The organism is Chromobacterium sp. CCUG 30098, from assembly GCF_059916605.1.
Genome location: NZ_JAUCGS010000010.1, coordinates 1 through 57,671 on the forward strand (window position 1 = coordinate 1; position 57,671 = coordinate 57,671).

The window sequence follows — 57,671 nt, forward strand, 5'->3', positions numbered from 1 at the left end:
CGCCGCTGCGTTGTCTGCTGAGGAGGTGAAATATACGTTACAGCCCTCGCTCCGTCAACACCTATTTTGAAAAAAGACGGAGATTTCGCAAGCAGCGCCGGCAAGCTTTTGATTTGTAAAGAAGCTGTCATTCCGAGCCTGAACAATTTCTCTCCAACGCTCCGACAAGCCCGCGCGGAGGAAACGCGCAGGATGCGAAAAAGCCCCGATTGACGGGGCTTTTTCTGGGCAGGAGGCCGGCATTCCGGCGAACGGAGCGGCCCAAACGGCTAAAACGCCTTGCTCAGCTGCGGTAGTCCGCATTGATCTTCACATAGTCATAAGAGAAGTCGCAGGTCCAAACCGTGGCTTCCGCCGCGCCGCGCCCCAGGTTCACCCGCACCAGGATTTCCGGCTGGGCCATCACGCGCTGGCCGTCTTCTTCTTTATATAGAGGATTGCGTCCGCCGTTGACGGCGACCAGCACCTCGTCCAGATACAGCTCCAGGCGATCGACGTCCAGGTCCTGCACCCCGGCGTAGCCGATGGCGCACAGCAGGCGCCCCAGGTTTGGGTCGGAAGCGAAGAAAGCGGTTTTCACCAGCGGGGAACGCGCGATGGCGTAAGCGACGTCCTTGCACTCTTCGAAGGAGCGGCCGCCCTCAACTTTGACGGTGATGAACTTGGTGGCGCCCTCGCCGTCGCGGACGATGGCCTGAGCCAGCGCCGTGGCGACTTGAATCAACTCCGCCTTCAGCGCCTGATAAGCAGCCAGCTGCGGCGAATCGATCAACGGAGCGCCGCTTTGGCCGGTGGAGATCAGGATAAAGCTGTCGTTGGTGGAGGTGTCGCCGTCCACCGAGATGCAATTGAAGGAAACATCGGCCACTTCCTTCACCAGCTGACGCAGCACCGGACGCGTCACGGCGGCGTCGGTGGCGATGAAGCCCAGCATGGTGGCCATATTGGGATGAATCATGCCGGCACCCTTGGAGATGCCGGTGATGTTGACCGGATGACCGTCCAGCGTCAGGCGGGCGCTGACCGCCTTGGGCGCGGTGTCCGTGGTCATGATGGCGCGGGCGGCGTCGGCCCAGTCCGCGCCTTGCCGATGCGGCAGCGCCGCGGCGATCTTGTCCACCGGCAGCGGCTCCAGGATGACGCCGGTGGAAAAGGGCAGGATCTGTTCCGGCTGGCAGCCAAGCTCATCGGCCAGCCTGCGGCAGACTTGCAGCGCGTCGCTGCGCCCTTGTTCGCCGGTGCCGGCGTTGGCGTTGCCGGTGTTGACGACCAGCGCGCGGATCTGCACGCCGGCGTCCAGATGCTTTTTGCAGATTTGCACCGGCGCGGCGCAGAAGCGGTTTTGGGTGAACACGCCGGCAACCGTGTTGCCTTTGTCCAGACGGATGACCAGCACGTCGTTGCGGCCGGCTTTCTTGATGCCGGCGGCGGCAACGCTCAGCTCCACGCCGGGAATGGGGAAGAGATGTTCGCCGCTGACGGGCTTGAGGTTTACTGCCATCTATCGCTCCAGATCAATCAATATTATTCGCATCGATTGTAGCGGATTTGATCCGCCGGACCGGAAACAAAAACAGCGGCCGGATCAACCCGCTTCGGCCGCCGCCGCGCTCAGCAGTTCAAGCAGCGCTTCGCCGTAGCGCGCCAGCTTGAGTTCGCCCAATCCATACACCTTGGCCAAGCCGGCGCGGGAGCTGGGATGCTTTTCCACCAGGTCGCGCAGGGTGCGGTCGGAGAACACCGCGTAGGCCGGCACATTGTGTTCGTCCGCCATTTGCCGGCGCCAGCCGCGCAGCGCCTGCCACAGCCGCTCTTCGCGCTCGGTGCGCAGCCAGCGATCGGCGCTGGCGCTGCTGCGCGTCGCCTTATCGTCGGCCAGCGGCCGCAGATAGACTTTTTCCTGGCCTTTGAGCACGGCCCGGCATTCGTCGCTCAACACCAGCGACTGACCGCGGGCGATGTCGACATGCAGCAGCTTGCGCGCCACCAGTTGGCGGATGATGGAGCGCCAAACGCGTTGGTTGTAGTCGCGGCCGATGCCGAAGGTAGACAGCTTGTCATGGCCGTAATGACCGACGCTTTGATTGGCGCGGCCCAGCAGCACGTCGATCACGTGGCCGGCGGAGAAGCGCTGCTCCACCCGGTAGATGCAGGACAGCAGCTTTTGCACCGCCACGGTGGCGTCGAAGGTGATCGGCGGATGCAGACAGTTGTCGCAATGGCCGCAAGGCCGGCTCTGTTCGCTGAAATGCGCAAGGATGTGCTGGCGGCGGCAGGAGGCGGCTTCGCAGAAGGCCAGCATGGCTTCGAGCTTGCCCAGTTCCACCTGCTTTTGCAGCTCGGCCATTTCCCCGCCTTCTATCATTTGCCGCAGTTGCACCACGTCGTTGAGCCCATAGCACAGCCAGCTGGCGGCGGGCAGGCCGTCGCGGCCGGCGCGGCCGGATTCCTGATAAAAGTTTTCCGGGCTCTTGGGCATGTCGATATGGGCGACGAAGCGCACGTCCGGCTTGTCTATGCCCATGCCGAAGGCGACGGTGGCGACCATGACCACGCCTTCGTCGCGCAGGAATTCGCGCTGGTTCGCCTCGCGCTGCTGATGACTGAGGCCGGCGTGGTAGGGCAAGGCGTGGATGCCGTTGTCGCACAGCCATTGCGCGGTGTCTTCCACGCGCTTGCGCGACAGGCAGTAAACGATGCCGGCGCTGCCCGGGTATTCGTTGCGGATGAAGTCGAGCAGCTGCTTTTTGGCGTTGTGCTTTTCCACCACTTGGTAGAACAGATTGGGCCGGTCGAAGCTGGACAGGAAGACGCGCGCGTCCTGCAGCTTCAGGTAATGGATGATGTCGGCGCGGGTCTGTTCGTCGGCGGTGGCGGTCAGGGCGATACGCGGCACTAGCGGGAAGCGCTCGGCCAGAAAGCCCAATTGCTGGTATTCCGGGCGGAAATCATGCCCCCAGTGGCTGACGCAATGCGCTTCGTCGATGGCGAACAGGCTGATGTTCAGCTGCGACACAAACTCTTGGAAACGCGGGGTCAGCAGGCGCTCCGGCGCCACGTACAAAAGATCCAGCGAGCCGGCGCGCGCCTGGCGCGCGATGTCGCGCGCCTCGTCCAGCGGGGTGGCGGAATTGAGACAGGCGGCGGCCACGCCCTGCTCCACCAGGGTGGCGACCTGGTCCTGCATCAGCGCGATCAGCGGCGACACCACGATGGCGACGCCCGGCCGCATCAACGCGGGGATCTGAAAGCAGAGGCTCTTGCCACCGCCGGTGGGCATCAGCACCAGCGCGTGGCCGCCCTGGGCGACGTGATCGACAATCTCCCCTTGCTGCCCGCGGAATTCGGGATAGCCGAAGATATTATTGAGTAGGGAGAGCGCGTCCTGCATAAGCCGTCTTCTTGCGAGAAGGGGCCTATTGTACGGCAAGTGGCCGGCAGCGTCCCGTCCCGGGAGCCACGGGCAAAAAAAGGGCCGCTGGAGTGCAGCGGCCATAAAGTTGGATGGAGACAATGTGAAACGAAGAGGAAAAATGCTCTCGCACTACCATGGACCTGTGGGACACTCGCGAAGTTCCTTTTTTTCCATTTATTTTTGGCGTTTTTTCGCAAAAAAATACTTATATGGCATTGCGGATTTTTTGCGGCGCCACACTGTCGAAGGCAGCCCGCCACCCGTCTCTAGCCACCGCCGCGCAAGCCGTTCCGCGCGCCGGCGCTTGGAGCCTTCCCCCGGCTGTGCGACACTGACCGACGATTTCTTGGAGGCATTAATGCGTAATATTTGGCCCGTCCTGCTGGCGGCCGCAGTGATCGGCGGCTGCGCCAGCGCCCCCAGCAAAGCACCCAGCCCATCGACCGTCGGCAAGCCCGCTCAGTCCGGGGCCAGTCCGGCCAACGCCGATTGGCAAAACCTGGGGGTTTCCCCCAACGGCAACATCCTGAACGAGCTGGACAAGCTGTCTGTCCGCAAGCAGGGCCAGGTGGCCAGCTTTCGCGACCGCAAGACCATCTTCAATCTGAAGAAGGAAAACTTCCTGTCCACGCCGCGTCACAAGGTGTCGATCAATACTTGGCAGATAGACTGTTCGCAGCGCACTTTCCGCCTGCTGGACATGGTGCTGTTCGATGAGAACGGCCGCCAGATCGCCAGCTTCACCTATAATGACGCTCAGATAAAACCTATGCCGGTAGTGCAGAATTCGGCCAGCTATCAACAGATGCTGCTGGTATGCAAGGGCGAACCCGGGTTCTGAGCCCGTTTCGCCCAGCCCGCTCGCTCGCGGCCGCGTCCCGCGGCGCGCCAAAACGCGAGCGGGCGTTTTTTGCGTAGCGGCCCCGCCGCCCAACCGGCCCCATGCCTGGAGCGCCCATGCAAGCGATTCGACGAGTGGTCTTCAATCAAAAAGGGGGGGTGGGCAAGTCCACCATTACCGTCAATCTGGCCGCCGTCGCCGCCAAACAGGGCAAACGGGTGCTGTTGGTGGACCTGGATCCGCAGGGCAACGCCAGCCATTATCTGATGGGTTCCGCCGCCCGGGACGACGCGCCGTCGCTGGCCGGCCTGTTCGAGCAGATGCTGAGCATTTCCATGTTCAGCAAGGAACCGGCGGACTTTGTCCGCGCCACGCCACTGACCGGGCTCAGTCTGCTGGCTTCGCACCCGGACCTTGCCGAGCTGATGGGCAAGCTGGAGGCGCGCTACAAGATGTTCAAACTCAAGGAAGCGCTGGACAGCTTGAGCGGCCGGTTCGACGAGATCTGGATCGACACTCCGCCGGCCTTGAACTTCTTCACCCGCTCGGCGCTGATCGCCGCTGACCGCTGCCTGATTCCCTTCGACTGCGATGCCTTTTCCCGCCAGGCCCTCTATAACCTGAAAGTGAACACCGAGGAAATCCGCGCCGACCACAATCCCGAGTTGTTCATCGAAGGCATCGTGGTCAACCAGTTCCAGGCGCGGGCCAGCTTGCCGGTGCGCCTGGTGGAGGAGCTCAAGCAAGAAGGCCTGCCGGTGTTGTCCTCTCCGCTGTCTTCATCCGTGAAAATCCGGGAGTCACACGATGCGGCGCTTCCCATGGTGTACCTGGACCCGCGCCACAAACTGTCTCGCGAGTTCGAAGCGCTTTACCAGGAGCTGGCGCGGGATGGACGGCCGGCCTAGCGTCCCTCTCCCGTCGTCCGCCGGCTCGCGCGGAGGCGGCTCCCCTTGAATCGCCTGAGCTCGCTGCTGGTCAGCGGCCTGCTGAGCGTCGGCCTGCTGTCCGCCGAATACTGGCTGATGATCAACGATGAACGCGCCGAGCTCATCGATCGCCAGCATTACTGGGGCGAATTGAGCGCCGAGTTGCTGCGGGTGCGGATGCAGGCGATGCTGGATCACTCCGCCGTGCTGGCGCAGAGCCTGGCCAACAGCCCTCAGCCGCGTTCGCTGGCCGTGCTCGCGCGCAGCACCATACGCGACGATACGCCGTTCGGCGGTCTGGGCATCATCGAATACGTGCGCCCGGAACAGCGCGAGGCGTTCGAGAGCCGCATCGCCAACAGCATACGCGTATTGCAGGACCGCCATCTGGCGCCCAGCCCGCGCCGCCCGCTGTACTATCCGGTGTCCGGCTACCTGCCGGACGACAGCAACGCCTTGCCGCAAGGTCTGGACCTGGGGGGAGTAGGCAACGCCCGCCGCAAGATGGACCTGGCGCGCCACAGTACCCAGCCGGTGCTGATGCCGACCACGCTGCCCGGCAGCAACGGCAGCCGTCTGGACATCGTCGTGCGGCTGAACGACGACAACACCCTGCTGCTGCTGAATCTGCGCAAGGACAAGCTGATCCAGGACAGCCAGCGCGAACCCGGCACCGCCAGCCCGCTGCGCCATGTCCGCATCGTCGCCTGGACCCAGGAGCAACCCGACGCGCCGCTGCTGGACTCCCAGCCCACCCGGCCGCTGCCTTCCACGCCGCCTTTGTACACCATTCGCCACAATCTGGGCGGCAACGAGATCTTGTTCGGCGCCTATCCGCAAGGCGTGGCCAATCCCGGCATGCGGCTGACCCACTGGGCGATCCTGGCCACCACGGCCGGTTTTTTGCTGGCGATGTTCTGGTTCCAGCAACAGCAGGCCCAATCCCGGCGCCGGATGCAGGATCAGCTCAAGCGCAGCCAGCAGCAATTGGAAATGAACACGCGCACGCTGCGCGAGCAGATCAACGACAGAGTGATGTCCGAGCAGGCGCTGGCGCAGAGCGAGGCGCGCCAGCGCGCCATTCTGCAAGCCAGTTCCGACGCCATCATCCTGATCGACCACCAGGGCCTGGTCTTGCAGATCAATCCGGCGGCGGTGCGGCTGATCGGCCAGTCGGCGGACATGGTGCGGCAACTGCCGATAGGCAAGCTGCTGGACGAGCTGTACGACCGCAATCCGGCGCGCAGCTTCGAACACATCGCCCAGGAGCACGAGGGCCGGCCGTTCGAGGCCAGCTTGCGCCGCAGCGACGAGCATATGCTGCCGGTGGAGTTGTCGCTCAGCCGGGTCACCTTGCCGGACGACTGGTTCTACGTGGTGGTGTGCCGCGACATCTCCATCCGCAAGGAGCAGGAAGCGGCACTGATCGAACTGAAAAACAGCCTGGCCGAGCAGGTGGAAGTGCAAAGCCGCCAGCTGTCCGCGCTGCTGGACGCCAGCCCGATGGCGATGGCCTACATCGTGGACCGCAATCTGCTCCAGGTGAACCGCGCCTTTCTCGATCTGTTCGAGCAGCGCGAGGAAGTCGTCCTCGGCCACAGCACCCTGCCCTTCTTTGAGTCGCCTGAGCAATGGGAGCGCACCGGCAAGGCGCTGTACAGCCTGCTCAACGACGGCAAGGTGGTGCAGACCGAGCAAAGGCTGCGCACCGGCACCGGCAAGCTGTTCTGGTGCCGGCTGTACGGCAAGGCCATCAACCCCTCAGTGCCCAAGCTCGGCACCATCTGGCTGTACCAGGACTTTTCCGCCCAGCGCGCGCTGGAGGAAACCCTGCGCCACGCCAAGGTGCTGGCCGAGGAAAACAGCCGCGCCAAGACGGAGTTCCTGGCCAATATGTCCCACGAGCTGCGCACGCCTCTGCACGCCATCCTGGGCTTCACCGAAATGGGCCAGGCCCGCTCGCGCGGGCAGCACGACGACAAGATGGCGCAATACTTCAGCCGCATCCAGAGCAGCGGCAACCGGCTGCTGACCCTGCTCAACGATTTGCTCGACCTGGCCAAGATGGAAGTGGGCCGCATGGAATACACCATAAGCCGCAACAATCTGTGCCAATGCCTGCACGACATCTGCGACGAAATGACGCCGCTGGCCGCGCTCAACGACATCCGCATCTATCTGAACTGCTCGTCGGAGCAACTGCACGCCGACATCGACCCCTTCCGCATCGGCCAAGTGATGCGCAACCTGCTGTCCAACGCCATCAAGTTCAGTCCGCACGGCGGCGAGATCTACGTCAACGCCGGCCTGCGCCAGGACGCCGACGGCGAGAACATCCTCGTCACCGTGGAAGACACCGGCCCCGGCGTGCCGGAGTCCGAACTGGAAAGCATTTTCGACAAATTCATCCAGAGCAGCAGCACCAAGACCGGCGCAGGCGGCACCGGCCTGGGGCTGGCCATTTGCCGCGAGATCATCTCCGCCCACCATGGCCGCATCTTTGCCAGCAATTTGCCGACACGCGGCGCGCTGTTCACCTTCATCATTCCGCGCACCGGGCAGGCCGGCGCCACGGAGGACCCCAACCATGCCCCACAAACTACTGCTCGTTGACGACGAACCCTTCAATCTGGAGCTGATGGCCGAGCTGCTGCAGGACGCCGGCCACGAAGTGGTCCAGGCCGAGGACGGAGAGACCGCGCTGGACATCCTGCAGCGAGAAGGCGAAACCTTCTCCACCGTGCTGCTGGACAAGATGATGCCCGGCATCAGCGGCTTTGATGTGCTCAAGCGCATCAAGAGCGAGCCGCGGCTGGAGTTTTTGCCGGTCATCATGCAAACCGCCATGGGCGCAGCCTCCAGCGTGCAAGAAGGGCTGGCGGCCGGCGCCTTCTACTATCTGACCAAGCCGTTTTCCCGCGACATGCTGCTGGCCATCGTCGAGGCGGCGATAGGCCACTGGGACCGCTACGCCCACTTCCGCGAGCTGGCCAATCTTCACGTCGACGCCCTGCGCCACCTGAACAAGGCCACCTTCAGCTGCCGCAGCCATAAGGAGGCCCAGACCGTCACCGCCCTGCTGGCCAAAACCTGCGCCCATCCGGAGCGGGTGGCCACCGGTCTGTTCGAGCTGCTGGTCAACGCCATCGAGCACGGCAATCTGGACATCAGCTTCGACGAGAAAAGCCACTATATGGCCGAAGGCCAGTGGGAGGCCGAGCTGGCCCGCCGCATGCAAGACCCGGTGCTGGGACAGCGCCAGATCAGCGTGGACTTCAGCCGCGAACCGGAACAGATGCGCTTCACCATCAGCGATATGGGCGCGGGCTTCGACTGGGAGCACTACCAAAACGCCGAGCCCGCCTCGCTGATGTCCAGTCATGGACGCGGCATCCTGATCGCGCGCAAGCTGTCCTTCGACGGCCTGCACTACCAGGGCCGGGGCAATATCGTGGTCGCCCACGTCAACAGCGGAGAATAAGACGCGGTTCAAGGCCGCGCTGAGGCGGAGCGGCCGCGCCGTTCGCGCCCAAGCCGGCCCGCCCGGGCTCACGGCGGCTCGCCGCAATCGCCGCGCTCGCGCCAGTAACGGCGCTGACTGTCGCGCCAACAGCTCCACTCCACCCCTTCGCCGAACTCCAGCGTCAAGGCGCCGTCCAGATCCGTGCGCAGCACCGCGGCGCCGGCCTCCTCCGCCCGCCTCAGCACGGACGGATGCGGATGGCGATAACGGTTCAGATAGCCGGCGCTGATCAACACCACCTCCGGCCGCGCCGCCGCCAGCCAGGCCGCCCCGGTGGCGGTGCGGCTGCCATGATGGCCGGCGGCCAGCACCGTGCTGCGCAAGCGCAGGTCCGACCGGCCCGCCAGCGTCCGCTCCGCCGCCTCAGGCGCATCGCCGCTCAAGAGCAGCGCATGGCTCGCGCCCGCCACCCGCAAGATGCAGCTGCGCGCATTGGCGTCCTTGGCCGGAACGCTTTCCGACGGCCCCAGCACGTCAAAACGCACCCCGTCCCACGCCCAGCTCTGTCCCGGACGGCAGCCTTCGCCGCTCAAGCCCAACTCGGGCAAGGATTCCGGCTGCCCCGCCCATACCCGGCCCGGCGGCATGGCGGCGGCCAGCTCCGCCGCCGCGCCGTCGTGATCGCCGTGGCGATGCGACAGCATCAGGCCGTCCAGCCTCCTCACCCCCAGGCCGCGCAGCTGCGGCAACACCACTCTCTCGGCCCCGCCTGGGCCGGTGTCGAACAACAGGGCGCGACTCCGGGTCTGCACCAGCACCGACAGACCCTGGCCCACGTCCAGCATGGTGGCGCGGAACGCGCCCTCAGCCGGCGGCGGGGGCCGGTAGAGCAACATCGGCAGCAGCATCAAGGCCGCCAGTCCCCGGCCGGGCACGCCGCGCGGCGCGATCAGCCACACCGAGCCCAGCAAGGCCAACAAGAACAACGGCAAGGGCGTTCCGGCCAAGGGCAGGACCGGCGCTTGCGCCAGCCTCTCCACGCCCCAGTAAAAGCCGCGCGCCAGCCAGGCCGCCCCATGCAGCGGCCACTCCAGCGGCAGCAAGACGGCGGCCAGGGCCAGCGGCGTCAGCAGCAACGATACATAGGGAATGCCCAGCGCGTTGGCCAGCGGCGACACCAGCGGAATGCCTCCGAACCACCAGACCAGCGGCGCCAGCGTGCACACGCCCGCCGCCCACTGCCCGGCCAAGGCGGCCCGCCACTTGCCCGGCGCGCGGCGTCTGGCGATGGCGCTGGCCATCAAGGCCGCCACCAGGCCGAAGGACAGCCAGACCCCGGGCGCCAGCACGCAGAAAGGATCGATCAGCAACACCACCGCCAGGGCCAGCCACCAAATGCGGAAAGGCGACAGGCCGCGCCGCAGGCATAAGGCGGCCAGCCCCACGCCCAGCATGAACAAGGTGCGTTGGGTCGGCACCGAAAAACCGGCGAGCAAGGCATAGGCCGCCGCCGTCAAAAAAGCCCCGCCGGCGATCAGCAAACGCGGCGGAAGACCAAAGGCCGGCAACCTGCGCGCCAGCCAGGCCAGCGCCGCCGCGGCCAGGCCCGCCAGCATGGTGATGTGCAGGCCGGAGATCGAGATCAGATGCGTCAGACCGGTGGCGGCGAACAGCCGCCAATCCTCTCGCGCCACGCGTTGCTGCGCGCCCACCGTCAACGCGGCGATCAGCGCCGCTTCGCGCGACTCGCCCAGCACCCGCTCGATGCGCGCCACCAGGGCGGCGCGCGCGCGGTCCACCCAGGCCAGCGGCGCGCGGCCGTCCTCCAAGCGACGCTCGCCCGCGCCCAGCGAGCCGCTGGCCAGCACGCCTTCCGACCATTGCCATTGCTCGACGTCGAAACCGAAGGGATTGGCCGGCCCGCGGCTGCGCTTGAAACGGGCCTCGGCCCGCCAGCGGCTGCCCGTCGGCCACTCCCGCCGGCGAAAATCCGTCAGCCTCACCGTTTGCGGCAAGTCCACGCCCGGCGTCAGCGTGCGCTCCACCTCCATGGTCAGGCGCGTCCCGTACTCGCCGGGCTGCGGCAGGCCCCGCACCTCGCCGACGAAGATGATGGGCCGTTGCTGCCAATCGGCCGGCAATTGCTGCGCCATTCGGCTGTCGGCGCGCCAGGAGGCGTAGCCCAGCCCCAGCAGAAAAGCCGGCGCCAGGGCCGCCCAAGGCCGAGCGCGCGACGGCAGACAGGCGGCCAGCGCCGCCGCGCCCGCCGCCAGGCCCAGGCAAGCCGTCGCGGCGGGCAAGGCCGGCAAGACGGCGCACGCGGCGATGCCGCACAACACAGCGATCAAGACAGGCATGCAGGCATCTTAGGCGGCGATGCCGCGGCACCGCAATCTATTAAATACATTCACTAAAGCGCAGCGAATAGACCATGCCGATCGTATTTTTTATGATCTCTGAACGCACCCATAGCAGATGAAACGGGAAAAAATAACAAGTACAAATGCGTATTGCATTAACGAAGCGCTGGACTACACCTAGGACAAGCGCTTTCGAAACCCCCGGCCGCCGCGACGCCTCGCCAGGTCCAGGCGGCGCCCAAGCGCGGCAGCCTGCCTCTCTTTCACATGACTTTCCATCTGGCAGCCGCCAGACGGTTCACTCGCAGGAGGAATACATGGACGCATACATGGGCACCATCACGGTCTACGGCTTCAATTACGCGCCGCAAGACTGGGCGCTGTGCCAGGGCCAGACCTATCAGGTATCGCAGTACGAAGCCTTGTACTCGCTGCTGGGCACGCTCTACGGCGGCACCGCGTCTCAAAACTTCAAGCTGCCCAACCTGACCGGCCGCATGGCCATCGGCACCGGCCCCGCGCAGCCCGCCTATAATCTGCCGGCCTACAACCCCGGACAGTTCGGCGGCACCCAGAACGTGGCGCTCAGCGTGGCCAACCTGCCGGCGCACTCCCATACCGCCACTTCCATGGCGGTGACCTTCCACGCCGCCGGCACGCCGACGCCGGCCACCCCGGCCAGCGCGCCCAGCTCCAGCAACCCCTATCTGGGCGCTTCCGGCGCCGGCACCGGCCTCGCCACCATCTGGTCCACCGCGCTGAACAACCCCGTGTCGGTGCAAGGCCTGTCCGCCACCGGCAATACCGATCTGACCGGCGGCAACGCTCCGGTCAGCGTGCTCAACCCCTTCCTGGCGCTGAATTTCTGTATCGCTATCAACGGTCTGTATCCGGTTCGTCCATAATCACAATACGCGGCCTACCGCCGCTTCCGGCCGCCTCTCCGCCGCAGGGGCGGCGGCCGTTGCCTTCAGGGGACATCGCCATGCTCGCCACCGTTCAAGCCGAAGACTTCATGCATCTGCTCGGCAAGCACTGCATCTTCCGCAACCCGCAACATCCCGATATCGCGCTGCAAGTGCAGGCCGTCAAGCTGCGGCCGCAGGCGCAATCGCCGCATCAGACCGCGCGGCGCACCCCCTTCGTGGTGGAATTGGCCGCCGAGGGCGCCACCGAGCTGGCGGACGCGGTGGGCCAGCTGGAGCTGCCCGCCACCGAGCACAGCGACGCCATTCGGCTGGATCTGGTGTGGATAGGGCGGGTGATTCCCGCCGGACGCGATCCGGCGCTGGCCTACTTCCAGCTGCCGTTCAATTGAGCCGGCCCGCCGACAGCCCGTGGGCGGCCGGCGGACGGATAAAAAGGACGAAGACTCCGGCCGGGCGGCGCGCCCGGCGAAATATTACAAACCCGCCCGCGCCTCGCCCTGCGGCGAATGGCGCTCGGGCCGCCACACCAGCTTGTCCGCCATGTCGCCGGCCTCTTCCAGCACGAATCCCAATTGATGATAAAGCCGGCGCGCCTGCACATTGCTGTGCCACACCACCACCGCCAGCGGCGCGCGCACTTGCCAGGCCGCCTGCTGCAAGCCCATCAGCACCTCCTTGCCGTAACCCAGGCCGCGCGCTTCCGGCACCATGGCCAGAAAGATGATGCGCACCTCGTTATGGCCGAAGTCCACCATCACCACGCCGACGTTGGCCCCGGTTTTCTCGATGACGAAGTGCATCGCGTCCGGGTAGTTGTCGCCTGCGCCGCGTTGCAGCACCTGGTATTGCTGCTCCTGCACGGTGCGGATCAGTTCCTCCTCGCCGTCTATCAATTGCAGGTCCGGGCGGGCGCTGCGGTAGAGGCCGGCAATGAAGGCCTCGTCGTGATGTCGCGCCGGGCGCAGATGCAGGCCTTCGGCCAGCGAGGACGTGTTCAAGAATGAGGACATGGCGAACGGCTCCTTTCCAAAACCTGTTATGGGGCGCGCCGGCGGCGCGCCCGTTTCGTTCTACGCGCATGCGCGCGCAAGGTCTTGCGAATCAGGCGAAACCCGGTCTTAAGGCCTGTTCAGTCTACGCCGAAGGCATGAGCTTTCCAGGCGTCTCCAGACCGCTTGCTATCCGCCCCCAGCGGATCGCGAACAGCGTCTACAATCCGGCCTCTCGACGGAACACCGCCAACAACTGACGCCACCCGCGTTCCAGCAAGCTGTAGCGCTCCCCCCGCAAGCGCGCCACGCCGGCCAGCTCCCGCAGCGGCGCCGCGCCTCGCTCGCAACGCTCCAGCCGCACGCGGAAAGTGGCGGCCAAGGGCACCAGGCCGCGGTCGCGCTGTTCGGTGGGAATGGGGCCGCCGTAGGTGGAGGCCAACAAGGCCTGATCCAGCAGCGGCAGATTAAGCCGGTCGATCTGGCCCAGCCGGCATTCCACGCTCCAGAACTCCCCGCCGTCGGCGACGAAGCGGGCGACATGGCCGGGCTTGAGTCCGCTCAGCGCGGCCTCGTCGACAAAGGCTTCGCCCTTGACCCCGTCCGGCCCCACCACGTCCAGCAGATGCTCGCCCTCGGCCAGCGCGGTGCCGGCGCGCAGCGCGTCGCTGAGGTCCACCACGCGGCCGGCGAACGGCGCGGCGAGCGTGAGCCTGGCCATTTGCTGACGCAAGGCGGCCACCTGTTCCTGCGCCACCTGCCATTGCTTGCGCAAGGCCGGTCCGCGCTGTTGCAGCTCCAGATCGAACGGTTGCTGCGCGGTCTGCCAGGCCAGGTCGCGCTCACGGGCGTCCGCCAGCGCCAGCTGCGCCTCCAGCATCGGCGAGCTGAGTCTGGCCATGATCTGCCCCGCCTTGACCAGCTGGCCGTCGCGCACCAGAACTTCCGCCACCTCGCCCGTCGCCGGCGCGTACAGGCCCTGCGACTGCAAAGCGCCCAACACCGCCGGGCTGGCCACTTCGCGCTGCCACGGCAGAATCAGCGCCAAACTCAGGATCAGCAGCGCCGCGGCGCTGCGGCGGGTTTCGCGGCCCCAGCGCAGATCCGCGCGGCGCTGCCACCACACCATCAGTTCGCCGACCACGGGGCGGGCGATGAACCAGCCCAGCTCCACCGCCAGCAACAGAATGCCCAGGGCCTTGAAGAACAGGTGGTAGACCAGGAAGGCGATGGAGAGAAACAGCACCAGCCGATACAGCCAGGTGGCCCAGGCGAACAGGATCAGCCCGCGCCGCCGCGCGTCCGGGAAATGTTCCGGCACCGGATCGTCCAGGCCCAGCAGCGTTTTGCGCAGCCGCCAGCGCGCCAGCGCGAAGGCGCGATTGTGCAGATTGGGCAGGCCCAGGTAGTCCGCCAGCAGGAAATAGCCGTCAAAGCGCATGAAGGGGCTGGCGTTGATCGCCAGCGTCGCCAGCCAGGTGGTGGTGGCCAGCAGAAAGACCCCGGCGCGCAGCGGCCCGTCCGGCAAAAAACTCCACAACAAGGTGGCCCAGGCGGCCAGCACCAGTTCCGCCAGCATGCCGGCGCCGCCGATCAGCAGCCGCTGACGGCGCGAATCCAGCTTCCAGGCGTCGTTGGTGTCGGTGTAGAGCACCGGCATCATCACCAGAAAGGCCACCCCCATCGCCGGCACCCGGCAACCGAAATGGCGCGCGGTCAGCGCATGGCCCATCTCGTGCAGGATTTTGGCCAGACTCAGCGACAGGCCGATGCCGATGGCGGCGCTGACACCGCCGTAGGCGGAGAAGGTGTGGGTGAACTCGTCCCAGCGCCGCGACACCAGCGCCAGCGCCAGCAGCAGCACCGCGCCCATCGCCAGCCAGAAGCGCGGATGGAACAGCCAGCCGGTCCACGGCAGCAGGCGATTGAGCAGGGCTTCCGGCCGCAGCAGCGGCACCCGGAAAAACAGATAGTTTTTCAACAGCCACATCGCGCGGCTGGGCCGGTTGGCCTCGCGCAGCTGCCACAGCCAACCGTTCTGCTCGGCGCTGGCGGCCTGCAGCAGTTGATGGCGGGACAGGAAGAGCAGCACAGCCTCGATATCCTCGGCGCCCAACTGCAGCGTGGTTTCGGCGTTGACGGCTTGCAGCACCGCTTCGGCGGTGCCCAGCGGCCAGCGCGACAGGATTTCGAAACTGGCCCAGCCCAGTTGATAGAAGCGGTGGGCGCAGGGGTCGTGCAGGGTCCAGCTGGGCGCGCCGTCGGCCAGCGCCGGGCCGGGATGCAGCGTCAGTTCCTGACGCAGCGCGGGCAAGGCGGGAGATCTCATGCTCACCACCCCAGCCATTGCCGCGCGGCGGTCAGCGGCCGGCGCAGCGCGTAGTAGATCAGCGGCACCCAGTCGCCGTAGACGCGGGCGGTGCCCATCTGCCCCAGCCGCGGCTTATCGCCGCCGACGAAGCGGGCTTGCAGCCGATAGGCGAGCAGGCCGCCCTCCACCGCTTCCGCCTTGTAGGCGACGCGGAGGATTTCCGCGTCGTAGGACTCGGTGGGCGAAGCGTTGGGATAAAGGGTGATCTTGCCGCCGGGCGCCACGTCTATGGCTTCCGCCGCCGGCAGCCAGGCGGCCAGTTCCACGTGAGCCGGGTCGGCCAGCGTCATCACTTTTTCCCCCACCGTCACCGCCTTGCCCTGCCAGTCGTTGCGGTCGGAAAACACCACCACGCCGGCGCTGGGCGCGGTGACGTGCAGCCTTTGCAGCTCCAGTCCGGTGTATTCGGCCGCGATGCTTTTCTCTTCCAGCTTGGCGCGGTCCTGCGCCATGGCCAGCTTGCCCTTGTCGTCGGTGACCGCCAGCTGGGCGCTGGCGCGGAAGCTTTCCTGCGCGGCGTCGCGCTCGCGCGCGGCCATGGCGAACTGGCCGGCCAGCGAGGTGGCGTCCAGATCGAACAAGGGATCGCCGGCCTTGACGCGCTGATTGGGCTGCACCTGGATGCGATCTATCACCCCGCTGAGCGGCGCGCGCAGCAGCACCGGATTTTGCGGCGCCACTTCGCCGCGCGCCAGCACGCTGAGGCGTATCGGCATGCAGGCCAGCAACAGCGCGGCGATGAGCAGCCGCCGCTGCTTGCGGCCGGGCCGCAGCCATTGCCCCGCCAGTTCCCGCCAGTTGCGCCGGGGCGCGAAGCGCAGCAACGCGTGGCCGTAGCCGTGGGCCAGCTCTTCCGCCAGCTTGCGCTCGTAGTCGCTCCACGGCAGTTCCCGCGCCAACAGCCAGGCGCCCTGCTCGCCCAGGCGCAGCCACAGCGCGTGGGCTGGCAGCCAGGACGACCAGTCCTCGGCCAGCGCCGCGGGCAGGTCGCCGGCCTCGAGCAAGCGGCTGTCCTGCCCGACTTCCGGCCCGCCGGACTCCGCCAGATGGCGGAACAGGCGGGACAGCCACTGCATATAGGGCGCGGTGGGGTCCAGCTCGGCCAGGCCGGACAGCGCCGTCACGTGGCGATGCAGGCCCTCGCGCCAGACCGCCGACTGGCGGTAGGGCAGCAGTTGCTGGCTTTCGTTGACGATGATGAAACCCAGCTGCTCGGCGCTGACCGCGTCGCGTCCGCGATGCAGCAGCTGCAGCAGGCCGGCCAGTTCCCGGCTTCTATCGGCGTGCCCCATGCACGGCCTACTTGAAGCTGGCCCAGCCGCTCATCCCCGGCAGCAGGCTGGCGCCGTTGCCCTCGATGACGCCCACCGCGAGGATGGACTGGCTGACCGGATCGATCTGCGCGCCCAGGCGTTCTATCCTGGCCGGGAAACTGGCGCCCAGCTCGTCCACCGCCACGGTGAACTTGCTGCCGGGCTTGAGTTTGGCCAGCCATTTGGACGGCACCAGCATGCGCAGTTCCAGCGAGCCGGAATCGACGATGTCCAGCACCGGATTGCCGGGGCTGACGTATTGATGCACGGCGGCGATGCGGCGCGCCACGCGGCCGTTGAACGGCGCGCTGATCACGCATTTGCCGACTATGGTCTGCATATAGCTGGCGTCGGCGGCCGCTTCCTTGGCCTTGCCCTGGGCCTGGGCCACGTCCAGCGCGCCGGCGGAATTGAGCTTGGCCAATTGGTTGTTGACCTTGAGCAGCTGGCTGGCGGCCTCCAGCGAAGCCTGGGATTTGCGCAGCTGGGCGCGATAGCTGCCGCAGTCGAACTGCACCAGCGCCTGACCCTTGCTGAAGCTGGCGCCCTCTGGCACCGGCAAGGCCGCGATCTTGGCCGCCACTTCGCCGGACAGGGTGACGGCGTTGCGCGCCATCAGCTGCACGCGGATGCGGCCGTCGCTGGCGTTGGTCACCGGTGCCGCCGGCGGCTTGGGCTTGGCCGGCGGCGTGGCCGCCTGGGCGCAGGCGGCCGCCAGCAGGCAGGCCGCGGCCCTCAGAACCGTCAACTTCATGGCTTGCTCCCCGCCACCTGCCCCTGCCAACGCGTTTCCGCGCCCTTGAAGGCGGCGGCCAAAGCCGGCAGATCATAGCTGGCGGTGCTTTCCGGCAACGGGTCCATCCCCAGGCTGGAACCCATCTGGCCGTAGGCGTTTTGCAGATCGCCGTAGCTCTGGTACAGCCTCAGCGTGGAGAACACCGCGTTGGCGTCGGCCAGGATCGCCGGCAGGCGGCCTTGCACGCCGCTGTCGGTGGCGTTGCGGTTCTGCACGTAGATGCGCTGTTCCACATCGTTGAGTTCTTGTTCCAGCCCGAACTGGCGCGAGCGGCCTTTGAGATCGAGGTAGGCCACGTGCACCTGGGTCAGCACCGCCATGTTCAGCGCCATGCGCTGAGTCTTGGCCACTTGCAGCTGGGCGTCGGCGGCCTTGGTGATCGGCCCGGCGCTGAACAGATTGAGCAGGTTCCAGCTGATGCGCAGGCCGGCGTCGCTCCAGGAATTGTTGACCAGGAATTTATTGCTGTCGTAGTTCTGTCCGATGCTGAATTCCAGGCCCGGCAGCAGCTTGGCGATGGCCTTGCGGGTTTCGGTGACGCCGATGCGTTCGTTGTAGCGCGCCTCGTTCAGCTCCGGCCGGTTCAGCAAGGCCATTTCTTCCATCTGCTCCAGCTTCAGGCCCAGCGTCGGGGTGGGCAGCCCTGCGGGCACCGCCACCTTGAAATCGGTGCCGGGCGGCACGTTCATGATGGCGGCCAGCTTGGGCTTGGCCTGGGCCAGCGCGTTGCGGATCATGCCCATCTGGCGGATCACGTCCAGCAGTTGGCGACGGTAGTTCAGCGCCTCCAGCGGCGCGCGCAGTTTCTGCTTCTCCACCTGCCGCGCGTCTTCCAGCGCGCGGTTGGTTTCCGCCAGCAGCGCGTCGATGCGGCCTTCCAGCTGCTGCGCGCCCACCGCCTGCCACCAGGCTTCGCGCACTTGCTGCATCAGCTGCTGCGCCACTTTGCGCTTGCGCTGTTGCAGGATCAGCATGCGGTCGGACTGCTGTTGGGCGGTGTAATAGCTGACGCCGAAGTCCAGCACGTTCCAGCTCAGATTAAGGTCGGCGGTATGGCTGCGCTTCTCCGAGGAGATAGACGGCACCAGCGATTGTTCGCCGGTGGCCACGTTCTGGGACGAGGACGCGTTGTCCTTGTTGCGGGCGGTGTAGCCGGCCGCCAGCGCCAGCTTGGGCAGCATGTCCAGGCTGGACAAGTCCAGTTGGCGCTGCGCCATCGCCTCTTCCATCAGCTTGACCCGGTAATCCAGGTTGTACTTCAGCGCGCGCGCCATCGCCTCTTGCAAGGTCACCGGCCCGGCCAAGGGCTCCTGGCTGCCGAACATGGCCTGGCGGTCCGCCGCCAGCGTGGCCTGGCGGTCGCTCAAGCTCATCGGCGCGGGCGTGACCGCGCAGCCGGTCAAGGCCAGCGCCGTCAGCGCGGCCAGCGTTGAATAAACGCCGCGGCCGGCCCCTCCCCCCTGTGTTGCTTTCTTCATATCGTCCCCTGTGCGGTTTGTTGGTTTAGTGGCTCGCCGGCTAGGACCTTGCGGTCAAACCGCGTCCTCCGCCTGCAGCCATCCGGCGATCTGTTGATCGAAGGCGGGCTTGCCGTGCTGGCGGAACTGCTCGTGCAGGGCCGGCTTGCCGGCCGCCGCTGCTTTTTCCGTCGCCGCGGCCGCCTGCTCGCCCGCGCCGGTTTTCAACTGCATATGGGTGACGCCGCGGTGGCCGTTCTGGTCGCTGACCGTCACTTCCAGAGACAAGGAACGGTTCCAGCCCGCTGGCGGCGTGCCGCTGAAACGACCGGTCTGCGGATCGAACTTCAGCCAGGCCGGCAGCGGCTGGCCATTGCTCTGCCGCACCTGGATGTTCAGCACCGCGTCCGGATTGCGGGTGATCACGGTGCCGGGCGGCAGGCTGAAGTTGAAACCCTGTCCGGCCACCAGCGGCCGCACGCCCAGATCCGGCATCACTTGCAGCGGCGCGCCGGCGGTGCCGCCCAGATTGGAGACGAAGGGCAGACCGGCGTTGCCGCGTCCAAACGGCTCGCTAGGCGTCGGCGCGAAACGATCCTGACCGAAGGAGAGCTGGATGGGATTGCTCGTCAGCGGGCCGGCCGGGCCTTGCGACGTCGGCGCGGAGCCCGGGCCGTTGCCGCCGTTGCCCGCGCCGCTCACCGCGGCCAACACGATATTGGGCGTGATGGGCGCGATATTGATGACCGGCGCCGCGTTGGGCGGCAGCGGCGCGTTCGCCGGCGGCACAGGCTGGATCGGCGGGGGCGTCTCTGTCCTTGCGCTGCGCAACTGGTAAGCCGGCGCCACCGTTTGCTGCTGGGTCACATTGCCGGCCAGGTCCGCCGCCGCGCCGGATTTGAGCGCCAGCGCCACCGAGCCCACGCCGCTGACCCCGGTCAATTGCACCACGTAGTGGCTGTCGCTGATGCGGACGATATTGCCGATGCCGGCGCTGGCGCTGCCGCTGGTGATCACGCTCAGATCGCCGGCGCTCAGGCCGACGATGGGTTTGTTCAACACTAGGTCGTAACGCAGGCTGCCGGCGACGCCGGAGGCCGGGTCCAAGCGGGTGAAGGACTGCGGCGCCGGCACGGTGGTGTCCACGACAACGGTGAACGAGGCCGACTGCGCGCTGATGTTGCCGGCCGCGTCGGTGGCCGTGGCGCGCACGCTGTGGCTGCCGTCCGCCAGCGCCTGGCTCAGATTGAACAGCCAGACGCCGCCGCCGTCGGCGGTGGCGGTGCCCACCTGCACGCCGTCGATGAACACGGCCACCTTGCTGCCCGCCTCGGCCAGACCGGTGACGCTGGGGCGGTTGACGTTGGTGATGCCGTCGCGGTTGCTGGAGCCGCTGTCGGTGGCCAGGCTCAGACCGGTATTGGCCGGGCTGTCCGGCGCCACGGTGTCCACCGTGATGATGTAGGCCGTCGATTGGCCGCTGGCGTTGCCGGCCAGATCAGTGGAGGTGGTGCGGATGCTGTGATTGCCGTCCGCCAAGGCGCTGCCAAGGCTGTAGCTCCACGCGCCGCTGCCGTCCGCCGTCGCCGTGCCCACCGCCGCGCCGTCCACATACACCGTGACCGTGCTATTGGCTTCCGCCGTGCCGGTGACCGTGGGCCGGTTGTTGCCGGTGATGCCGTCGCCGTGATTGCTGCCGGTGTCCGTCCCCGTGCTCAAAGCCACGCCGGCCGGCGCCGCGGGCGCGCTATTGTCTATCACCACGTTGAAGGCGCTGGATTGGCCGCTGCTGACGCCGCCGCTGCTGACCACGGCGGTGATGGCGTGCGCGCCGGAACTCAGGCTGGAGACAAAGCTGTAACTCCAGGCCCCGCTGCCGTCCGCGACCGTGCTATCGATGGGCACCCCGTCCACATAGATGATGACAAGGCTGTTGGCGATCCCGGTGCCCGTCACCGTGGGCGTGGCGTTGCTGGTGACGCCGTCGCTATGGCTGCTGCCGGTGTCGGTGCCGCTGGTCAGGCCGGAGACGCTGGGCGGCATCAGCTGCAAGGCTATGTTGCGGGTGACCGCCGCGCTGTTCTTGGTCCCGTCGTTGACGGTGAAGCTGACGGTGCGGGTGGCGGTATTGGGCGAGCCGGCGGTGTCGATGTAAGTGACCGCGCGCAGCGCCGCCTGCCATTGCGCCAAGGTGGCCGTGGCGCCGCTGGACGTCAGCGTCAGCACCCCGGTGCCGGCGTTGTAACTGGCCGTGATATTGCCCATGGTGCTGCCGTTGTTGGTGAAGGCCAGCACGTCCTCGCCGCTTTGGAAGTTGCCGCTAATCGCCACCGTGGCGCTGGCCAGGGTGGTGTTGTCCAGATCCGACACGGTCAGACCGCCGTCCACCGGCGTGGCGGCGCCGCCCACCACATAGGCCCCGGCGCTGCCGGTGGTGGTGGCGACAGGCGTTTGATCCGTGGCCGCCACGGTGACGGAACGCGTCGTCGCCGCGCTGTCCTTGCTACCGTCGTTGACGCTGAAACTGATGGTGCGGGTGGCGGTATTGGGCGTCACCGCGGTGTCGGTGTAGGTGACCGCGCGCAAGGCCGCCTGCCATTGCGCCAGCGTGGCCGTGGCGCCGCTGGACGTCAGCGTCAGCACCCCGGTGCCGCTGTTGTAGCTGGCGCTGATGTTGCCGAAGGTGACGCTATTGGTGTTGCTGAAGGCCAGCACGTCCTGGCCGCTCTGGAAGTTGCCGGTGATGGACACCCTTGCGCTGGCCAGCGTGCTGTTGTCCAGATCGCTGATCGTAATGCCCGTATCCACCGCCACCGGCGTGGAAGCCGTGTTGTCCCCGGCGGTGAAGGCCGCGCTGCCGCCGCTGGCGGTGGCGATCGGCGTTTGGTCGGTGGCCGTCACCGTCACGCCGCGGGTCACCGCCGCGCTGTTCTTGCTGCCGTCGTTGACCTGGAAGCTGACGGTGCGGGTGGCGGTGTTGGGCGTCACCGCGGTGTCGGTGTAAGTGACCGCGCGCAAGGCCGCCTGCCATTGCGCCAGCGTCGCCGTCGCGCCGCTGGAGGTCAGCGTCAGCACCCCGGTGCCCGCGTTATAACTGGCGGTGATGTTGCCGAAGGTGCTGCTGCTGGTGTTGCTGAAGGCCAGCACGTCCTGGCCGCTCTGGAAATTGCCGCTGATCGCCACCGTGGCGCTGGCCAGCGTGCTGTTGTCCAGATCGCTGATCGTGATGCCCGTATCCACCGCCACCGGGGTGGAAGCCGTATTGTCGCCGGCGGTGAAGGCCGCGCTGCCGCCGCTGGCGGTGGCGATAGGCGTTTGATCCGTGGCCGTCACCGTCACCGTGCGCGTGGCCACGCCGCTGCTGGCGCTGCCGTCGTTGACCTGGAAGCTGACGGTGCGGGTGGCTGAGTTGGGCGTCACCGCGCTGTCGGTGTAAGTGACCGAGCGCAAGGCCGCCTGCCATTGCGCCAGCGTGGCGCTGCCGCCGCTGGAGGTCAGCGTCAGCACCCCGGTGCCGGCGTTGTAGCTGGCGGTGATATTGCCCATGGTGCTGCCGTCGTTGGTGAAGGCCAGCACGTCCTGCCCGCTCTGGAAATTGCCGCTGATGGACACCGTGGCGCTGGCCAGCGTGGGGCCGGCGTTATTGCTCACCGTGATGCCGGAATCCACCGCCACCGGGGTGGACGCGGTGTTGTCGCCGGCGGTGAAGGCCGCGCTGCCGCCGCTGGTGGTCACCACCGGCACCACCGCCACGCTGACGGTGGACGCCACGGCCAGCGTGGTGGTGTCCACGCCGCCGTTGCTGGTGCCGCCGTTGTCCTTGACGCTGGTCAGCGTCACCACCCGGTTGCCGATGGAGGGGCTGCCGTTGCTGTCGCGATAGGTGATGCCGTTGATCACGCTGGCCGCGGTGCTGCCGGAAACGCCGCTGCTGCTGATGGACACCGTGGCGGTGCCGCCGGACACCGAGACGGTGACGCTCAGGCCGTTGCCGCTGGTGGTGACCGAGTTGCCGTTGGTCAGCGCCACATTGCTGCCGTCTATGGACAGGATTTCGCTGCTGCCGTCTTGCAGGCCGGACACGGTCAGCGTCAGCAGGATCACGCTCTGGCTGGATTCGACGGCGCTGACGCTGGCGCCGCTGAACACCGTCACCGCGGAGCCGCCCATCGTAAAGGTGGGATTGGAGGCGGTGGCGCTGCCGGTGGGCGCGTCGTTCACCGCGGCCACCGCCACCGTCACATTGCTGGAGCCGGTGCCGCCGCGGCCGTCGTTGACGCTGACGTTGATGGTGCGGGTGGCGGTGTTGGGATCGTTGCTGCTGTTGTTGTAAGTCAGCGCCGCCAGCAGAGTGGCCACCCGCGACGGGGTGGCGTTGCTGTTGAAGGTGACGATCAGATCATGGCCGCCCACCCCGTCGCCGTTGCTGGCGATCACGCCTATGCTCACCCCGCCCACCGTCACCACGCTGCCCACGCTGGTGCCGCTGGACAAGGACACCGTGCCGCTGGTGTCCACGCCCAGCACATCCTGGCCGCTCTGGCCGTTGGCGGAAATGTGCACGGTCAGGTTGCCGCTGTTGAAGTTGGGGGTATCGCTGTCCGTCACCGTGACCGCGGTGCCCACGTCCAGTTTCACCGCGCCGCCCTTCTCGGTGAAGGTGGGGTTGTCGCCGTTGAGATTGCCTATCACCGGCGCGGAATCCGCCGCCACCGTCACCGTCTTGGTCACCGCGCTGCTGTTGATCGCGCCGTCGTTGATGGCGAAGCTGATGGTGCGGGAGCTGGTGTTGGGCGACAGCGAGCTGTCGGAATAGGTGACCGCGCGCAAGGCGGCCTGCCATTGCGCCAGCGTGGCTGTGGCGCCGCTGGAGGTCAGCGTCAGCACCCCGGTGCCGCTGTTGTAGCTGGCGCTGATGTTGCCCATGGTGCTGCCGTTGTTGGTGAAGGCCAGCACGTCCTCGCCGCTGTGGAAGTTGCCGGTGATGGACACCGTGGCGCTGGCCTGGGTGCTGCTGTCGGAGTCGGACAGCGTGATGCCGCTGTCCACCGTCACCGCAGTGCCGGTGCCGCTGCTGTAAGCGCTGGAACCGCCGCTGGCGGTCAGCGTCGGCGCGAAACCGAAATTGATGGCGTTGATGGCGCCTATGCCTATCATGCCGGTCACTGTATGACCGTTGGCAGCCAGCACCCGGAAGGAATCGATGCCCTGGAAAGCGCTGTTGCCGGACACCGTGAAGGTCACCAGGCCGCCGCTGCCCTGCAAGGCGTCGCCCACATTCAGCGTCAGCGTCGCGCCGCTGACCGCGGTGCCGTTGATATAGCCGACCAGCTGCAGATTGCCGCCGGTGGTGCCGGAATCGTAGCCGTTCAGCACCACGCCGATGGAATTCAGCGTGAAGCGGCTGTTGTCATTGGACTTGACGCTGAAATAGGAGATGGGGATGGTGCCGTCGCTGTAGCCGTCCACCGTTTCCGTGGTCACAGAGCCGGGTTTTTCGACAATAATGGTTTGGCCGCCGTTATTGGTGGCACCCAGTTGCAGCGAGAAGTCCCAGCCCTGGACGTTGCCGGCGCTCACTACGCTGCCGGAAGGGTTGTATGAGTTGCCATCTGATGCGGTGAAATCGGTGGTGCCCGTTACCGGCCGAGCCAGCAAGGCGTCGTAGCTAAAGTGCAAGTCGGCCACGTCGATATGGCCGCTGTTGCGCTCCAGCGTCCAATCGCCGCCCAGCCGCGCCGCGCCGGTGGCGTCGGTGGACGCCGCCACATCGGCCTGGGTATAGCGGGCCAGCGCGCTGACGAAGGCGGCGCCGCTGCTGCCGGCGCCTATGTCGCAGCCGTACAGCAAAATGTCGCCGTTGGCAGTCAGCGATTGGCCTACGAGTTTCAGATCCGCCTGGCGGCTGTCCAGCTTGGCGGTGGTCAACTCCATGCTGCCCAGCATCAGATCCCCGCTCTGACCGTGGGAAATGATGTGGATGGCGGCGTAGCCGTGATGGGTTTTGGCCCATTCGGCGATCTGGCTCAGGCCGTCCTTGCCGGCGTTGAGCATCACCACCTCCATGCCGGCCGGCATTTGCGCCAGCAGGCTTTGGTAATTGGCGACGTTGGACTCGACGAACACCACCTGCTTGGGCGGCGCGGCCGGCGCCAGCGCCGCGGCCACCTTCTCCGCCAAGCGCTCCACCGCGACGGACCGCGGCGCCTCCGCCGGAGCCGGACGCTCCGCCGGCAGCGGCGCGTCCGCGTGCGCCGAGGCGGCGGCGGCCGTCACGGCCGCCGCGCCGTCGAACATCAACCTGGGCTCCAGAGCCTGCAACAACAGGCGAGAACGCTTGAGAGCCGGTGTCTTCTTGTCACTGCCTTGCGATTGCCCCGCTGATTTCCACCAACTCATCACGCTCTCCCGATCATTTCGGCTTAAAGCACTGGTCGAACCCCGCCCGCGACTGCATTCCAAAAGCTGCTCAGCGGATTAGAACCTGTATCAAAGCAAAAATAAATGACAATAAAATAATTCCAAATTAAAACTAGCCGCGACAACTTAACAAACCAGGCAGCCGAAAAACTGACAAAAGCTGTCAAACGCGGCGAAGAAGCCCCTCTTTAAAAAATAGTTGTTCCTCACGCGAAGTAAGCTAAGTGCAAATACGTAGCACGCGTGATATTTGTTCAACATATAAAGCAAGCTCCGGCTTGCCCTCGCCCACGCCATCCCGTATCGTTCGTCCGCCGTTCGCCCATCCGAGGATTTGCCATGCCCGCCACCCCGCTCTACTGCGCCCGTCCCGACCGCCTGGACGCCGCCCGCCTGCTGAGCCAGCGCTTCGCTTTGCCGCTGCTGGAGCAAAGGCCGGAGCAAGGCTATTGGCTGGAACTGGGCGCGGAACGGCTGGAACTGCTGACCACCGGCAAGCACGGCGCGGTTTACGCGGAATTCGTCGAGGGAGCGGCCAAGCATCGCCGCGAACAGGGCGGCGGCCGCGGCCAGCCGGTGGCCAAGGCCATAGGCCTGAAAGGCGCCAAGGAACTGCCCTATGTGGTGGACGCCACCGCCGGACTGGGCCGCGACAGCTTCGTGCTGGCCGGCCTGGGCTGCCGCGTCACCCTGGTGGAGCGCTCGCCGGTGGCCGCCGCGCTGCTGGCCGACGCGCTGGAACGCGCCGCCAGCCACCCGGACACCGCCGACATCGCCGCGCGCATGCATCTGGTGCACGCCAGCTCCATCGCCTGGCTGGCCTCGCTAAACGAGGCCGAGCGTCCGGACGTGGTCTTCGTCGATCCGATGTTCCCGGACACCGACAAGAAAAGCGCCGCCGCCAAGAAGGACATGCAGGCTTTCCAGCAGGTGATAGGCGACGACCTAGACAGCGCCGCGCTGCTGCAAGCCGCCATCGCCGCGGCCAAGAACCGCGTGGTGGTGAAACGGCCGCGGCTGGGCGCGGCCATCGAGGGCGTGAAGCCGTCCGCGGTGCTGGACGGCAAGTCCACCCGCTTTGATCTTTACGTGATCAAGGCCTTGAACCCGGCCCAGGGCTGACGCCATCGGGCGCTTGCGCCCGCTCGAACATCCCATAATCCCGCAACACCGCCGCTACCCGCAGCCGGTAATCGGCGAACAAGGCTTCCCGGCCCTGCCGCTGCGCCGCGCGGTGCGGCTCCAGCCGCCGCCAGGCCGCCACCGCCTCCTCATCGCGCCAGAACGACAAGGACAGCATCTTGTCCGGCCGGTTCAGGCTGACAAAGCGCTCGATGGACAAGAAACCGTCCGCCGTCGCCAGCTCCCGCCCCAGGCGCTCGGCCCAGCCCAGATAGCCGTCCCGGCCGCCCTCGGCCAGCTCCACCTCGAAAATCACCGCAATCATTCCGTTCTCCCTTTATCGCCATAGATGCGCACCCGCGCGTTGGGCAGCCGGCGAAAACGCGCCGCCGCCGTCAAAACTTGCCAATCCGGCCGCGCCGCCGCCAAGGCCGCCAGGCCGCCGCGGGCGATCTCCATCGCCAGCGCCTGGCCCGGACAGGCATGCCGGCCGGCTCCAAACATCAAGGCCTCGCCCGGCCCGGCCGGGTCCAGCGCCGCCGCGGCCAGCACCACCAAGATAGAAGCGCCGGCCGGCACCGTCTGGCCGCCGTGACGCCAATCCCGCGCGGCAAAACGGCGAGTGTTGTGCAAGACCGGATCATGCAAGGCCAACCACTCCCATTCTGCCGCCGCGCCCGCCGCCAGCGGCCGGCCCTGGGCCTGATGCCAGACCGCGGCGGCGAAAAGGCCGGTGCCGGCGTCCAGGCTCTGGAACAGCAAGCCGATCACATTCGCCGTCAGCGCCGCCTCCTCCACCGTCCACTCGCGTCGCAACTCCGCCAAGAGGCCGTCGGACCGCGGCAAAGCCTCCGCCACCCGAACCTGTAAAGCCGCCAAAGCCTGTTCCCCTCGTGCCAGCGTCTCGGCGTCGGCATCCGCCGCCAGCGCTTGCGCCAGGGCCGCCACCTCCGCAACCAAGCCCGGCCCGTCTGCCATAGGCAGGCCCAACAAACCGGCCAGCGTCAGCACCGGCAAGCCCTGCGCCATCCGGTCCAGCACCTCGCCGTTCAAAGGCTCGCGCATCAGCCAGTCCCGCGCCAGGCTTTCCGACAAGCGCCCGGCCTCCGCGCCCACCGCCGTCGCCAAGGCCCGGCTCAAGGCCGCCTTCAGCGCCGGATGGCGCGGCGCCTCGCTCATCCGCGCCCACAGACAGAACGTGCGCGCCAAGCCGCCGTCGCCCAACTGCGGCGGCGCCGCCTGATCCAGCGGCCGCACCCGACACTCCGGCGCGGCCAACACCGCCTGCGCCGCCGCGTGGCCGGCCGCCACCCACACGCCCAGGCCGGCGTCAAAATACAATGGCCGCCGCTGCGCCAGATCCCGGTAATAGGGATAGGGATGGGCGTGAGTCACCGCCGCCAGCGGGTCCAAAGGCCAGGCGCTCATGCCCCCTCCGCCAGGTAAAGCCGCCGCGTCAGCTCCACGCAGCGGGCGCGCGAGCTGGCCGCCCGCTCATGCGGCGCAAACGGCGCCGCCACCCCGTCCAGCGCCGTCACCGCCCAGGCCAGGCGCTCGCGTCGGGCCGGATCCAGAGCGGGCCGGCGTTGCCGCTCGGTCAGCGCGTCGATCCAGGACACCAGCGCCTCCTTCTGCGCAATCTCCCCCGGCAAGCCGGCGCGGGTGCACACCCCGTAGCTGCCGGCCAGGAAATCCCCCCACGCCGCCTCCCAATCCGGCTCCGCCTCCGCGGGCGGCAATTCCAGCGCCGCCAGCCCGGTGCGCCACTGCCGGCCGAAACAGGCGCGCAGGCGCTCCGGATCCCCGTCCAAGGCCAGCGCCTGGCCCAGCCAGCACAACATGCCCTGCGGATACCAGGCCGACTCCGCGCTCAGCGCCGCCGCGCCCATGCAGGATGCGGCCTCCCCGCTCAGCGTCAGCCGGTAGGACGGCCACGGCGCCGCGCCGGCCCGCTGCCAGGCGCGCAAGGTGTCCAGGCTCAAGCCGCTGCGCGCCAGCAAGGCCGGCTCGCTCAGAAAATGGCTATGCAGATAGCCCAGCAAATCCTCCATTCCCGCTCTCCTTGTTCAAGCTTGACGATGGGTTTATCGTAGCCGGCGGCATCCGCCAAAGTTTCAGCCGAGGATGAACCATGCTTGCAGCCCCGCACGACCGCATACCCGACATCAGCCGCCTGGCCAGCCTGCTGGCCGACCCCGGCCGCGCGCTGATGCTGCTGCTCTTGCAAGACGGCCGCCTCTACCCGGCCAGCGATCTGGCCCAGGCCGCCGGCCTGTCGCCGCAAGCGGCCAGCAACCATCTGGCCAAGTTGCTGCACGGCCAGGCGGTGCGGGTGGAACAACGCGGCCGCCACCGCTATTACGGCCTGGCCAGTCCGGCCATCGCCCACGCGCTGGAAGCGCTGTCCGCCGCCGCCGGCGAAAGCCGGAGCGCGGTGCGCCCCAAGGGCAATGCCGACATCCGCCTGGCGCGCAGCTGCTACGACCACCTCGCCGGCCGGCTGGGCATCGCCGTCGCCGACTTCCTGCAACAGCAGCAACTGCTGCAACGGCGCGAGGAGCGCGAGTTCGCGGTGACGCCGGCTGGCGCGGACTGGCTGGCGGCGCGGCTGGACATTCAACTGGCCGGCATCGCCCGCCCGCGCCGGCCCTTGGCGCGCGCCTGCCTGGACTGGAGCGAGCGCCGCGACCACATCGCCGGCAGCCTGGGCGCGGCCTTGTGCCAGGCCTTTTTACAGCGTGGCCTGACCGAGCGTCGCAGCGACAGCCGCGCCTTGCGGATCACGCCGGCCGGTTACGCCTTCTTGAAACAGGAATGTGGAGTGGGCAGCGAGCAGTTGCGGGGGGATTAAAGCGGTTTGCGCGAGGGGACGCGGCGGATGAGTCCTTGGGCAGTGTCGGCGGAGGGTACCCTCCCACCCAAGCAAACCATCCGCCGTAGGGTGGGCGGAGCACAGCGATACCCACGCGGCAACGCGATGGGATTGATGCTTGGGTCTTGACGGCGGGTTTTGGTGGGTATCGCCTATCGGCTCCTCCCACCCTACAAATACCCCCGACCAAACCTTCCGCCGTAGGGTGGGTGGAGCGCAGCGATACCCACCGCAAGACGCTTAGCGGTTTCGCAGGCGGATGCGGCGGAAGCGCGCTTCCAGGCTGAAGCGTTGTCCCAGCGCCAGGTAGATCTGGTGTTGGCTGTCTACATGGCGGTAAACCCGGACCCGGTCGGCCCCCAGCAGCATCATGATTTCCAGATAGTTGAAGAAACCCATCCACTGACCGCGTCCGGCGCGGTCGTCAAAATCGATGTCGCGCGCCACGCGGCTGAGCAGGCCTTTGCCGACGTATTCCCGATTGTCCTTCAGCCATTGCAACAGGTGAGCCGCGCATTCGCGGCCGTAGGCGTGGTCGGCGAGGAGATCCTTGCTGGGCGTGGGCATTTGCCAGTAATGCCGATAGGTGCGGCCGGGGCAGAGACGAACAAAGGGAAGCAGGGCTTCCTGCTGTTCCAGCGAGTGCAGTTTGTAGCGGCGGCGACGGGGGAAGTTTTGAGGGTGTTGCATGGTGTTTCTCCTGCTGTGACACAAGATAAACCACCTGCCGGGTGAGGCTGAGGTATTGGCAGGCGCGTGAGCGGATTGGCGTACCGGGCTAGCATTAAACCGGCGAGTGCATGGCACTCTCCTCCCACGCACCTGCCGAATGGCTCTGCCATGGCAAAGCAGCCCACGCAGCACGCTGCGTAGGCCTGGGGGTAATGCTAGCGACGGGACGCCAATCCCGTGTGCCGCGTGTGGGCGGCAACGTGGGGATTGTTGCCGAGGGGGCGGTTGGGGTCAAGGTGGGGTGGTTGGTTTGCTTGAGCGTGGCTTACTTGTTGAGTGATCTGGTTTTGAATCCGCTGCGCGGATGATGGTTTTCATTGCCGGGGCTGCCCGGCAGGCAGGAAGGGGAATTTGCTCGGCCAAATTCCCCTTCACCCCAAAGGCCGCCCTGCAAGCCTGGCCTACGGCTTCCCGCCGGTTCCCGTCAGGCCCGAGGCGCGGCTGAACCCGCGATTTGCTAACGTCAAATCGCTCAAACAGGGCAGCCGCTTAAGACCTCGGGCCTGCCACCCGGCGGCAGGCTTGAAGGGACCAGGGGCGCGTCGGATACATGCTTTCTTTTAGGGAGCTAGGCTTATCCACAGACAAGAGCAATGGGGTCAAGTTATTCACAGAAATGACCCACTTCGCTAAACCACCTCTCTTATTCAAAAAAGACCACCTTGTGTAGCGCTCAAGTGTCCCCTCGGGGCGCGCCGGAGAAAAAGGGGTCTGCAAGGTTTTAAGCGGCTGCTTTGTTTGAGCGATTTGACGCTAGCAAATCGCGAGTTCAGCCGCGCCTTGCAGGCCCCTTTTTCTTCGGGGTTTCGCGTCCTGGGGGACGAGGGGGGCTGGAAGGGGGCGGCGGCCCGCCCCCTCCCCGTTCGCCGCGCGGAAAGCGGCACCTAAATCATCATCCGCGCAGCGGACTCAACAGAAAAGCCCTCACAAATCACAGCGCAATCAAAGGAGGACACATCTCTCCGTGAAAGCAGATTCAACAAAGCAACCCTCTCCAAATACAGAGCAATCTATCGAACACCCCCGCCTCCCCTGCTACACTAAATCCCCGCCATGACCCCGGCATCCCCACCATGCACACCGCCCCCGCCCTCATCATCATCGACATGCAACAAGGCATGAGCCGCCCCGAAGCCGGCCCGCGCAACAACCCCCAGGCCGAAGCCAATATCGCCCAACTGCTGAACGCCTGGCGCCAGGCCGGCGCGCCGCTGGTCCACGTGCGCCACATCTCCCGCACCCCGGAGTCGCCGTTCTGGCCCGGCCAGCCCGGCGTCGAATTCCAGCCGGCGCTGGCGCCGCTGGCCAGCGAACACGTGATGGAAAAGAACGTGCCGGACGCCTTCGCCCACAGCGGCCTGGAACGCTGGCTGCGCGTGCGCGGCATCGAACAACTGCTCATCGTCGGCGTCAGCACCAATAACTCGGTGGAGGCCACCGCCCGCAGCGCCGGCAATCTCGGCTTCCACACCTTGGTGGCCGCCGACGCCTGCTTCGCTTTCGACAAGGCGGACTACGCCGGCACCCCGCGCAGCGCCGACGAGGTGCACGCGATGGCGCTGGCCAATCTGGACGGCGAGTACGCCCATATCGTTCAATGCGCCGACATGCTACGGCAGCTGCAATAAACCCTGATCAGGAGCCCAACCATGCAATTCGCCTACACCATTCTCTACGTCTCCGACGTCGCCGCCTCGCTGGCCTTCTTTGAAAACGCCTTTGGACTGAAGCGCCGCTTCCTGCACGAATCCGGCGATTACGGCGAGCTGGACACCGGCGCCACCACGCTGGCTTTCGCCGCCCACCCGCTGGGCCGCAGCAATCTGCCGGAAGGCTATGTGGCGGCGGACGCCTCGCCGCTGCCGCTGGGCATGGAGATCGCGCTGACGACCGACGACGTGGCCGCCGCCCACGCCCAGGCCTTGCGCCACGGCGGCGTTGAGCTGCAAGCGCCCTCGCTCAAGCCCTGGGGCCAGACGGTGTCCCATTTGCGTTGTCCGGATGGCTTGCTGTTGGAGTTGTGCTCGCCCATTTCCGCCTAAGAACCTGTTCACGATCTTTGTTAAGTACGTTGAGGCGTTGCGTAGATACACTGGAAACCTCGTATTCGACGCGCCCCACTCCCTTCAAGCCTGCCGACGGGTGGCAGGCCCGAGGTCTTAAGCGGCTGCCTGTTCGAGTAGCGCGACGTTAGCGCGCCATCACTGAGCGAATCAAAGATTCGCACGTAGAGAGTTCAGCCGCGCCTCGGGCCTGACGGGTCCCGGAGGGAAGCCGCAGGCCAGGCTTGCAGGGCGGCCTTTAGGGTAAAGGGAGATTTGGCCGCGCAAATCTCCCTTTCCGTTTGCCGGGCGGAACCGGCCCTAAATCATCATCCGCGCAGCGGATTCAATGCTTTGGCCAATACTTCAAATCAGAAAAGATCATGAACCGGCTCTAAAACGCCAGCCCAGCCCCAACAGCAGCACGACTCCGGCCAAGGCGGCCAGCGCCAGTTGCGGCCACGGCCCGGAGCCGCGCAGCGGGAACAAGACAAGCCCGGCGACGATCAGCGGCACGCACGCCGCCAGGCCCTGGCGCGCCAGCCTTGACGGCAAGCCCTGGCCCAGCCGGACGGCGAGCAGCGCGCCGGTCAAGCACACCCCGGCCAAGGCGGACAAGGCCAGGCCGGGCAGACCCAGCCAGCGCGGCAGCGTCAGCAACAGCGCGGCGCTCAGCGCGCTGCCGGCCAGTTCCACCGCCAACGGGCCGCGGGTGTCGCCCCCGGCGTAGCAGTAGCGCGCCAGCAGCGCGTTCCAAGCGCCGAACACAATGCCCGGCGCGTACAGCGCCAGCAGCAGCGGCAGCTCGCTCGCGGCCAAGCCGGCCGGCAGCAGCAGCGTCACCAGCGCCGGCGCGGCGCCGATCAGTCCGGCCGCCGCCGGCAGGGTCAGCAGGCCGCAGGCGGCCAGGCCGCGGTCCAGCAGCCGCAGCCGGTCCGCGTCCTGCGCGCCGCTCATCTTGCTCAACAAAACCTGGTTCAAACTCATCAAGGCGATCAGCGGCAGATTGATCAGCTTGCGCGCCAGATTCAGCAGGGTAATCGTCCCCTCGCCCAGCATCGAGGCGGCCAGGCGCTCCAACAAGCCCAGGCCCTGGCTGGCGGCCCCGCTGGCCAGCAGCGGCCACAACCGCCGCCAGACCTGCCGGACATCGCCGCGGCCGGCGCGCAGCCAGGGCCGCCAGCCCAGCCGCCAGTTGCCGGGCAGCAGCGCCGCCGCCATCAACCCGCTGCCGGCCAGAAAGCATTGCGCCAGCGTCGCCGCCGCCGTGGCCGGCCCGGCCCAGTACAGGTAGAGCGCCGCCGGCAGATTGAACAGCAGCGAGCCCAGTCCGGCCAGCAGGAAGCGGCCCTGCGCTTGCAACGGCGCCGCCAGCACCGCCTGGACCAACAGGCCGGGCGCCAGCCAGGCCAGCCAGCGCAAAGCGGCGGCGGCCGATTCCGCGTGAGCGGCGCCGATGCCGGGGGCCAGCGCCCGCGTCAGCCACGGGGCGGCCAGGCTCAGCAGCGCCGCCAGACCCAAGCCCGCGGCCAGCCAGTGGCGCAGCTGGCCGGCCAGCCAGGCGCCGCGCCGCTCCGGCGTCTGCGCTTGCCACAAGGGCAGCAGCGCGGCGGACAGCAAGCCGCCGGCCAGCAGGGTGCGCAAGGCTTCCGGCAGGAACATCGCCACCAGAAAGGCGTCGCTGCGGCCGCCGGCGCCCCAGGCGGCCACCAGCAGCCACTCGCGGGCGAAGCCGGCCAACAGGCCGGCCAGCGTGGCCAGGGTCAAGAGCGCGGCGGGACCGAACATGGACTCAGTGTCATTAGTGGAACAGGGTGAACAGCCCTTTGCCGCCCACCTTGTAGTTGAGATCGCGCGGCCGCTCGCCCATGGGCTTGGCCCCGCTGCCGCCGACGATCTTGTACGGCGCCACTTCCTTGCCCACCACGGTGTTGGCGGTGACCACCGCGCCGCGGCCGATGCGCGCGCCGTGGCCGATCAGCGCGCCGGTGGCGATCCAGGCGTAGTCGTCGATATAGACCGGCGCGGACACCGACCAGAATTCCGGCGCGCTCAGGTCGTGACTGCCGGCGATGATCTTAGCGTAGGAGGCGATGGCGACGTGATCGCCGATGATCAGCCCGGCGCGCGCGTCCAGCAGGCAGTGCCAGGCCACGCAGCTGTCCGCGCCTATCACCAGATTGTTGACGCCCAGCACCTCGGTGTTGCGCCACACGCTGGAGCCCTTGCCGATGCGCGCGCCGCCCAGGCGCAGCCAGGCCAGCCGCAGGTGGTGGGACGGCAGCTTGTTGATCAGGATGTTGTAGCCCTGCTCCCAGGCGCGCAGCCAGCGGTCCTTGAAAGTGGCCCAGTTGAGGCCGTAGCGCGGCACCAGCTGAGTGGGCACTTCGTCGCGCAAGAGCGCGTAGAAGCGGCTCGCCAAGGGGTGCGGGATGCGGCTTTCCATGTCGACGGAGACGATGGACACGCGCGGTTCCGCAGCGTCGCCCTCCTCGAAGGCCACGTTGTTGGCCAGCATCCAGTCGTAGGCGGCGGCCAGTTCCGCCGCCGGCGCGCCCAGACGCGCGGCGTAGCCGTCCAGCCGCTCGCGCAGCGCGCTGCTGTGGTAAATGCGGTGGCGCAGCGTCAGCGCCGGCGCGGCGGGAAGATCGGTGGGTTTCATCGCGGTTTCGCTTTCGGATCAACGGTTTTCGGGCCGGAGGGCGCGACGGCGCTCAATAGCGGATCGCCGCGGCCGGCCAGCCGGCGCGCCGCTTGCAGATTGACGCCCATCAGCAGCCAGAACAGGCCGATCAGCACCATGGTGAAGCTGTAGTAGTGGTCGAACAGGCCGGTGAGCAGCGCCGCCAGCAAGCCGGACAGGGTGCCGAGCCAGATCGCGCGCTCCGGGTCCAGCGCGGACAGCGGGCCGCGCGGCCGCGCCTCGCGCCACCAGGCCACGGTGACGGCGACGAAGAGCAGCATGCCGGGCGCGCCCAGCTTGTAAACGTAATTGAGCCAGAGGTTGGAGATGCCGAGCAGGCCGCTGTCCGGCGGCGGCGGATCCACTTTGAAACCCAGGCCCAGCGGATAGGCGCGCATCGCGTCGGGGAAGCGGCGGTATTCGTCCATGCGGATTTCCGTACTGGCGTTGCTGGCGGAGAAGGTGGTGGCCAGGCGTTCCTGCAAGGGCGGATAGAACAAGACCAGGGCCAGGCCCAGCGCCGCGGCCAGGCCGATGATGCGGCCGGCGTGCGGCGCGCGCCGCCAGCTCAGCCACAGCAAGACCAGCGCCAGGCTGACGATGGCCCCGCGCGAAATGCTGAACAGCAGACCGGCCGCGCCCAGCAGCGCCACCGTCAGGCCCAGCAAGCGCCGCCAGCCGCGCTGCGCCAGGCCGTAGAAGAAGGCCAGCGGCAGGAAGAGCGCCAGCGCGCCGCCGGTGAGATTGGGATGCACCCAGGGCGAGGCCATGCGGGTGTAGTTGGCGGAGAAGATGTCGCGCACCGCTTCCGGATGAGCGTAGCGCAGTTTTTCCAGCACCGGGATGAAGCTGTTGGCGTCGCGGTCCTTGAGGAAATAGCCGATGGACAGCAGCAGCATGGCCAGCGTGCCCAGCAGCAGCGTCACGATCAGGCGGTCGCGGCTGCGTTCGTCCGGCAGCAGCAGCGGCGCCAGAAACAAGGCGGACAGATTGAGCAGCCAGCGCGCCCAGTTGACCGGGCCGTTGCCGTCGGCCTGCACCATCAGCTGGCCCGCCAGAAACGGCAGCAGGCTGAAGGCCATCAGCCACAGCAGCAGCCCTTCGGCGCGGCCGCGCGGCCATTGCAGGAGGCCGACGGCCAGCCGCGGCAGCGCCCCCAGCCAGGCCAGGCCCAGCAAGGCCTCGGACACGGTGACGCGCACGCCCAGTTGCACCGTGGCGTAAGGCGCCAGGGTGGCGGCGAGGCCGAACAGCGCCAGTCCCAGCAAGGGCGCGCGCAGCACGGCGACGCCGGCGCAGGCGGCGGCCAGCGCCAGCGCGGCGGCGGCCGGACTGAGCAGGGCCAGCAGGCCGCCGAACAACAGCCCGCAGCTCAGGGCGAGCGCGCGATTCAGCGGCGTCATGCCAGCAGCCTGTCCAGCAGTTGATCCACGCGGCGGCGGTAGGCGTCCATATCGTAGCGGCGCGCCCAGGCGCGGTTGGCGTCGACATCGCCGTCCGGCCCGGCCGCGGCCAGCCGGTGCATCAAGGCTTGCAGCTCGCCGCCGTCGTTGGGGGCGAAACGCGCCGCTTGCGGCGGCGCGACCTCGTCCAGCGCGGAGCCGGTGGCCACCGCCACCGGCGTGCCTTGCGCCAGCGCCTCGATCACCGGCAGGCCGAAGCCTTCGGCGTAGGACGGCTGCCATAGCCGTTCCGCCCCCGCGTACACCGCGCTCAGCATGGCGTCGTCCAGATCGCTGAGCCAGATCAGGCCGTCCAGCCGCCGCAGCTCCGCCGGCAGGTCCTCCGGCCGCGCCACCAGCGCCAGCGCCGGCAGGTCCGGCTGGCGCTGACGCGCTTTCCGCCATTGCTCGACGAACCAGGGCATATTCTTGCGCGGCTCGCGCGCGCCCACCGCCAGCCAATAACGCGCCGGCAAGCCGGCCGGCGGCTCCGCGGCCGGCCTCGCCGGCTGCGGCACCGCGTTGGGCAGCAGCGCCAGCTTGGCGCGCTGGCGCGGAAACAGCCGCGCGGCGGCGTCGGCGGTGAATTGCGACGGCGTCCAGACCGCGTCGGCGCGTTGCAGGGAGCGCGCGGTGCCGGCCCAATCGATCACGCGATAGGCCAGCGCGCGCAGCAGGCTGACGTGGTAGTTGTCCAGGGTCAGCTGGAACACATCGTGCAACAGCATGGCGTAGCGCACGCCGCCGGGCGCGCGCCAGGGCGGCAGCCCGGTGTTGGCGGTGGCGATGTAAAGATCCAGCCGCCGGGCGCGGATGGCCTGCGGCAAAAAGCGGCATTCGAAATGCCAACGCTCGCGCGGGCGATGCAGCCCGTCGGCCGGGCTGGGCCGCGCCGGGCATTCCGCCAGCCTCCGGTGGGGATGGTCGGCCGGACAGGCGGTGAAACGCAGCACTTCCACGTTCGGCCTCGCCGCCAGCGCGGCCTCCAGCGCCAGCACTTGCCGCGCGATGCCGGAGCGCGGCGCGGCGGTCACCGGGCGGTAGTCAATTCCGATGCGCATGTCTCAGCTCCCGGTACAAGGTTTCCAGCTGGTCGGCGGCGATGGCCCAATCGTGCCGCCGCCGCACGAATTCGCGCCCGGCCGCGCCCAGGCTGGCCGCGCGCTCCGGCCGGCTCAGCAGCGCGGCCGCCGCCTCCGCCAATTGCTCGGCGTCGTCGCCGCGCAGGTATTCGCTGTCGGGACGCAGGTCCAGCCCGGACGCGCCCTGCGGCGTGCTCAGCAGCGGCAGGCCGGCGGCCAGCGCCTCCAGCACCTTGAGCTTGGAGCCGCCGCCCTGACGCAGTCCGGCGATGAAGGCCGCGGCGCGCCGCTGCTGCGTCGGCAGTTCCGGCACGAAACCCAGCCACTCCAGCCGCGCGTCCGGCCAGCGCCGCGCCCAGTCCTCCGGCATCGCGTAGCCGCATATCGCCAGCCGCGCCCGCGGCAAGCGCCGCCACAGCCTAGGCATCACTTCCGCCGCCAGCCAGACGGCGGCGTCGCGGTTGGGCGGGTATTCGAAATTGCCGACGAAGAGCAGACGCTGGCTGGCGTAATCCGGGCGGACTTCGGCGAAGGCGTCGGCGTCCACGCCGTTGATCACCACGTCCACCAGCCGGCCGCTGTGCTGGGCCATCGCCGCGGCGTCCTCCCAGGTGACGGCGGCGACGCGCTCGGCGGCGTTCAGCGCCAGGGCCGCCCAACGCCGGTAACGCCAGCGGTCCCACCAGACGAAGGGCGCGCACCAGCGCGGCAGATGCTGATAGGTGGCCGCGCCCAGTTCGGACTCGACATTGTGCTCGGTCAGCAAAAAGGGCTGACGGCGGCGGTCCAGCGCTTCCAGGAAGGGCTGCAAGCCGTAGCTGTGCTCGATCTGCACCACGTCCCAACGCTGGCGCAGCAGGCCGTCGAAAGTGCGGCTCAGATCAGGCGACAGGCCGTTGACGCTGGCCAGCATCGGGTAGGGCCCCAAGGCCGCCGCCAATAGCGTCAGCGGGTGCTTCAGCGGCCGGCGCGGCAGCACGATCAGCCGTTCCACAATGCCTTCCAGCTGGCGGCGGCAGGCCTCGCTGGCCGGTTCCTTGCTCTGCACCAGCAAGGTGATGCGGTGGCCGCGCGCCGCCAAGGCGCGCAGCAGCTGGAACTGGCGCAGCTTGCCGCCGCTGGTGGTGGGCCAGGGCAGATACGGCAGGGTCCATAGAATGCGCAGCGGCGGGCAGCCGCCAAGGGAAAGAGAGGCCGGCTTCATTCTCGCCACTCCAGGATTTGCAGCTGCGGCTTCACCGCCACGCTCAGGCTGTCGCCGGCGGCGCTCAAGGCCGCGCTGCTTCCGCTCAAGGGCTGGCGCAGCGTGGCGCGGGCGACGCCGGGCAAGCGCGCCGCGCCGCCGTTCGCGCTCCAGAACATCCACAGGCGCGCGCCGTCCGGCTTGCGCCAGGCGATGCTGTACAAACCGTCCGGCGCGGCGTCCAGGCGCGGCGGCGGCGCCGGCTCCAGCCGCGGGCCGGTGATGGCGAGAAAGCGCGCCAGCGCCTTGTAGGCGGGCTTGGGCTTGCCGTTCAGATCCAGCAAGCCGTAACCGCGGTCGCGCGCGCTGGCGCGCTGGTCCAGATCGGACAGCGCGAACAGAAAGACGCGGTCGTAGTCCAGCGCGCTCATCAGCGCCAGCCGGCGCAGTAAATAATCCGCCTGGCCGCCGCGGCCGATGATGTCCTGCTCTTCCTTGGGGCCGGCGTAGCTGGACCAGCCCCATTCGGTGGCCCAGATGCCCGGCGCCTTGACCTGGCGCAGCCGGGCGTTGATCTGCTGAGCGCGCAGCACGAAGTCCCGCGTTTTAGGGTCATCGCCCTCAGGCTGCTGGCTGTAGGGATGGTAGGCGACGATGGTTTTCAGATTCAGCGTGCCCTTCTTGCCCAGTTCCTCCAGCATCAGGCCGCCGCGCACCGGCATCTGGCTGTAATAAGCCATGCCGGCCATCACCACCGGCTTGCCCGGCGCCGCGGCGCGCAGCGCTTCCGCGCTGGCCTGCAACAAACGGCCGTAACCTTCCGGGCTGGGCAGCGGCCGCCAGAAGCCGGGCAGGTTGGGTTCGTTCCACACCTGCCAGGCGTCCACCGCCGGATAGCGCTTGGCCAGCATGGCCATGCGTTTGGCGAACACCTTGTCGTCCTTGGGCGGGTACTGGTCGCTGGAACCAAGCAGCGGCGGCACGCTGCTGGCGAAGGGCGCCGATCCCACCAGGTAGAACACCGATTTGAGCTTCTGCGCCTTCAGCGTGTCCACCAACTGATCCAGCGGCGCGAACACGAACTGGTTTTCCTTGGGTTCGTGGCGGTCCCAATGCAGGTCCACCCGCACCCAGCTCAGGCCCAGCGATTTGAGCTGCTGCATCTGGCGCTGGTATTGCTCCGGCGTAAACCAGAGGAAGTGCGCGTTGACGCCGAGAAAGTCGCGCCACACCACCGGCCGGCCGGCGGTCAGCTCGGTGGTTTCGGCGCGCGGGCCGGCCGCGGCCAACGTCAGCGCCGCCGCCAGGACCAGCATCCGCCACGCCGCGCCGCGCGCGCTAGCCATGCGCCCTCTCCCCCAGCGCGGTCTGGAACATGCGCAGAAACTGCGTCGCCACGCGCGGCCAGGCGCGTTCCCGCCCCAGGCTGCGTGCCTGTTCGCTGTGCAGACGCAAGCGCTCGGGCTGACGCAGCAGGCTGATCAGGGTCCGGGCCAGCGCCGCGCTGTCCCCGCGGGCGTAGACCTCGCCGTTGCCGAAGGAGGCCTCCTCGGCCAGCGCGCGCGCGTCGGAACAGACCACGCCGCGGCCGCAGGCCACGGCCCAGGACAGCGCGCCGCTGGCGCCGCACATCCGGCCCAGCAAGGCCAGCTTCCACGATTCCCGATACGGCAGCACCATGGCGTGATGGGCCTGGATCAGGCCGGGGATGTCGGTGGCCGGCAGGTCCGGCCGCCATTCCAGCATGTCCCGGTGCAGCCCCAGCAGGATGGCTTGCTGGCGCAGGGATTCCAGATAAGAGCCGGAGCGGCCGAAGGCGACGTCCGGGGCCACGCCGCCCGCCAGGGTCAGCCGCACCCGGTCCCGGGTGTCCGGTTCTTGCTGCAGCAGGGCCAGCGCGTCCAGCACATCCTCTATGCCCTTGCCCTGGTAGATGTAGCCGAAGTACAGCAGCCGCAGCGGCCCCTGCGGCGGCAAGGCCGGCAGCGGTTCGGCGGCGATTTCGCGATTACCGTGCGCAATGTGGAACACCCGGCCGTCCGGCAAGCGCATCCGCCGGGCCAGGCCTTCCGCGCCGGTGGCCGTCAGCGTCACCAGCCGGGTCAAGCGCCGCGCCAGCCGCCGCTCGCGCGCCAGCGTCAGCGGGGCGGCCAGCAAGGCCGCGGCCTGGGCCAACGGGCGCGGCAGCCGCCGCGGCAAGCCGGGCGGCCGCCAGACCAGGCGTTCCGGATCATGGACGGTGGCCGTCAGCCTCAAGCCCGGCTGATGGCGCGCCAACCACTCCAGCGCCATGAATTCGCCGCAGCGGCCGCCGCCCAGTTCCGCGTGCACCAGATCGAAACGCCGCCAGTCCACGTTCTGCATCTGCCAGGACAGTTCCAGCGCGTTGAGCGCCAGCGGCTGCCCGTCCAGCGGGGAGACGACGCTGACGCCTTCGTCTTCCAAAGCCCGACGCCAGGCGTCGGCGTAGTCGGCGATGCCGTTTTGCTCCGACGGCAGCGGAGCCAGCAGGGCGATCTTCATCGGCCTTCTCCTTTCCAACGCGCCGCGCCTCTCAACACGGCGGCGGGGATTTCAAAACGGCGGCGGTTGAGCACAATGCCGTCTACCTGTCCGAACGCGGCGCCCAGGATGGCCAGCGCGTTTTCCACCACCGGCACCGTGGAGGCGCGCGCCTCCACCACCAGCAAGATCAGATCGGCGCGCTTCAGCTGCACGAAGGCCTGCTGATTGTCGAGCAGCGCCGGCGCTTCGATCAGCGCCACCTCGCCGGCGGCGACGCGCGCGTCCCCGGCGGCCAGCCGCGCCGGCACGCCGCGCTCGGCCAGCACCCGCAAAAAATGACCGGCGACGAAGCTGACGCCCTCGCCGCGCCGCGACGACGCCAGGCCGATGACCAGGCCGTCCCGCGCCAGCTTGTCGGCCGGCAACTGGCTGTACAGGCGATAGACGCTGGCCTCGAAGGCCGGTGGCGGGGTCCGCCCCGGTTCCAACTCCATCAGCGTGCTCCACAGCGGCACGCCGAAACGGCGCTCTACGCCGCCGCCGTCGTGGATGCGCTGGTCCAGCAGATAGCACAGGTAGAGCGCGAACAGGCCTACCGCCAGGCCGGCCGGCGCCGCGGCCAGCAGGATGGCCAGGCTCTTGGGAAACACTCGCGCCGGGCTGAAAGTGGCCTGCTCTATCACCGCGATATTGCTGATGCGGCTATTGTCCAGCTCGCGGTCTATGCGCGCTTTTTCCAGGCTGTCGCGGTAGAGCAGATAGTTCTTTTCCGCCACCGCCAGATTGCGTTCCAGCCGCGACAGCTCCGGCTCCACGCCGAGAATGCGCGCGCGCTCGTCCTTCAGCTCGGCGATGGCCTTGTCGTAAGCCGCCACCTTGGCCTTCAGCTCGCCGGCGCGCATCCCGCGCTCCAACTTGCCGCGCTCCAGCAGATTGACGAGATCGCTGGGCGCGCGGTTTTCCGAGCGCTGCACCGTGTCTTTTTCCCGGGCGATCAAGTTCTTAAGCGCGGCGATGTTTTCATCCAGTTCGCGGATGGGCGGCGCGTCCGGCAGATAGGTCTTGAGCTTGTCCAGCCGTTCCAGCTCCAGGCCGTTGAGCTTGAGCTTGAGGTCTTGCCGCGCCGGGTTCAGGCTCAGTTCGCGCTCCTTGACGATTTCGCGCGGCAGCTTGCCGCCGCTGGCCTGGGCGTTGGCGATGCCGCCCTGCATCGCCGTCCACTCCGCCTGATCGGCGCTGCGCGCCGCCTCCAACTTGTTGAGCTGGTCGGTGAGGCTGTCCAGACGCTCCTTGGAGCTGATGCCGTCGATCTGGCGCAATTGCTGGCCGATCCGCTCCTTGTAGCCGGCGATCTGCTCGGCCAGCTTGCCGCTTTCGGTTTCGTAAAACGCGTACAGGCTTTTGCGCCCCAACGCGCGGCTGCGCTCGTCGATATACAGCGCCAGCCATTTGTTCAGCACTTGCCGCGCCACCGCCGGATCGCCCCAGCTGAAAGCGATTTCCATCACCGCCGAGCCGCTTTGGTGGCTGACGCTGAATTGCTTTTCCAGCTTGGCGGCCAGCCGCTCCTGCGGCGTCTGCGTTTCCACCACCCCGATCAGGGCCAGCGCGTCGCGCGCGCCGTCCAGCACAGCGCCGGCCGCCTGCTTTAGCCGATGCTTGACGGTTTTCCACCAGCCTTGCGGCGGCGGAGAACGCATCTCGTTCAGGTAGTAGTCGGCCACTTGGTGGATGATGGGGCGGCCGGTCAGCAGCTTTTCCTCGTCGACGATGGGGTCGCGCTGAGTGCTGGGCGCCACCAGCGTCTGACGGTCGGCGTATTCGATCGGCAACGTACTGGTGTCGCGGCCGGGCTTGACCAGCAGCCGCGCTTCGGATTCGTAGCGGGCCGGCAGCAGGAAGGCGCCCAGCGCCGCCACCAGCACGGTGGCGACGAAGGCCCATTTGAACTCGCGCCGGAAGATGAAGAACAGGCGGGCCAGGTCGCGGAAGGAGCGGATTTCTATCATATCGCTATCGCCGGTGCGGACCAGGGGCTAGCCGCCGGCCTTGATGGTGGGGTTGTTCTGGATGTTGACGTTGTTGCTGCCCTTGCCGCCCAGGTCGTAATTCAGTCCTATGCCTATCGCCTTGGAGAAGGGCAGTAGCTGGTTGACGTACATGTCCACGCCTTCCACCGCCTTGCCGATGGCGGACTTGGGCACGAACACGATGTCGCCGCGCTGCAGCATCACCCCGCGCCGTCCGGCGGCCGGGTCCAGCATCCGCGCCAGATCGGTGAAATAAATCTGATACAGGCCGGTCTCGTCCATGCGCAGCAGCGCCACGTGCTCGCTGTCGGCGGACGGCAGCACGCCGCCGGCGCCTATCACTGCCTGTTCGATGCTGGCGGCGGCGCTCAGCTCGAAGGCGGACGGATTGCGCACCGCGCCGCCGACGAAGACGCGGTTGCCCGGCGCGATGGCGATGTTGACGGTGACTTGCGGCTGGCGGTACAGCGCGGACAGCCGCTCGGTGATCTCCGCCCCTATCTCCTCCGGCGTGCGGCCGCCGCCGCGGACCAGGCCGGCGTTGGGATAGGAAAAGCTGCCGTCCGGGCGCACGAAGAACAGCGCCATCTCGTCTTTTTCCGCCGGGGATTGCGCGTCGCGGACGATGCGCAGGGTGTCGCCGTTCATCACCCGCGTCGTCGGCGGCGGCAATTGGCTGATGTCGCGCAGCGCCAGCCGCCGCGCTTCCACGGTCTTGGCGTCTGGCAGCGCGATGGTGCTGGGGGTGGAACAGGCCGTCAGTCCGCCCAGAACGGCGGGCAACAAGACGGCGGCGAGCTTGGCGGTGGTCATCGCGTTCATTTCCAGTAAGCGGGGAACATGCTGAGGCGGCGCTTGAGCGCGCGCGGCAGCCAGCGTTCGACATGGCCCAGCCGGTAGCCGGCCAGCTTGAGCGCGCAGCGCAGCAGCACTTCGGACTGCCGCCAGGGCTGGCCGGCGCGGCGAACCGTCTCCAGTTCCGAGCGCACAAAGCGCCGCCCTTCCGCGCCGGCGCGGCCGAAGCGTTCGGCGATCCAGCGCTCGCGGCCGTAAAACACGCCGATGTCGAAATAACGGCGCATTTCCTCCCACAGCCCGTAATCGTGGGAATGGTGGACGCAGGCGGCGGCTTCGTAGCGCACCGACCAGCCGGCCAGCAGCATGCGGCCGGCGACGTGGGCGTCTTCGGAGCCGATCACGTCCACGGGGAAACCGCCCACCCCGCGCAGCGCCTCGCGGCGATAAGCGGCGAAGGAGTCCGAGCTGAAACAGGTCTTGATGCCCAGCTCGGCGGCGTCGGCCAGCCGCTTGGTGCGGCTGAACGGCGGATAATTGAAGCGGCGCGCGTGCGCGCCCAGCAAGCCGGCGTCCGGCTGCGGCAGTTGACGGCCGTAGGCGACGCCGATGTCGTCCTCCGCCAGCAGCGCGTCGCGCAAGCGGCGCAGGGCGTCGGGGCCGGCGGGAATGGCGTCCTGGGTCAGATAGATCAGCACTTTGGCGTCGGTCAGCTCGCTGGCCAGCCGGCGGGTGCCGCCGTGATTGAAGTCCGCGGCGCGCACCGGCACCACGCTGGCGCCGGCGGCCAGCAGGCGCGCCCGGCTGCCGTCGCTGGACTCGCTGTCCAGCACCAGCCATTCGTCCGGGCGCAGGCTTTGCGCCGCCAGCGCCGGCAGCAGCCGGTCCAGATGGCGGCCGGCGTTGCGCACCGGCAGGATCAGCGCGGTTCGGCTCACGGCGCGGTCTCCGAACGGCCGTAGTCGTCGGCGAAGCGCACGATGTCGTCCTCGCCCAGGTATTCGCCGCTCTGCACCTCGATCAACACCAGGTCGATCAGGCCGGGATTGCTCAATCTATGGGTTTCGCCGGCGGGAATGAAGGTGGATTCATTGGTGTGCAGCAAGCGCTCTTCTTGGCCGTGGGTCACCATCGCCGTGCCGCTGACCACGATCCAGTGCTCGCTGCGGTGATGATGCATCTGCAAGGACAGCGCCGCGCCGGGCTTCACCACGATGCGCTTGATCTTGTAGCGCTCGCTGTCCGCCAGCACGGTGTAATGGCCCCAGGGCCGCTGCGAGCTCAGGTGCAGCCGCCAGGCCGGGTGGTTCTGCTCCTGCAGCCGCCGCGCCAGCTCCCTCACGTCCTGGCTGCGCTCGCGCTTGGCCACCAACAAGGCGTCCGGGGTGTCCACCACCGCCAAATTGTCCACGCCCAGCATCGCGATCAGCCGGCCGCGGCTCTGGATGAAACAATCCCGGCTGTCCCGCAGCAAGGCGTCGCCGCTGACGCGGTTGCCGTCCGCGTCAGCCGGGAACTGCTCGGCCAGGCTGTCCCAGTTGCCGATATCGCTCCAGCCCAGCTCGCAGCGCACCACCGCCGCGGCGCGGGTATGCTCCATCACCGCGTAGTCGATGGAAATGTCCGGGCAGCGGCCGAAGCGCTCATGCTCCAGCGCGCGCAGCCTGTGGTCCGCGTGCGGGGACGCCGGGCTGTGCGCCAGGCAGTCCCGCACCGCCGCCAGCACCTGGGGCGCGTGTTCGGCCAGCTCTGCGCACAGCGCGGCGGCGGAAAAACAGAACATGCCGCTGTTCCACAGATGACGGCCGCCAGCCAGATAGCTCTCGGCGGCGGCGCGGTCCGGCTTTTCCACGAAACGCGCCACCTCCTGGCCGTCGGCGCCGATCGCCGCGCCGGCCTCGATATAGCCGAAGCCGGTTTCCGCGCGGCTGGGCGTCAGGCCGAAAACGACGATGCGGCCGGCGGCGGCCAGCCGCGCGGCCTTCTCCACCGCGGCGGCGAAAGCGGCTTCGTCGGCGATCAGATGATCCGCCGGCAACGCCAGCAGCAGCGGATCGGCCTCCGGCTCGCGCTCCAGCAGGTCCGCGGCGGCGGCGGCCAGCGCCGGCGCGGTGTTGCGCCCTTCCGGCTCCAGCAGCAGCTCCAGCGCCAGTCCACCGGCGTTGACCGCCCGGCATTCGTCCAGGGTGCGCAGCTGCGCCTGCTGATTGGTGATGATCATCACCCGTTTCACCCCCGGCAGGCGCGCGGCGCGCAGAAAGGCTTTCTGCAACAGGCTCTGATCGTCGGCCAGCCGGATGAAGGGCTTGGGAAACGCTTGCCGGGACACCGGCCACAAACGGGTGCCGGCGCCGCCGGACACGATGCAGGGAATCAGTTCTGGTCTTGGGCTTTGCATGGCGGCCTCAATAGGCTTCGTCGGCCGAGAGCACGGCCGGCAGGGTGCGGATCAGGATGTAGGCGTCGAACCACAGCGACCAGTTCTCGATGTATTCGAGATCGTGCGCCACTCGGCGCTCTATCTTGGTCAGCGTGTCGGTCTCGCCGCGGTAGCCGTTGACCTGGGCCCAGCCGGTAATGCCCGGCTTGACCCGGTGGCGGGCGGAATATTCCGCCACCGCGTCCTCGAACAAGACGCCGGCGGCCTTGGTGGCGGTGGCGTGCGGACGCGGCCCCACCATGGACATGCTGCCGCCCAGCACATTGAGCAATTGCGGCAACTCGTCCAGGCTGGTCTTGCGGATGAAACGGCCGACGCGGGTCACGCGCGGATCGCGGCGGGTGGTTTGCGCCTCGGCGTCCGCGTCGGCCTGCTCCACGTACATGGAGCGGAATTTGTAGACCTCGATCAGGCGGTTGTTGTAGCCGTAGCGCCGCTGCCGGAACAACACCGGCCCCGGCGAATCCAGCTTGATCGCCGCGGAGATCAACAACATCAGCGGCGCGGCCAGCGTCAGCGCGCAAGCGGCCAGCAACACGTCCTCGCAGCGCTTGAGCAAGGGCGACCAGCCCTTGAGCGGCCGCTCGGAAATATTGAACATGGGCAGCCCGGCCACCGCGCTCACCCGATGATGGGCGTGCCGCAAGCCCGCCATGTCCGGCGCCAGCAGCACCGTCACCGGCAAGCGCCGCAGCAGGCTGACCAAATCCCCCATCCGCTTGACCGCCGCCCAGGGCAGCGCCACCAGGATTTGCTGCACCTCGCCCTCGCGCACCATCGCCTCCAGCCGCTGCATGCCGCCCAAATAGGGCAGGCCGGCCATCGCGTGCTGCAAACGGTCGGAGCGGTCGTCGACAAAACCAATCACGCAAGCGCGGATGTCCGCGTTCTCCCGCAGGAAACCGGCCAGCAAGTGGCCGCTGGCGGTACAGCCCAGAATCACCGTGCGTTGCAGGCCCACGCCGCGGCGCACCAGCCGGCGGCACCAGACATGCACCAGCAAGCGCTGCGACAGCAAGAGCGTCAGCGTCGCCGCGAACCAGACCGGCCACAGCCGGTCCGGCAAGGCCGCCAGCGCCGGCGACAGCCCGCGCGCCAGCCACAAGACCGCAAACAGCAGCGCGCACGCCGCGGCCAAGGGCCGCAAACGCAGCTGACGCAGAAACATGCCGCCGCCGTAGACGCCAAAGGCCTGAAAAGACAGCAAGGCCAGGACGCCGGCAAGCAGCAAGACCTGCACGGCCTGCCCGCGGGCCTCCGCCGAAACCGGCTCAAGCAGCAGCAAAACGCAGCCGGGCGCCAACACCATCGCCAAATGCGTCAGCCGAGCCAGCAGCCGCAGATAGGTCAAGGTCTCGGGGTAGAACTGCACCAAGCTGTCCACATTGCGAATTCGCATCACATAAACCGTTAAGTTTAATTTGCTTAAACAAAAACGCCTTTTCAGTTTAAAATTTTGCTTAAATGTCTTTAAATCTTTTACGCAATATCGCAGCAAAGCTTCTCCGACGCAACCAGATTTACGTTACAGTTTGAAATCTGTTGTCAAAAAGAATGTAAAGCGGGCGCTCAAGCTGACTGCGCGGCGATTTATCGATTAAAATCACGACATCACCCCAGAAGGAACGATGCGATGTATCAGTCCGATTTCACCCAATTCATCAACGGCTTCCTGGAAGAGCATCCGGAAGTGGACAGCCAGCGCCGCGACCTGCGCCTGACCCTGTGGGATCGTCAAGTGAACGCCGACGACCAGAAACGCTGGAAAGAATCCCGCGTGCCGCAGCAGCCCTATGTCTACCAGCCGGAATAAGCCCGGCTCCCCGCCTGACCCGACGCCCGCGCCGCGGGCGTTTCCGATTGCACTGCACACCCCATGACCAGCCGCACCGTGGCGCTAGACGGCGCCTTGCACGATTACCTGCTGAACATCAGCCTCAGCGAACACCCGGTGATGCGCGATCTGCGCGAATTCACCGCCACCCACCGCATGGCCAAAATGCAGATCGCGCCGGAACAGGGCCAGTTCATGGCCTGGCTGGCGCAGCTGATAGGCGCGCGGCGCTATCTGGAGATCGGCGTATTCACCGGTTACAGCGCGCTGGCGGTGACGCTGGCGATGCCGGAAGACGGCCGCACGCTGGCCTGCGACGTCAGCGAAACCTTCACCGCCATCGCCCGCGACTACTGGGCCCGCGCCGGCGTCGCCGAGCGCATCGAACTGGTGCTGCAACCGGCGCTCGCCACCCTGCGCCAACAGCTGGACGCCGGCCAGGCCGGCCAGTACGACCTGGCCTTCATCGACGCGGACAAACCCGCCTACCGCGACTATTACGAAGCCTGCCTGCAGCTGGTGCGCCCCGGCGGCGTGATCGCCATCGACAACATCTTCCTGTCCGGCCGCGTGGTGGAGCCCAAGCCGGGAGACCCGCCCGGCGTGCATCTGATGCACGACTTCAACGCCGGCCTGAAGCACGACCCGCGCATCCGCATGTGCGTGCTGCCGGTGGGGGACGGGCTGACCCTGTGCACGCGGCTGGCCTAAGAACCTGTTTACGATCTGCTGCGCGTCGGCGGGTTGGATAGAAATGGGCGTTGAAACCAAGCTCAGTGCTCATGTACCACGAGTACATTCCGCTTTTTCGCTTGTTTTCGCCTTGTCTCGCCTTAGCTCGCTAGATCGTAAACACGTTCTAAGCGCCCCCAGGCCGGCGCGGCCATGAACTTTTCATGATCCGCCGCGGTCTGATCCGCTTCCCCCGGACACCTAGACCGGAGCCCGGTGTATCATGACCGCTTGCCAACGCTAACAGACGCTCCATGCTCAATCGCCGTCCCCGCCGCCAGATGAACCAGATGAACGTCGTGCCTTACATCGACGTGATGCTGGTGCTGCTGGTCATCTTCATGGTGACCGCGCCGATGTTCACGCCCGGCGTGATCGAAGTGCCCAGCGTGTCCCAGGCCGCCAGCATCGACACCCGTCCGCTGGAAGTGACCGTGGACGCCCAGGGCAAGATCCAACTGATAGACAACGACCGCAAGACCGACGTCGCCTCCGTCGCCGATCTTGCGGTGCAAATCCAGGCCTTGGGCGCGGCCGAACGCCCGGTGGCCATCTCCGCCGACGCCAACCTCAAGTACGCCGAAGTGGTGCAGATCGCCGACAAACTCCACCAGGCCGGCGTCAAGCGCGTGGCGCTGACGGTCAAGCAGCAGAAGCAGGGATGATGGCCGCAGTGTCCACCTCGCCGCGTCCTTGGTCGCTGATCGTTTCGGTACTGCTGCACGTCGCCGTGGTCGGCCTGCTGCTGTGGGGCGGCTTCCATTCCCAAACCCTGCAGGAACAGGCGCCGGTGGCGCTGGAGCTGTGGACCACCGCGCCGCCGCCGCCCGCGCCGGCCGCGGTGGCCGAACCCAAGCCCGCGCCGGTGGCGGAACCGCCGCGCCCCGCCGTGGCCGAGCCGCCGGCCGACGTCAACCTGGGCCGCGACAAGAAACCGCCGGAACCGCCCAAGCTCAAGCCGGAACCCAAGCCCGAGCCTAAACCGGAGCCCAAGCCGGAACCGGCGAAGAAGCCCGAAGCGAAAAAAGCGGACAAGCCCGCCGAGAAAAAACCGGAGGCCAAAGCGCCGCCGGCGCCGGCCGCCAAACCGCAGGCCAAGCCCAAGCCGTCCAAAACCTACAACCCGGAAGCCGACGACCTGTTGGCCAGCCTGGACAGCCCGCGCACCAGCGGCAAGGCCAATGCGCGCAGCGATCAGGCCGGTTCGCCCAACGGCGTGGCCGGCGGCGCGGCCAACGGCTCGTCGACGGCCAAAGCCGGCTGGATCAGCCGGGTCAAGGCCAAAGTCACCCCGCTGGTGCAAGTGCCGCCGGAACTGAGCGGCAACCCCAAAGTGGTGTTGCAGGTCAGCCTGCTGCCCTCGCTGGAAGTGAACCGGGTGCAGCTGCTGCAAAGCAGCGGCAGCAAAGCTTACGACGACGCGGTGCAAAGGGCGATCTGGGAAGCGAAAACCTTCCCGGCGCTGCCGCCCGGCGCCAATTTCAACGATGGCTACCGACAGTTCAAGATGGAGTTCCGGCCCAAGTCATAAGGCGGACCAAACACAAGCCATGATGGACCGGCTGCGGCGTCGCCTCATGCCGATAGACTGATTCGAGGGAACTAATGTCCAGCTTCAAAACTCTGTTGAATATGCTGCTCGTCACGCTGGGCCTGATGGCCGCAGGCGGCGCGCAAGCGGAAATGACCATCGAGATCGTCGGCGGCGGGGCCAATCGCCACGCCATCGCCATCGCGCCGTTCAAGGACGAAGCCAACGCCCAGGGCGGCCTGAGCCCGGTGATCAAGAACGATCTGACGATTTCCGGCGCCTTCCGCATGGTGGACGCCGCCGGCGTGGCCAATACGCCGTTTGAGCCCGCCGACATCCGCTACCCGCTGTGGCAGGCCGCCGGCGCGCAGTCCGTCGCCATCGGCAAAGTGGAGGCGGCGAGCGGCGGACAGTTGAAAATCAGTTTCCGGCTGATGGACGTCGCGCAGAAGAAGCAGCTGACCGGCGGCGAATTCACCGTCACCCCGGACCGCACACGCCAGGTGGCGCACGCGATCGCCGACATGATCTACGAGGCGATCACCGGCCAGAAAGGCTTCTTCAACACCCGCATCGTTTACGTGCTGAAGACCGGCGGCAGCTATCTCTTGCAAGTGGCGGACGTGGACGGCGGACGCGCCCAGACCATTCTGCGCTCCAGGGAGCCCATCATCTCCCCCAGCTGGAGCCCGGACGGCGGACGCATCGCCTATGTGTCGTTTGAAAGCAAGAAGCCGGTGGTCTGGGTGCAGAGCCTGGCCACCGGCCAGCGTTTCGCCGCCGCCAACTTCAAGGGCAGCAATTCCGCGCCGGCCTGGAGCCCGGACGGCGGCAAGCTGGCGGTGGTGCTGACCACCAGCGGCAATTCGCAGATTTACGTGATCAACGCCAACGGCGGCGGCGCGCGCAGGCTGATGTACAACGGCGGCATCGACACCGAGCCCACATGGAGCCCGGACGGCGGCAGCTTGTACTTTGTCTCCGACCGCGCCGGCGGCCCGCAGATCTACCGCGTGTCCGCCGATGGCGGCAACGCCCAGCGCGTCACCTGGGAAGGACGCTACAACGTGTCGCCCAAGGTGTCGCCGGACGGCAAGACCCTGAGTTACATCCGTCGCGAGGGAGGCAACTTCCGCGTGATGGCGCAAGACCTGGCCACCAACGACAGCCGCGCGCTGTCGGACAGCGGCTACAACGAACGCCCAAGCTTCGCCCCCAACGGCCGCATGGTGCTGTACGCCAGCGACGCCGGCGGCAAGAGCGTGTTGTACGCCGCCACCACGGATGGCAGCAGCAAAGTGAAATTGGCCGTGATCAACGGCGATGTACAGGACCCGGCTTGGGGCCCATTTAATCGTCCTTAATTGGAGCTATTGATATGAACTGGAAACAACTCGTCCTCGGCACCGCCACCGTTACCCTGCTGGCCGCCTGCGCCAGCACCAAACCGGCTGACACCACCGCCGGCACCCAGCAGCCCACCACGCCGCAGACCACCGCGCCGGTGGACACTGGCAGCGGCAACCAGAACCAGGTGTCCGTGGATCCCTTGAACGATCCCAACAGCCCGCTGGCCAAGCGCAGCGTCTACTTCGGCTTCGACTCCTCCTCCGTTGACGCCAGCGGCAAGCCGGTAGTGGAAACCCACTCCGCCTACCTGAAGCAGAACGCTGACAAAAAAGTCATCATCCAGGGCAACACCGACGCCCGCGGCAGCCGCGAATACAACCTGGCCCTGGGTCAGCGTCGCGCCGAAAGCGTGAAAAAGGCGATGGAAGTGCTGGGCGCCAAGGAAAGCCAGCTGGAAGCGGTCAGCTTCGGCAAGGAAAAACCGCGCGCCACCGGCAACACCGACGCGGACTTCGCCGAGAACCGTCGCGCCGACATCGTGTACCAAGGCCACTAAGCCCAAACCGCCGGCCCGATTCAGGGCCGGCTTTTACAGCCGGACATCGGGCGGATGCGTTTTCACGCGCTTGCCGTTAAGATATCCGGCTGTATTCATTGCCACCCACCTTACAAGCGTCGTCCCCTCCGGGCCGGACGGCGGGACATCCCGGGACAACCATGAAACGGCTCACCCTCTGCAGCGCGCTCTTGCTGGTTCTCACCGGCTGCGCCACCACCGGCGATCTGGAAGAAACCCGCCGCCAGCTGGACCAAGTCAACCGCCAGGCGTCCACCCGGCTCAATGAAGTGGAAAGCAAGCTTTCCAATGAAAAGCTGTTAGAAATGGTCAGCCAGCTGGAAGCGATGAAGGCCGAAGTGGCCAAGCTGCGCGGCGACGTGGAAGTGCTGAACTACAATCTGCAAACCACGCAGAAGCGCCAGAATGACCTGTACAACGATCTGGACGGCCGACTGGGCCATCTGGAGAACAGCGGCGCCAAGCCCATGCCCGCCACGCACGGCGACGCGGCCTCCGGCTCCGCAGACGGCGGCGCCGCCACCAGCCCGGATTACGACAAGGCGCTGAACCTGCTGCGCGCTCGCGACTTCGCCAAGGCCGCCGACGCGCTGCGCGGCTTCATCGAACAAAACCCGCAAGCGCCGCAAGTGGCGGAAGCCACTTACTGGCTGGGCGTATCCCACACCGCGCTGCGCCAATACGACGCCGCCATCGACATCCATCGCCGCTTCGTCGAGCAGTTTCCGGACAACCACTTCGCGCCGGAAGCCCTGCGCAATATCGGCAATTGCCAGCGCGACCTAGGCCAGATGGACCAGGCCAAAGCCACTTACAAACGCCTGATCAAACTGTATCCCAAGACGGATTCCGCCCAAAAAGCGCGCCAACAACTGGCAAAAATGTAACACCCCGGCCGGCTCCCCTCCGGCCGTCATGCCCCATTTTGAAGCCAGCCCGCCGCGGCTGGCTTTGTCTTCCGCGTCGTTTCCGTCGCCGGCAAATAGCTGATTTTTCAATAAAAAATTAAAACACAAATAATTATAACCAATGGTTATCCGCTCGCCGCACCAAAATGGCGCAGCGCTCCGCCTCCCCCTCCCTCCGCCGCCTCCGCTCCCGCTTGCCTTATCCATGCGTTTTCTCTACCAAACATGCTTATCGCATGACAATATATTCGTTCTGGGTTTAAACCCAGGATAAAAATACAAACGACAAGATCTACAAAGGAGTTACCCGTGATGAGAACCACACAAGCAAGCGGAACCCAATGGTTCCGGCTTGGCGCTATCGCCGTGGGCGTAGCGCTGATCGGCGGCCTGTCCGGCTGCGAAGACGACGGCAGCGGCAGCCAGCCCGGCGACGGCTCCAGCCATCATGGCGGCAGCGGCCGCCTGGCGGTGGACATCTTCGGCAACCGCGGCGGCGTGCTGACCGCGGTGCCCAGCGGCCTGTGCCTGGGCCAGCCCCGCGTGCAATGGAGCAACGGCGCCCGCGGCTTCAGCGCCGAAGACAGCGCGCCGGACCAGCCGCTGACCGCCACCGTCAGCTGCGCGCTGACCAGCGCCAGCCAGACCCTGGTGCCGCAGAACGTGTTCAGCGCGCCGTCGGTGTTCGCCGTGCTCAAGGCGGACCGCACGCTGGCGGTCTGGGGCAGCCGCCGCCTGGGCGGCGACACCTCCGCCCTGCCCGCCCAACCCAAGGACGTGGTGGCGGTGGCCGGCAATGAACGCGCGATGGCCGCGCTGCAGGCCGACGGCACCGTCGTCGGCTGGGGCCGCGCCGGCTCCGGCGCCAGCTTCGCCGGCCCGGTGGGCGTAGGCAGCGCCGACGCCACCTCCCCGGTGGCGCCGCTGGGCAAGATCGCCAAGCTGTGGCCCACCAAACGCGGCTTCGTCGCGCTCAACGGCGACGGCAGCGCCACCAGCTGGGGCAATATCGAAACCACCTTCGACGGCAGCGGCGGCTCCAAATCCATCTCCTCCTACTTCGACGCCGCGCGACTGGCCGCGCTGAAGGACGTCACCAGCGTCAGCCACAATCTGGGCGCGGTGGCGGTGCTGAAGAAGGACGGCAGCGTGCTCGCCTTCGGCGACCCCAATTCCGGCGGCGACGCCTCGCCGCTGGCCGCCAAACTCAACAACGTGGCCAGCATCGCCGCCACCGATTACAACTTCGCCGCGCTGAAAAAAGACGGCAGCGTGGTGGTGTGGGGCCTGAACTGGGACGGCCAGACCAGCGACTACTACGACGGCAGCGAGCCCATGCCCGCCGGCGTCAGCGCCGTGCAGACCAACCTCAACGTCTTCGCCGCGCTGAAGCAGGACGGCTCGGTGGCCACCATCGGCAGCGCCTACTTCGACCGCGGCGCCGACACCGGCCCGGTGGCCGGCAACCTGGCCGGCGTGGCCAAACTCTACGCCAGCAAGACCGCCTTCGCCGCCTTGCGCAAGGACGGCAGCGTGGTCACCTGGGGCGACAGCGCCCGCAACGACGCCAGCGGCGTGCAACACCAGCTCAACCGCGTGCGCGCCATCGCCTCTACCGAACTGGCCTTCGCCGCGCTGCGTCAGGACGGCAGCGTGGTGACCTGGGGCGACGAACTGCGCGGCGGCGACAGCAGCGCCGTGCGGCACCGCCTGCGCGATGTGGTGGCCGTGTTCGCCAACGACTACGCCTTCGCCGCCTTGAAGGCCGACGGCAGCGTGGTCACCTGGGGCGCGCCCACCCACGGCGGCGACAGCTCCGCCGTCCGCTCGCGCCTGGTCAATATCCGCGCCATTTACAGCACTCCGCTCGGCGGCTTCCTCGCCGTGGCCAAGGACGGCAAGTTCGTCGCCTGGGGCAGCCCGTCCGCCGGCGGCAATGCCCCGGCCGGCCTCGCCGCCATCCCCTACGTCAAGAACTAAGCCGTCGCCGCATTGGAGCACTAACACATGAACCGCAAAACCTCGCTGTCCCTGCTGACCGCCGCGCTGCTGGCCGGCGCCGGCGCCGACATCGCCGCCGCGGCGCCCTCCGCCGCCGGCATCACCGGCATCATCGTCAAATACCACAGCGTCTCCCAGCTGCAACTGACCCAGGCTCGCATCGCCAACGGCGGCCGCGCCCCGTCCAGCCGCCCGGCGGATTTCGCCGCCCGCACCCAACGCGTGCAGCAACTGAGCGGCAGCCCGCTGCAATTCCATCACCAGATGGGCACCGGCGCCTACGTCTATCAAAGCGGCAAGGCGATGAGCGTGGCCGAAGCCCAGACCCTGGCGCGCAAGATCCAGCAAGACCCGGCGGTGGAATACGCCGAGCCGGACTTCGTCATGAGCCCCAACTACCTGCCCAGCAGCCCGCTCTACGCGGCCAAGCAATGGGATATGCAGGCCAGCGCCGGCGAACCGGGCGCGATGAACCTGCCCGCCGCCTGGGACCTGTCGCTGGGCGCCGGCGTCACCGTGGCGGTGCTGGACACCGGCTACCGTCCGCACGCCGACCTCAAGCCCAATCTGCTGGAGCCGGGCTACAACTTCATCTCCGATCCCAAGCGCGCGCGCCTGCCGGCGGTGGCGCAGACCAATGCCGACGGCAGCCCGCTGCTGGACAGCAACGGCCAACCGGTGCAAAACGCGCGCACCAACAACGGCCTGGATCAGGGCGATTACAGCGATGGCAGCCTGTGCCGCGCCGGCAACAGCAGCTGGCACGGCACTCACGTGGCCGGCACCATCGCCGCGGCCGCCGGCGACGCCAACGGCCTGACCGGCGTGGCGCCCAAATCCAAGCTGCTGCCGCTGCGCGTGCTGGGTCAATGCGGCGGCGCCAGCTCGGACATCGCCGACGCCATGCTGTGGGCGGTGGGCGCCACCGTGCCCGGCACGCCGGTCAACGCCAATGTGGCGCGGGTGCTGAGCATGTCGCTGGGCGGCGCCCAGCCGTGCAGCCGCACCTACCGCGACGCCATCCAGCAGGTCAACGCCCGCAACGGCGTGGTGGTGGTGGCCGCCGGCAACGCGATGAAGAACGTGCGCAACACCAACCCGGCCAGCTGCCCCGGCGTGATCACCGTCGCTTCCAACGGCAAGTCCGGCGGCATCGCCTCCTACTCCAACTACGGCGCGATCACCACCGTCACCGCGCCGGGCGGCGATCTCAACAGCGGCGACCCCGGCATCTACTCCACGCTGAACAGCGGCGCCACCGTGCCGGGCGCGGACAGCTACGCCGCCTTCCAGGGCACCTCCATGGCCACGCCCCACGTGGCCGGCCTGGTGGCGCTGATGCTGTCCTCCAACCCCAGCCTCAACTGGAAAGCGGTGCGCAACATCCTGATCAAGACCGCCCGCCAACCGGCGGCGGATTGCGAAGGTTGCTCCGCCGGCATCACCGACGCGGCGGCGGCGGTGCGCGCGGCCAAAGCCAACTAAGCCGGCCGGCGGTCGGCGCCCCGGCGCCGGCCGCCGGTTCGCTTGCGGCTTCCTTTCCCTGCACACCGGGAGCCTGCCGCCGCGGCTCTGGCCCAAAACCAGACGGCGGCGGCTTTTTTCTCAACGCTTTCAGGGCGCGCTTACGATCTCGCGAACCAAGACATGACATGGCGTTGCGGTGGGGAAAGCGGAATGCGCACACGGTACACGAGCATTTTGAATGCCATACTCACCGTGCCACGTCTCACGACGCGCAGCAGATCGTAAACAGGTTCTTAGGTATCATTCAGTATCCAAACCCATCCCGCCGCGAGCCCGCCATGCCTCTGCCCACCCCGCCCCTGCCGGATTCCCTATCCCTTGCCGCCTTCCTCCTATTGGCCCTGGCCCTGCTGGCCGAAAGCCTGCGCCTGCGCTGGCCCTCCCGCCTGGCCGCGCTCAGCAGCGCCGGCGTCGCCGTCGCCTGCGGCCTGGTGCAGCCCTTGGGCGCCGCGGCCCTCCTCGCCGCCCTCGCCGTCAGCCTGGCCGCGCGCCACTACCGGCGGCCGGAGCTGTGGCTGGTCTGGATCGCGCTGCTGCTGGCGCTGGCGCTGCACGCCTTGCCCGGCTTCGACAACCCCTTGCTGTGGCAGGGCCTGAGCACGCCGAACAGCGCGCCCTACCGGCTGTACTGGAGTTACGACAAGGGCGCCGCCGGCTGGCTGCTCTTGATGGTGCTGGCCGCCAGCCCGCAAGTGGAACGGCGCTGGGGCCCGGCGGCGGCCGGCGTCGGCGCGCTGCTGCTGCTGGTCGTGCTGGGCCTGGCCAGCGTGGCCGGCGTCATCGCCTGGGCGCCGAAATGGCCGCATTGGCTGCTGCCCTGGCTGTTCGCCAACTTCTTCCTGGTTTCGCTGGCGGAGGAAGCCTTCTTCCGCGCCGGCCTGCAACGCTGGCTGGAGTTGCGCACCGAACCCTTTCCCGCCCTAATGGCCGCCGCGGTGGCCTTCGGCCTGGTCCACGTCGCCGGCGGCTGGGTCTGGGTGGGGCTCGCCACCCTGGCCGG

45 protein-coding genes (1 of these 45 running past the window's edge) are annotated in these 57,671 nt (G+C 67.5%); 20 read left to right on the top strand and 25 right to left on the bottom strand.

The window, feature by feature from the left end:
* Positions 1-283: 283 nt before the first annotated feature.
* Together argJ and recQ are read right to left on the bottom strand one after the other, a co-directional pair.
* Positions 284-1,501, bottom strand: coding sequence for a bifunctional glutamate N-acetyltransferase/amino-acid acetyltransferase ArgJ (gene argJ, locus QUG03_RS19355; RefSeq protein WP_500820711.1), 1,218 nt, complete (start codon positions 1,499-1,501; stop codon positions 284-286).
* Between the two features lie 84 nt (positions 1,502-1,585).
* Positions 1,586-3,391, bottom strand: a complete 1,806-nt coding sequence (recQ, locus tag QUG03_RS19360) for a DNA helicase RecQ (RefSeq protein WP_500820712.1) — start codon at positions 3,389-3,391, stop codon at positions 1,586-1,588.
* 382 nt (positions 3,392-3,773) lie between these two features.
* Here recQ and QUG03_RS19365 point away from each other — a divergent pair, with 382 nt between their 5' ends.
* From QUG03_RS19365 to QUG03_RS19380, 4 genes are all read left to right on the top strand, one after another.
* Complete coding sequence (locus tag QUG03_RS19365) at positions 3,774-4,256, top strand: surface-adhesin E family protein (protein ID WP_107801156.1); 483 nt, start codon at positions 3,774-3,776, stop codon at positions 4,254-4,256.
* 116 nt (positions 4,257-4,372) lie between these two features.
* Positions 4,373-5,164 carry a ParA family protein gene (locus QUG03_RS19370; RefSeq protein WP_107801157.1) on the top strand — a complete coding sequence of 264 codons (792 nt, stop codon included), beginning with the start codon at positions 4,373-4,375 and terminating at the stop codon, positions 5,162-5,164.
* Between the two features lie 45 nt (positions 5,165-5,209).
* On the top strand, positions 5,210-7,798 hold the full coding sequence (locus tag QUG03_RS19375; RefSeq protein WP_107801158.1) for a sensor histidine kinase: 2,589 nt from the start codon (positions 5,210-5,212) through the stop codon (positions 7,796-7,798).
* Positions 7,773-8,666, top strand: coding sequence for an ATP-binding response regulator (locus QUG03_RS19380; protein ID WP_107801159.1), 894 nt, complete (start codon positions 7,773-7,775; stop codon positions 8,664-8,666). The genes QUG03_RS19375 and QUG03_RS19380 overlap by 26 nt, the downstream gene beginning before the upstream one ends.
* Before the next feature lie 68 nt (positions 8,667-8,734).
* Here QUG03_RS19380 and QUG03_RS19385 read toward each other — a convergent pair whose 3' ends face one another.
* The gene (locus tag QUG03_RS19385; RefSeq protein WP_500820713.1) at positions 8,735-11,005 is read right to left on the bottom strand and encodes a DNA internalization-related competence protein ComEC/Rec2; all 2,271 of its coding nucleotides are present in this window, start codon (positions 11,003-11,005) and stop codon (positions 8,735-8,737) included.
* A 320-nt stretch (positions 11,006-11,325) separates the two neighbouring features.
* On the opposite strand from QUG03_RS19385, the gene QUG03_RS19390 reads away from it, so the two are divergent.
* The gene (locus QUG03_RS19390) at positions 11,326-11,913 is read left to right on the top strand and encodes a phage tail protein (protein ID WP_048415544.1); all 588 of its coding nucleotides are present in this window, start codon (positions 11,326-11,328) and stop codon (positions 11,911-11,913) included.
* Positions 11,914-11,993: 80 nt separating this feature from the next.
* Positions 11,994-12,326, top strand: a complete 333-nt coding sequence (locus QUG03_RS19395) for a hypothetical protein (RefSeq protein WP_107801161.1) — start codon at positions 11,994-11,996, stop codon at positions 12,324-12,326.
* Between the two features lie 84 nt (positions 12,327-12,410).
* Here the strand turns inward: QUG03_RS19395 and QUG03_RS19400 are convergent, their stop codons facing one another.
* From QUG03_RS19400 to QUG03_RS19425, 6 genes are all read right to left on the bottom strand, one after another.
* Complete coding sequence (locus QUG03_RS19400) at positions 12,411-12,947, bottom strand: GNAT family N-acetyltransferase (protein WP_107801162.1); 537 nt, start codon at positions 12,945-12,947, stop codon at positions 12,411-12,413.
* A 199-nt stretch (positions 12,948-13,146) separates the two neighbouring features.
* Positions 13,147-15,255 (bottom strand): site-2 protease family protein, encoded by a 2,109-nt coding sequence (locus QUG03_RS19405; protein WP_235085127.1) that lies wholly within the window; start codon positions 15,253-15,255, stop codon positions 13,147-13,149.
* Between the two features lie 2 nt (positions 15,256-15,257).
* Positions 15,258-16,589, bottom strand: coding sequence for an efflux RND transporter periplasmic adaptor subunit (locus QUG03_RS19410; RefSeq protein ID WP_107801164.1), 1,332 nt, complete (start codon positions 16,587-16,589; stop codon positions 15,258-15,260).
* Positions 16,590-16,596: 7 nt separating this feature from the next.
* A complete protein-coding gene (locus QUG03_RS19415) occupies positions 16,597-17,364 on the bottom strand; it encodes an efflux RND transporter periplasmic adaptor subunit (RefSeq protein WP_227106332.1) in 768 nt (255 codons plus the stop codon).
* The gene (locus QUG03_RS19420) at positions 17,361-18,884 is read right to left on the bottom strand and encodes a TolC family protein (protein ID WP_227106330.1); all 1,524 of its coding nucleotides are present in this window, start codon (positions 18,882-18,884) and stop codon (positions 17,361-17,363) included. The genes QUG03_RS19415 and QUG03_RS19420 overlap by 4 nt, the downstream gene beginning before the upstream one ends.
* A gap of 54 nt (positions 18,885-18,938) precedes the next feature.
* Positions 18,939-25,262 carry a DUF4347 domain-containing protein gene (locus QUG03_RS19425; RefSeq protein WP_500820714.1) on the bottom strand — a complete coding sequence of 2,108 codons (6,324 nt, stop codon included), beginning with the start codon at positions 25,260-25,262 and terminating at the stop codon, positions 18,939-18,941.
* Between the two features lie 360 nt (positions 25,263-25,622).
* Here QUG03_RS19425 and QUG03_RS19430 point away from each other — a divergent pair, with 360 nt between their 5' ends.
* Positions 25,623-26,405, top strand: coding sequence for a class I SAM-dependent methyltransferase (locus tag QUG03_RS19430; RefSeq protein WP_500820715.1), 783 nt, complete (start codon positions 25,623-25,625; stop codon positions 26,403-26,405).
* Here QUG03_RS19430 and QUG03_RS19435 read toward each other — a convergent pair.
* From QUG03_RS19435 to QUG03_RS19445, 3 genes are read right to left on the bottom strand one after another with little or no spacing between them, the layout of a single operon-like run.
* A complete protein-coding gene (locus QUG03_RS19435; protein WP_500820716.1) occupies positions 26,377-26,730 on the bottom strand; it encodes an antibiotic biosynthesis monooxygenase family protein in 354 nt (117 codons plus the stop codon). The genes QUG03_RS19430 and QUG03_RS19435 overlap by 29 nt on opposite strands.
* A complete protein-coding gene (locus tag QUG03_RS19440; protein ID WP_500820717.1) occupies positions 26,727-27,833 on the bottom strand; it encodes a hypothetical protein in 1,107 nt (368 codons plus the stop codon). The genes QUG03_RS19435 and QUG03_RS19440 overlap by 4 nt, the downstream gene beginning before the upstream one ends.
* Positions 27,830-28,456: a DUF6058 family natural product biosynthesis protein gene (locus tag QUG03_RS19445; RefSeq protein ID WP_500820718.1), complete on the bottom strand. Its 627-nt coding sequence runs from the start codon at positions 28,454-28,456 to the stop codon at positions 27,830-27,832. Before QUG03_RS19445 ends, QUG03_RS19440 begins: the two co-directional genes overlap by 4 nt.
* Positions 28,457-28,536: 80 nt before the next feature.
* On the opposite strand from QUG03_RS19445, the gene QUG03_RS19450 reads away from it, so the two are divergent.
* Positions 28,537-29,256, top strand: a complete 720-nt coding sequence (locus QUG03_RS19450) for an ArsR/SmtB family transcription factor (protein ID WP_488906878.1) — start codon at positions 28,537-28,539, stop codon at positions 29,254-29,256.
* A gap of 261 nt (positions 29,257-29,517) precedes the next feature.
* On the opposite strand, the gene QUG03_RS19455 is transcribed toward QUG03_RS19450, so the two are convergent.
* Positions 29,518-29,967, bottom strand: a complete 450-nt coding sequence (locus tag QUG03_RS19455) for a hypothetical protein (protein WP_500820719.1) — start codon at positions 29,965-29,967, stop codon at positions 29,518-29,520.
* A gap of 1,115 nt (positions 29,968-31,082) precedes the next feature.
* Here QUG03_RS19455 and QUG03_RS19460 point away from each other — a divergent pair.
* Together QUG03_RS19460 and QUG03_RS19465 are read left to right on the top strand one after the other, a co-directional pair.
* A complete protein-coding gene (locus QUG03_RS19460; protein ID WP_107801490.1) occupies positions 31,083-31,637 on the top strand; it encodes a cysteine hydrolase family protein in 555 nt (184 codons plus the stop codon).
* Positions 31,638-31,658: 21 nt separating this feature from the next.
* Positions 31,659-32,051, top strand: a complete 393-nt coding sequence (locus QUG03_RS19465; protein WP_500820720.1) for a VOC family protein — start codon at positions 31,659-31,661, stop codon at positions 32,049-32,051.
* A 381-nt stretch (positions 32,052-32,432) separates the two neighbouring features.
* On the opposite strand, the gene QUG03_RS19470 is transcribed toward QUG03_RS19465, so the two are convergent.
* From QUG03_RS19470 to QUG03_RS19525, 12 genes are read right to left on the bottom strand one after another with little or no spacing between them, the layout of a single operon-like run.
* The gene (locus tag QUG03_RS19470) at positions 32,433-33,839 is read right to left on the bottom strand and encodes a lipid II flippase MurJ (RefSeq protein WP_500820721.1); all 1,407 of its coding nucleotides are present in this window, start codon (positions 33,837-33,839) and stop codon (positions 32,433-32,435) included.
* A 13-nt stretch (positions 33,840-33,852) separates the two neighbouring features.
* Positions 33,853-34,713 carry an acyltransferase gene (locus tag QUG03_RS19475; RefSeq protein ID WP_199225973.1) on the bottom strand — a complete coding sequence of 287 codons (861 nt, stop codon included), beginning with the start codon at positions 34,711-34,713 and terminating at the stop codon, positions 33,853-33,855.
* Positions 34,710-36,137: an O-antigen ligase family protein gene (locus QUG03_RS19480; RefSeq protein ID WP_500820722.1), complete on the bottom strand. Its 1,428-nt coding sequence runs from the start codon at positions 36,135-36,137 to the stop codon at positions 34,710-34,712. The genes QUG03_RS19475 and QUG03_RS19480 overlap by 4 nt, the downstream gene beginning before the upstream one ends.
* Positions 36,134-37,237 carry a glycosyltransferase family 4 protein gene (locus tag QUG03_RS19485; RefSeq protein WP_227106306.1) on the bottom strand — a complete coding sequence of 368 codons (1,104 nt, stop codon included), beginning with the start codon at positions 37,235-37,237 and terminating at the stop codon, positions 36,134-36,136. The genes QUG03_RS19480 and QUG03_RS19485 overlap by 4 nt, the downstream gene beginning before the upstream one ends.
* Entirely contained in the window at positions 37,221-38,462 is a 1,242-nt protein-coding gene (locus QUG03_RS19490; protein ID WP_227106305.1) for a glycosyltransferase family 4 protein, read from the bottom strand. Before QUG03_RS19490 ends, QUG03_RS19485 begins: the two co-directional genes overlap by 17 nt.
* A complete protein-coding gene (locus QUG03_RS19495; protein ID WP_500820723.1) occupies positions 38,459-39,787 on the bottom strand; it encodes a cellulase family glycosylhydrolase in 1,329 nt (442 codons plus the stop codon). Before QUG03_RS19495 ends, QUG03_RS19490 begins: the two co-directional genes overlap by 4 nt.
* Entirely contained in the window at positions 39,780-40,964 is a 1,185-nt protein-coding gene (locus tag QUG03_RS19500; protein WP_227106302.1) for a glycosyltransferase, read from the bottom strand. Before QUG03_RS19500 ends, QUG03_RS19495 begins: the two co-directional genes overlap by 8 nt.
* Positions 40,961-42,955 carry a GumC family protein gene (locus QUG03_RS19505; protein WP_474455324.1) on the bottom strand — a complete coding sequence of 665 codons (1,995 nt, stop codon included), beginning with the start codon at positions 42,953-42,955 and terminating at the stop codon, positions 40,961-40,963. Before QUG03_RS19505 ends, QUG03_RS19500 begins: the two co-directional genes overlap by 4 nt.
* Positions 42,956-42,982: 27 nt before the next feature.
* Complete coding sequence (locus tag QUG03_RS19510; protein ID WP_474455323.1) at positions 42,983-43,789, bottom strand: polysaccharide biosynthesis/export family protein; 807 nt, start codon at positions 43,787-43,789, stop codon at positions 42,983-42,985.
* A gap of 5 nt (positions 43,790-43,794) precedes the next feature.
* The gene (locus QUG03_RS19515; RefSeq protein ID WP_235085160.1) at positions 43,795-44,709 is read right to left on the bottom strand and encodes a glycosyltransferase family 2 protein; all 915 of its coding nucleotides are present in this window, start codon (positions 44,707-44,709) and stop codon (positions 43,795-43,797) included.
* Complete coding sequence (locus QUG03_RS19520) at positions 44,706-46,169, bottom strand: mannose-1-phosphate guanylyltransferase/mannose-6-phosphate isomerase (protein WP_500820724.1); 1,464 nt, start codon at positions 46,167-46,169, stop codon at positions 44,706-44,708. Before QUG03_RS19520 ends, QUG03_RS19515 begins: the two co-directional genes overlap by 4 nt.
* 7 nt (positions 46,170-46,176) lie before the next feature.
* Positions 46,177-47,610, bottom strand: coding sequence for an undecaprenyl-phosphate glucose phosphotransferase (locus QUG03_RS19525; RefSeq protein ID WP_488906455.1), 1,434 nt, complete (start codon positions 47,608-47,610; stop codon positions 46,177-46,179).
* 234 nt (positions 47,611-47,844) lie between these two features.
* Here QUG03_RS19525 and QUG03_RS19530 point away from each other — a divergent pair, with 234 nt between their 5' ends.
* The 10 genes from QUG03_RS19530 to QUG03_RS19575 form a co-directional block, all read left to right on the top strand.
* Positions 47,845-48,024, top strand: a complete 180-nt coding sequence (locus tag QUG03_RS19530) for a DUF3460 family protein (protein ID WP_107801479.1) — start codon at positions 47,845-47,847, stop codon at positions 48,022-48,024.
* A gap of 63 nt (positions 48,025-48,087) precedes the next feature.
* Positions 48,088-48,756 (top strand): class I SAM-dependent methyltransferase, encoded by a 669-nt coding sequence (locus tag QUG03_RS19535; RefSeq protein ID WP_500820725.1) that lies wholly within the window; start codon positions 48,088-48,090, stop codon positions 48,754-48,756.
* Between the two features lie 275 nt (positions 48,757-49,031).
* The gene (locus QUG03_RS19540; protein WP_227106289.1) at positions 49,032-49,442 is read left to right on the top strand and encodes a biopolymer transporter ExbD; all 411 of its coding nucleotides are present in this window, start codon (positions 49,032-49,034) and stop codon (positions 49,440-49,442) included.
* Positions 49,439-50,308, top strand: coding sequence for an energy transducer TonB (locus QUG03_RS19545; RefSeq protein WP_500820726.1), 870 nt, complete (start codon positions 49,439-49,441; stop codon positions 50,306-50,308). Before QUG03_RS19540 ends, QUG03_RS19545 begins: the two co-directional genes overlap by 4 nt.
* 74 nt (positions 50,309-50,382) lie before the next feature.
* The gene (tolB, locus tag QUG03_RS19550; protein ID WP_227106285.1) at positions 50,383-51,672 is read left to right on the top strand and encodes a Tol-Pal system beta propeller repeat protein TolB; all 1,290 of its coding nucleotides are present in this window, start codon (positions 50,383-50,385) and stop codon (positions 51,670-51,672) included.
* Between the two features lie 14 nt (positions 51,673-51,686).
* Positions 51,687-52,214 (top strand): peptidoglycan-associated lipoprotein Pal, encoded by a 528-nt coding sequence (gene pal, locus QUG03_RS19555; RefSeq protein ID WP_107801475.1) that lies wholly within the window; start codon positions 51,687-51,689, stop codon positions 52,212-52,214.
* A gap of 161 nt (positions 52,215-52,375) precedes the next feature.
* Positions 52,376-53,122 (top strand): tol-pal system protein YbgF, encoded by a 747-nt coding sequence (ybgF, locus tag QUG03_RS19560; protein WP_107801474.1) that lies wholly within the window; start codon positions 52,376-52,378, stop codon positions 53,120-53,122.
* A gap of 333 nt (positions 53,123-53,455) precedes the next feature.
* Positions 53,456-55,123 (top strand): hypothetical protein, encoded by a 1,668-nt coding sequence (locus QUG03_RS19565; RefSeq protein WP_500820727.1) that lies wholly within the window; start codon positions 53,456-53,458, stop codon positions 55,121-55,123.
* 27 nt (positions 55,124-55,150) lie between these two features.
* A complete protein-coding gene (locus tag QUG03_RS19570; RefSeq protein ID WP_500820728.1) occupies positions 55,151-56,629 on the top strand; it encodes a S8 family peptidase in 1,479 nt (492 codons plus the stop codon).
* Positions 56,630-56,949: 320 nt separating this feature from the next.
* Positions 56,950-57,671, top strand: the 5' portion of a protein-coding gene (locus QUG03_RS19575; RefSeq protein WP_146176772.1) for a CPBP family intramembrane glutamic endopeptidase. It continues 115 nt past the right edge of the window; 722 of the gene's 837 nt are visible here — the first part of the coding sequence; it begins with the start codon at positions 56,950-56,952; its stop codon lies beyond the right edge, outside the window.

Excerpts from the sequence above, each read along its gene's own strand:
- QUG03_RS19430 (WP_500820715.1), top strand. The coding sequence starts at position 25,623 with ATGCCCGCCACCCCGCTCTACTGCGCCCGTCCCGACCGCCTGGACGCC.
- pal (WP_107801475.1), top strand. The coding sequence starts at position 51,687 with ATGAACTGGAAACAACTCGTCCTCGGCACCGCCACCGTTACCCTGCTG.
- QUG03_RS19505 (WP_474455324.1), bottom strand. The coding sequence starts at position 42,955 with ATGATAGAAATCCGCTCCTTCCGCGACCTGGCCCGCCTGTTCTTCATC.
- QUG03_RS19415 (WP_227106332.1), bottom strand. The coding sequence starts at position 17,364 with ATGAAGTTGACGGTTCTGAGGGCCGCGGCCTGCCTGCTGGCGGCCGCC.
- QUG03_RS19465 (WP_500820720.1), top strand. The coding sequence starts at position 31,659 with ATGCAATTCGCCTACACCATTCTCTACGTCTCCGACGTCGCCGCCTCG.
- QUG03_RS19545 (WP_500820726.1), top strand. The coding sequence starts at position 49,439 with ATGATGGCCGCAGTGTCCACCTCGCCGCGTCCTTGGTCGCTGATCGTT.
- QUG03_RS19440 (WP_500820717.1), bottom strand. The coding sequence starts at position 27,833 with ATGAGCGCCTGGCCTTTGGACCCGCTGGCGGCGGTGACTCACGCCCAT.
- QUG03_RS19530 (WP_107801479.1), top strand. The coding sequence starts at position 47,845 with ATGTATCAGTCCGATTTCACCCAATTCATCAACGGCTTCCTGGAAGAG.
- QUG03_RS19520 (WP_500820724.1), bottom strand. The coding sequence starts at position 46,169 with ATGCAAAGCCCAAGACCAGAACTGATTCCCTGCATCGTGTCCGGCGGC.
- recQ (WP_500820712.1), bottom strand. The coding sequence starts at position 3,391 with ATGCAGGACGCGCTCTCCCTACTCAATAATATCTTCGGCTATCCCGAA.
- QUG03_RS19470 (WP_500820721.1), bottom strand. The coding sequence starts at position 33,839 with ATGTTCGGTCCCGCCGCGCTCTTGACCCTGGCCACGCTGGCCGGCCTG.
- QUG03_RS19475 (WP_199225973.1), bottom strand. The coding sequence starts at position 34,713 with ATGAAACCCACCGATCTTCCCGCCGCGCCGGCGCTGACGCTGCGCCAC.
- QUG03_RS19410 (WP_107801164.1), bottom strand. The coding sequence starts at position 16,589 with ATGGGGCACGCCGATAGAAGCCGGGAACTGGCCGGCCTGCTGCAGCTG.
- QUG03_RS19495 (WP_500820723.1), bottom strand. The coding sequence starts at position 39,787 with ATGGCTAGCGCGCGCGGCGCGGCGTGGCGGATGCTGGTCCTGGCGGCG.
- QUG03_RS19570 (WP_500820728.1), top strand. The coding sequence starts at position 55,151 with ATGAACCGCAAAACCTCGCTGTCCCTGCTGACCGCCGCGCTGCTGGCC.
- tolB (WP_227106285.1), top strand. The coding sequence starts at position 50,383 with ATGTCCAGCTTCAAAACTCTGTTGAATATGCTGCTCGTCACGCTGGGC.
- QUG03_RS19380 (WP_107801159.1), top strand. The coding sequence starts at position 7,773 with ATGCCCCACAAACTACTGCTCGTTGACGACGAACCCTTCAATCTGGAG.
- QUG03_RS19420 (WP_227106330.1), bottom strand. The coding sequence starts at position 18,884 with ATGAAGAAAGCAACACAGGGGGGAGGGGCCGGCCGCGGCGTTTATTCA.
- QUG03_RS19435 (WP_500820716.1), bottom strand. The coding sequence starts at position 26,730 with ATGATTGCGGTGATTTTCGAGGTGGAGCTGGCCGAGGGCGGCCGGGAC.
- QUG03_RS19370 (WP_107801157.1), top strand. The coding sequence starts at position 4,373 with ATGCAAGCGATTCGACGAGTGGTCTTCAATCAAAAAGGGGGGGTGGGC.
- QUG03_RS19400 (WP_107801162.1), bottom strand. The coding sequence starts at position 12,947 with ATGTCCTCATTCTTGAACACGTCCTCGCTGGCCGAAGGCCTGCATCTG.
- QUG03_RS19500 (WP_227106302.1), bottom strand. The coding sequence starts at position 40,964 with ATGAAGATCGCCCTGCTGGCTCCGCTGCCGTCGGAGCAAAACGGCATC.
- QUG03_RS19540 (WP_227106289.1), top strand. The coding sequence starts at position 49,032 with ATGCTCAATCGCCGTCCCCGCCGCCAGATGAACCAGATGAACGTCGTG.
- QUG03_RS19425 (WP_500820714.1), bottom strand. The coding sequence starts at position 25,262 with ATGAGTTGGTGGAAATCAGCGGGGCAATCGCAAGGCAGTGACAAGAAG.
- QUG03_RS19385 (WP_500820713.1), bottom strand. The coding sequence starts at position 11,005 with ATGCCTGTCTTGATCGCTGTGTTGTGCGGCATCGCCGCGTGCGCCGTC.
- QUG03_RS19395 (WP_107801161.1), top strand. The coding sequence starts at position 11,994 with ATGCTCGCCACCGTTCAAGCCGAAGACTTCATGCATCTGCTCGGCAAG.
- QUG03_RS19535 (WP_500820725.1), top strand. The coding sequence starts at position 48,088 with ATGACCAGCCGCACCGTGGCGCTAGACGGCGCCTTGCACGATTACCTG.
- QUG03_RS19565 (WP_500820727.1), top strand. The coding sequence starts at position 53,456 with ATGAGAACCACACAAGCAAGCGGAACCCAATGGTTCCGGCTTGGCGCT.
- QUG03_RS19480 (WP_500820722.1), bottom strand. The coding sequence starts at position 36,137 with ATGACGCCGCTGAATCGCGCGCTCGCCCTGAGCTGCGGGCTGTTGTTC.
- QUG03_RS19485 (WP_227106306.1), bottom strand. The coding sequence starts at position 37,237 with ATGCGCATCGGAATTGACTACCGCCCGGTGACCGCCGCGCCGCGCTCC.
- QUG03_RS19365 (WP_107801156.1), top strand. The coding sequence starts at position 3,774 with ATGCGTAATATTTGGCCCGTCCTGCTGGCGGCCGCAGTGATCGGCGGC.
- QUG03_RS19490 (WP_227106305.1), bottom strand. The coding sequence starts at position 38,462 with ATGAAGCCGGCCTCTCTTTCCCTTGGCGGCTGCCCGCCGCTGCGCATT.
- QUG03_RS19405 (WP_235085127.1), bottom strand. The coding sequence starts at position 15,255 with ATGAGATCTCCCGCCTTGCCCGCGCTGCGTCAGGAACTGACGCTGCAT.
- QUG03_RS19390 (WP_048415544.1), top strand. The coding sequence starts at position 11,326 with ATGGACGCATACATGGGCACCATCACGGTCTACGGCTTCAATTACGCG.
- argJ (WP_500820711.1), bottom strand. The coding sequence starts at position 1,501 with ATGGCAGTAAACCTCAAGCCCGTCAGCGGCGAACATCTCTTCCCCATT.
- QUG03_RS19460 (WP_107801490.1), top strand. The coding sequence starts at position 31,083 with ATGCACACCGCCCCCGCCCTCATCATCATCGACATGCAACAAGGCATG.
- QUG03_RS19455 (WP_500820719.1), bottom strand. The coding sequence starts at position 29,967 with ATGCAACACCCTCAAAACTTCCCCCGTCGCCGCCGCTACAAACTGCAC.
- QUG03_RS19510 (WP_474455323.1), bottom strand. The coding sequence starts at position 43,789 with ATGACCACCGCCAAGCTCGCCGCCGTCTTGTTGCCCGCCGTTCTGGGC.
- QUG03_RS19445 (WP_500820718.1), bottom strand. The coding sequence starts at position 28,456 with ATGGAGGATTTGCTGGGCTATCTGCATAGCCATTTTCTGAGCGAGCCG.
- ybgF (WP_107801474.1), top strand. The coding sequence starts at position 52,376 with ATGAAACGGCTCACCCTCTGCAGCGCGCTCTTGCTGGTTCTCACCGGC.
- QUG03_RS19450 (WP_488906878.1), top strand. The coding sequence starts at position 28,537 with ATGCTTGCAGCCCCGCACGACCGCATACCCGACATCAGCCGCCTGGCC.
- QUG03_RS19525 (WP_488906455.1), bottom strand. The coding sequence starts at position 47,610 with ATGCGAATTCGCAATGTGGACAGCTTGGTGCAGTTCTACCCCGAGACC.